Here is a 47,786-nt window from a genome sequence, read left to right as displayed (position 1 = left end):
CCGCGAACAGTTGATATAATACTAAATCAGACGTCAGATGTCAACACTTTTTTTGACAAAAATTGTATTAAAATAAATACAATCTTATATGTACTCTAACGCCTGACTGATATTCGATACTCCTACTACTTTTATGCCCTCTATACTCTTAAGATGCTCTGCATTTGTCTTTGGCATAATACATGTCTGGAATCCCATTTTTACCGCTTCTCTTACACGCTGCTCTGCTGCGGATACGCCACGGACTTCTCCTGAAAGTCCTACTTCACCGAATACGACCATACTCTCATCCAATGGACGATTACGAAAACTGGAAACAAGTGCAAATACAATTCCAAGATCTGCTGCCGGATCATCAAGCCGCATACCACCGGCTATATTGACATATGCATCACTTCCTGATAACACCATTCCCGCTCTCTTTTCAAGTACCGCAAGAAGAAGGTTCACACGATTATAGTCCAAACCAACTGTTGTACGTCTCGGCAGATTAAAGCTGGTCTGGCAGACCAGTGCCTGGATCTCCAGCAGGATCGGTCTGGTTCCTTCTAAAGAACATACTACAACCGAACCGGATGTCTGAAGCGGTCTACCTGCCAGCATAACCTTTGATGGATTATTCACCTCTGACAAGCCGGTTTCAAGCATTTCAAATACACCAATCTCATTTGTTGAGCCAAATCGGTTCTTTACCGCACGAAGAATACGGAAACCTGCATTACGATCGCCTTCAAAGTACAACACCGTATCTACCATATGTTCCAGATTTCTCGGACCTGCTACCGTTCCTTCCTTCGTAACATGTCCAACGATAAAGATCGCTATATCCATCTGTTTTGCCATCTGCATCAAACGTGCTGTTACCTCTTTTACCTGAGATACGCTTCCCGGCGCCGATGCTATATCCTCTACTACTATTGTCTGAATCGAGTCGATAACAATAACCTTCGGTTTGTCTTTCTTGACATATTCTTCTACATCTTCCAGATTATTTACACACAAAAGCAGCATATCCTTCTGAAATGTACCAATTCGTTCCGCACGCATCTTGATCTGTGACAAAGATTCCTCACCTGAAACATAAAGAATCTTATGACCGTCCGCTGATAGATTTCTGCACATCTGAAGCAGGATTGTCGACTTACCGATACCGGGATCTCCCCCTACCAAAACAAGAGAACCGTTTACGATTCCTCCTCCAAGTACTCTGTTCAATTCTTCCAGTCCTGTGGAAAATCTTGTCTCATCAGCCGTTTTTACTTCTAAAATACTTGTAGGCACCACAGCAGTCCGTCCTCCGGACTGTTTTCTGGCGCCTACCGTTACTTTTTCTTCACAGAACGTATTCCAGGATCTGCATCCCGGACACTGTCCCATCCATTTTGCTGACTCAAATCCACATTCCCGGCAAAAAAAGATCTGTTTTTCTTTTGCCATATAAACTCCTAGTCAAATGCTTTTCTGACGTCTACCTTTACTTCTCTGCCCGGCTCAAGATCTACACTGATGCTTAACTTGCCACCGAGATTTGTTTTATTCTTTCCTACATATATATCATCAATATGAATCTTGTAATCTGTTTCCGGTTCCAGCTCCAGTGTAATAGATGAGGTCTCTGTTCCTTCTACTATAAATGATACATCTTCTTCTGATGAACGGAAGCCATGTACTGCTGTACCCGGTACTGATTCATATACAAACATACCATTCTTCTCAAGCTTGGTGATCTCATTGAAAGTCTTGATCTTATAGATATCACCTTTATATTCAATACCATCTTTCTTTGTCTTTGTTGCTAATTCATAATTTCCGAAATCCAGTGAATCGGACTCTATGTTAATTAAATCGTTGATTACTGACATTTTTATCCTCCTGTACATTATACTCATGCCTTACCCGGCACTTTTATAATCTGATTATACAATAATGCTCCGGCTTTTGCCACACCAAATATAATCAGTTCACAATTATTTTATAGATTTGGAAGCAACTACTTTTCAGGTTCATTTTTTACTACAAACTTCACCTTATCGTTGCGCACAGTCACCTGAACGGTATCTCCCCGTTTGATCTCACCTTTTAAGACTGCTTCTGCAAGCTCATCTTCTATATTCGTCTGAATCGCACGTTTCAACGGTCTTGCTCCGTATTTCTTATCGTAGCCTTTCTCAAAGATCAGTTTCTTAACTGCATCTCCAAACTTCAACTGAATCTCCATCTGCGATGCAACACGCTGCTTTAATTCTTTTAATAGAAGATTCGAAATATTTCTTACATCCTCCTCCGTCAGTGCACGGAATACGATAATGTCGTCAATACGGTTCAAGAACTCCGGCTTGAAGTTCTGTTTTACCTCATCCATAACATTCTTCTTCATATCTTCGTGCTCTGTATCTGCATTTGACGCGGTAACAAATCCAAGCTTCTTCGGATCAATAATCCTCTGTGCGCCTGTATTAGATGTCATGATAATAATCGTGTTCTTAAAATCTACTTTTCTGCCCTGAGAATCTGTGATATGTCCATCATCCAATACCTGTAATAATATATTAAACACATCACTGTGTGCCTTTTCTATCTCATCAAACAATATAACAGAGTATGGATTGGAACGAACCTTCTCACTAAGCTGTCCACCTTCCTCAAAGCCAACATAGCCCGGAGGTGACCCGATCAGCTTCGACACACTGTGTTTCTCCATGTACTCCGACATATCAACACGGATCAATGCGTCCTCACTGCCAAATACTGCTTCTGCAAGAGCTTTCGACAATTCAGTCTTACCTACACCGGTAGGCCCAAGGAATAAGAACGAACCAACCGGACGTTTTGGATCTTTTAAGCCTACACGGCTTCTCTTGATAGCCCTTGCTACCGCATCAACTGCCTCATTCTGACCGACAACTCTCTTATACAACTCCTCTTCCAGACGTTCCAGACGTTTGGATTCCTGTTCGGTCAGTTTGTTTACCGGAATCTTCGTCCATACAGATACAACATCCGCAATATCCTCTGCATCTACTACAACACTTTTCGCATTTTTATTCTGCTTCATTTTATCGAGCTTTGTTTCCAGCTTTCTCTGTTTCTTTAACAGTTCTGCCGCTTCATCAATATCTCCAGCCTCTAAAAGGTTCTCAATATCATCGGAAAACGCCTGTATCTCAAGCTCCAATGGCAGTGTCTTCTTTGCCTTCTTTCCGAATCCCAGACGTTTTCTGGAACAGGCTTCATCCATCAGATCAATAGCTTTATCCGGCAGGAAACGGTCACTGATATATCGAACCGATAATGATACCGCTGCTTCCAGTGCCTGATCACTGATCTCTACATGATGATGTTCCTCGTATGCAGAGCGAAGTCCCTTTAAGATCTCTACTGTTTCTTCATTGGTCGGCTCTTCCACATAGACCGGCTGAAATCTTCGCTCCAACGCTGCATCCTTTTCTATATATTTTCTGTATTCTGCACGCGTCGTCGCTCCGATCATCTGGATCTCTCCGCGCGATAAGGATGGTTTTAAGATATTAGATGCATCGATTGCTCCCTCTGCTCCACCGGCTCCGATGATCGTATGAAGCTCATCCACAAACAGAATGACGTTTCCGGCATTTTTTACCTCTGCGATCACCTTCTTGATCCGTTCCTCAAATTCTCCACGGTACTTGGAACCCGCTACCATACTGGATAAATCTAGCGACAACAGTCGCTTATCCCGTACTGTATCCGGCACATCTCCCGCAGCGATCAGGTAAGCAATCCCCTCTGCTACCGCAGTCTTACCTACACCCGGTTCTCCAACCATACATGGGTTGTTCTTCATACGTCTGCTTAAAATCTGAAGCACACGCTCTATCTCTTTCTCTCTGCCTATAACCGGATCTAGATTTCCCATACGGGCATCCATCGTCATATCTCTGGAGAACTGATCCAACGTCGGTGTTGCCGATGCCTTGGATTTATTCTTTCCCTTTTTCAGACTTACAAATTCTTTCTTTGCCGTACTGCCATCCACTCCACATGCAGACATGATGTCTACATATATTTTCTGTATATTTGCCTTTAATGACAGTATGATTTTTACCGCCGTACAATCCAGATGCTTCAAAATGGCAATCAGAAGATGCTCACTTCCTACCTCTGTACTTTCCAGACGTTTTGCTTCATTTCCCGCAAGCTCCAGAATCGACTCTGCGGATTTTGTATATTTGCTTTTCTCTGCGCCAAAGGTTCCTCCGGCTAATGGTATCTGGCTTAAGATATTAATGATCGACTGTATCGTTACTCCATTTTCCTGTAAAACAACAAACGGTGCCGTATCACTGACAAAGGTAAGTGCCATCAACAGATGTTCACTTCCTATATAGTTCTGCCCCAGCTTCTTGGATATCCGTTTGGCTTCTTTTAATATTTCCTGTAATTTTTCACTGTTCGGAAGTTTCAAATTATGTCACCTCTTTTTTCATAGTATATGACATTTTCTGCCTACTATCTTCTGTTATGATACAAAAGTCCCCGGCTCCCATATATTAGTATGTTCCCCAGAGACTTTTTTCTTTCGTATATCTTTCAATAATAATTAACACTCATCAATCGCTTTACCGATATCATGACGCATATATTTATTCTCAAATGTGATCCACTCGGTTGCCTTGTATGCATTTGCACGGGCTTCATGAAGATCCTTTCCTGTAGCTGTTACTCCAAGTACACGACCGCCATTTGTTACAACTTTGCCGTCTTCAAACTTAGTTCCGGCATGGAATACATAGTATCCGTCCTTGTCTTTGAATGTCTCTAGACCTGAGATCGGATATCCTTTCTTATAGGAAACCGGATAACCGTCAGATGCAAGTACTACACATACAGCAGCGTTGTCTTCAAATTCAAGTTCTACCTGATCCAGAGTTCCGTCAATACACGCCTCAAATACATCAATGATATCATTCTTCATTCTAGGAAGAACAACCTGCGCCTCCGGATCTCCAAATCTTGCATTATATTCCAGTACCTTTACGCCCTGTGGCGTGATCATAAGTCCGCAGAATAATACACCCTTGAATTCTCTTTTCTCTGCCTTCATGGCTGCCATTGTAGGCTTGTATATATTCTCCATGCAATAATCTGCGATCTCATCTGTATAGAATGGGCTTGGTGAAAATGTTCCCATTCCACCGGTATTCAATCCTTGATCACCGTCCTGTGCACGCTTATGATCCTGTGCGGATGTCATAGGTTTGATCGTTGTACCATCACAGAACGCAAGAACAGACACCTCACGTCCTGTCATGAATTCCTCGATAACCATAGTATTTCCCGCATTTCCAAAATGCTTATCCAGCATGATCTCTTTTACACCGGCTTTTGCTTCTTCCAGATCCTTACAGATCAGAACACCTTTACCAAGTGCCAGTCCATCTGCTTTTAATACGATCGGGAAGCTTGCCGTTTCAAGATATGCAAGTGCTGATTCTGCATCTGTAAAATTCTCATATGCGGCTGTAGGTATATTGTATTTTTTCATAAGATCCTTGGAAAATGCCTTTGAACCTTCGATGATCGCTGCATTTGCTCGAGGACCGAATGCACGGATGCCCGCTGCTTCAAATGCATCAACTGCACCGGCAACCAACGGGTCATCCGGAGCTACAACTGCAAGATCAACTGCTTCCTTCTTTGCGAAATCAACCAGTTTATCAAATTCCATAACACCGATATCCACACATTCTGCCAATTCTGCAATACCTGCATTTCCCGGTGCACAATAGATTTTTGTTACTTTACTGCTCTTTGCAATACTTGTAATAATAGCATGCTCTCTTCCGCCGCCACCTACAACTAAAATCTTCATTTGTTTTCCTCCTGTCAGTCTTCTACAACTGTTATGCCGTCTTCGATCCGAACCTTTCCATGTGCAATCTTATCAATAGCAGCAGGTAGAATATTCCACTCTGCCTGCTCCATGACTCTCTGCTGAAGCACCTTCGGAGTATCTCCGTTTTGTACCGCAACCGCTTTCTGCATAATGATCGGACCGGTATCGGTTCCTTTATCTACAAAATGTACCGTAGCACCTACTACTTTTACACCTCTTTTTAACGCTGCCTCATGAACCTTGAGTCCATAATAGCCTGTACCACAAAAAGCAGGAATCAGAGAAGGATGGATATTGATAATCCGGTTCTCAAATGCATCAATCACAATCTCCGGAATAACTACAAGGTATCCCGCAAGTACGATCAGATCCGGATTCACTTCCTGTAAAATCTTCAACAGGTTCTCATTAAATACATCTCTTGTTTCAAAATCCTTTGGTGATACTACGATATCTTTTATACCTGCCTGTTTTGCACGTTCCAGTGCATAGGCATTTCTATTATTACTGATAACTGCTGCAATCTCGGTGTCTGTGATCTTTCCTGCTGCGATTGCATCAATGATCGCCTGTAAGTTCGTACCGCCACCGGAAACCAGAACTGCTATTCTTAGCATAAATCTACTCCCTTTTCACCGGCTACTACTGTACCGAGAACAAATGCCTTGTCTCCGGCACTCTCTATAGCTGCTATTGTCTTATCTGCATCTGTAGGATCTATTGCAAGGCACATACCAACTCCCATGTTATATGTATTGTACATCATATGCTCATCTATATCGCCCTTCTTTGCAAGGAGCTTGAATATAGCAGGCACTTCATATGAGTCCTTCTTCACCTGCGCACGAGCTCCGTCCGGAAGCATTCTTGGAATGTTCTCATAGAAACCGCCGCCTGTGATATGGCTGCAACCCTTAATCATTACACCGGCATCCTTTACTGCCTTTAATGCTTTTACATAAATTCTTGTCGGAGCAAGAAGTGCTTCGCCAAGTGTTGTTCCAAGTTCATCATAATATGTATCCAGAGATTCCTTTGTCATCTCAAATACTTTACGAACCAGTGAAAAACCATTGCTGTGTACACCGCTTGAAGCGATACCGATCAATGTATCTCCGGCTTTGATATTCTCTCCTGTGATAAGTTCATCCTTCTCTACGACACCAACAGCAAATCCTGCAAGGTCATACTCATTCTCCGGCATAAGTCCCGGATGCTCTGCTGTCTCGCCGCCAACTAAAGCTGCGCCGGACTGGTTACAGCCTTCTGCAACACCACTTACGATCGTAGCGATCTTTTCCGGATAATTCTTACCACATGCTATATAATCCAGGAAGAAAAGAGGTTCTCCACCAGAACATGCAATATCATTCACACACATAGCCACAGCATCGATTCCGATCGTATCGTGCTTATCCATGATATATGCAAGCTGTACTTTTGTACCGCATCCATCTGTTCCAGACAGTAATACAGGCTCTTTCATCTCTTTGATCTTTGCAAGACTGAACGCACCAGCAAAACCTCCGATACCACCTAATACCTCTGGTCTCATGGTTGTCTTGATGTGCTTCTTCATAAGTTCTACTGACTTATATCCTGCCTCAATATCAACGCCGGCATTCTTGTAATCCATTGTAAAATCCTCCTGTTTTATCCATTATAAAGTGCATTTTCATGCCAATTGATTCTTATAAATTATACGGGATTAATTTCTGTTTGTAAAGAAGCCATTCTCACAAATATACCAGCCCAAAACAGGTCTCTGTTCGGCACAATTTTATTTGTCAGCAAAGCGTGTTTCTTTTTTTTGAAAAATACTATATAAATATCAAATATAATTTGATAATGATTCCCATTTATGGTAATATAACGTTATATGCAGAGTAACTGTTTTTTTCGTTAACAAGAGGTAGTTGTATGACAAATAATAGATTAAACATCGGATTATTCATATGTCATCTCGACAATGAATATGCAAATGAAATATGTAAAGGAGCTGAATACGCAGCGAAAGAGCTAGACGTGAATCTTATCGTCTTTCCGGGCATGTTTTTAAATGCTTCATTTAACGATCCTGAAAACGAAATTTATGATTATCAGTACAACTCTGTTTTTTATTATGCTAAAAAAGAAAATCTGGATGCCCTGATCGTGTCCGTTGGCACGATCGCATCTTTTATATCACAAAAAAGTATTGAAGCATTTTTGGATACTTTTAAAGATATTCCGATCCTTACTCTGGAATCTAAGGTTTCAGGTTATCCTTGTTTACAGACCGACAGTACTGCCGGTCTTCGAGATGCCATCGAACATCTGATTATTCATCACAACCGAAAGCATATCTGTTTTGTTGCCGGAAGAAAGACAAATGAAGATGCTCTGGAACGTTTGAATGTATACCGAACTACAATGAAAGCTCACAACATACCGATCACCGAAGATATGATCGTATACGGTGATTATTCTGAATACAGTCGTGAGATTGTCGGCAAACTGCTTGATGATAATCCGGATGCTGATGCAATTATTTTCTCTAACGATCAGATGGCTATCGGCGGCTATCAGGAATTGAAAAGCCGTAACATCCGAATCGGAGCTGATATCAGTGTAATCGGTTTTGACAACTCTCCCGGTTCCGTAACTATGGTTCCACCCCTTACAACCGTAAACGCGAACACCCCTGCATTGGGCTATCGTGCCGTTGGCAAGATCATTCAGGATATTAAGGCAGGCGAATTCTGTTCTTCTGTCTTGGATTCCCACTTTGTAAAACGATTATCATGTGGGTGCAGTCTGCATGAAAATACCGAACATATGCCGATTGACAATTCCTCTACTGTAACAGATATTCTGGAATACTGTGATGATTCTATTTTAGGCAACATTAAAAACAGCTTTTTTGGTACGATTGTTCTTGATCAGATCAACAGCATCTGGAAGGATATAATAGAAATTGCTGTTTTACCAAAGGCAAAACCATATCCAAAGAATCTGATTGTAGACAAACTGATGTCATTATTGTCATCTCCTGTCACAAGTTTCTTTTCAGTAACCAATATTGCATTTTCATTCCGTTGTTTTTCCGGTGTCATCATAGCATTAATCAACGATCCGGATAAACGGTCTGAATACTATCGGCTAAATTCTCATATTACAAGTGCTATCGCACAGTTTTTGTCAACTTCTTTGTACCAACAGGAACATGACAGCAAAACGGGATCATGGTCTTCAATCTATATTACAAGAGATACTCTTACATATGGAACCGATACAGCAAAAACCTTTTCATCTATGCTTGCTAAATTAAAAGACCTTGGATTTGCAGCATCTTATTTATATGCGTATGATGAACCCGTCGCCATTCAACCGGACGGAAGCTGGAAAACGCCGGATACTTTGTATCTTCAAGCTTTTTACAATCCAAAACATACAGCTGTTTTATCAGGTGAAACACGTCGTATTGCATCTACCGATATCTTTGACAATGAATATACCGGGTTTGAAGATAGATTTACCGCTGTTATTGTTCCTATTTTTACAAATGAACAACATCATGGTCTGTTTGTATGTAATACAGATGTAGATCACTTTGGACACATTTATACAACTTCTCTTCATCTTGGGGCTTCTTTTAAATATTTATCACTTTTAAAAGAACAGATCCAGACAAAAGAACAATTAGTAATGTCCTTAAATGAGATCCATGAAAAAAATGAGCTGTTAAATCACCTGTCTACCTCCGATGAACTGACCGGCGTCAATAACAGACGTGGATTAATGGAAAAAGTAGAATACCTGATCAATAAACCTGCCAATCATGGACGTAAGGCAATGCTACTGTTTGCAGACATGGATAGCTTAAAGATCGTAAACGATAAATTCGGACACAACGATGGAGATTTTGCTTTAAAGAATATTGCAAATATCCTGATGACAAGTTTCCGGGCGAGTGACATTGTCGGTCGAATCGGCGGTGATGAGTTTGTATGTTTTGCTTTCATTGATGATCCTGATTTTCCTAAGACTGTACAGGCAAGGATTCAGGAATTGTCCAATGAATTAAATGAAACCTGTGGCAAACCATATTATATCGAAATGAGTGTCGGTGTATCGGAATTTTCCTGCGATCCGAATATCAAGATTGAGGATCTGTTAAGCCAGGCAGACAGCGCACTGTATTCAAATAAACGATATAAGCGAATGTCTGTTTTAAAATAATAAAATACGATACGAATACTAACTTCTTTATAAAAGCACAGATAAACGCTGTGAAATAAAATAAACCATATAAATGATAGTTTCTCTCCCATGTTCAGGATGATGAATCCACTCTCATTTATATGGTTTATTTTTTATTTTGCCTCTTTAAACGGCTCATTTAACATCTCTGTTCCCGGAAGAACAAATCTGCCATTTTCGATAATGGCAACTTTGGTTCCATCTGCATGAACCGAATAAATGCCTCCGATCTCATCATATGGTATCGTAATATCGGTATGGCAGTTGAAATACGCCTTGCTGATATCCGTCTTTCGAAGGATCGAGCACTCATTATCCTTTGCAACGATTTCCTTGCCGTCCGGATTATGAAGGATATTTTCTTCGCTCCAGCTATAGCAGGTATCACCGACTGCAAAATGCGGTCCCATCTTCTCTACGATCAGTATCGGCAATTTATATACCATGTTATATTTATTTGCAAGTACATATGCGGTCGTATTCGTTCCGATCGCAAACTCTCCGATCGGCAGTGTATCCCGTCCGCCCAAAAGATTATCCTTTACAAATTTTACATTATCTTCTTCTCTGTCAAAGTTCTTACAGGTGTAAGTTTTGATCTTTCCATCTTCAAAGGTCAGCTTGAGATCAACATATTTCAGATCATTCAGATAGACCTCACTCACATTTAAAACTCCATGCGTTCCGGTAAGCTTCGGCGATGTAAAAACCTCGCCAAGAGGAATATTCACATCCGCCAGACAGTTCTCAAAATTTGTCTCTGTCTCCGGGCGCTCTAACACATGCATCGATACCTTCATATCAGTCTGATTACCATTCTGTCCAATCACATGTACCCATTCTGCCTGATCCAGCTCATCGATGATCATCTGGTGAACCGGACGGTATACATCACTTTCCAGATTGTTGATCCGGATGATCTGTTCAAATATTTCTTCATAATCATCTCCGATCTCCGGCATTGGATATGCGATGATCGTAAAGCTGTACTCATCCCCCGGTATATATTCATTCACGATCTGTGACAGTTCATTGGTATATTCCACACCAAGCTCCTGCTGCTTCTTGCTAAGCGTAAGCTGTCCCGGCTTGCTTACCGGTTCAAACGGTGTCTCACCAAAGATCTCGATACACGCCGGTCCTGCATATACAGACGCCTCATATCTGTATTTCTCATAAGCGCCACGCATTATCTCTAACTTTCGTTCCATCAGCTTACGATCAAGGAATAACGCCTGATCCATCTGATGATCGTAATCCATCTGCTTATTTACCGGAGTACCTACATAACCAATCCGGTTCATTCTGATCCGATTGATCCGGTTGGTATCATAACGGAAGCATAACGGTTCCAGCCCCATATCACGGAACTGGAGGATTGCAGCTTTTACGATGCGCTCCATACCAATCGAATACCGGATATTTACATGCTTCTTTTTTGACATATCAATTCCGGCCGCTACAAAGCCCTGTCGAAACCCTTCTGTATAAGTCCGGGCAATCGACGCCACTTTTTCTGATGACATCCTGCGAAGAAACGCTTCCGTTTCCAATTCATTCTTTCCGATGTATTCGCCATATTCATATAAATAGCTGTTATCTCCGTCTTCACATTCCATGACAATATCTGTCGCAAAGGAAAGAATCGGATCCATCTTCTCACGCACACGATAATCCATGAAGAACTCCGCATAATCATGTTCAAAATAATAAATGGCATCTTTTACTGCTTTAACAGATGGAAAATCCTCAAAGATCCCATATACCTCCACAAACAATTCAAACCATACAGTAAGGTCTACAACTCTTCCTTCAAATGCTGCCGCGATCAGTCCATGGAATTCATAACAAAGAAATGTCAGATAGTCAGCAAATAAATATTCCCGCTTGTCTATGTCTTCAATCTCGTCCTCTGCTATTTTCTCACCAAACATCTGTCTGGTGTATTCATAGTTGCAATAACTCGTTTCGTAATTTTCAGGCATAACATCCTGATAAAGTGCTGCATTTATCTGCTGTAATTCTCCCGCTGTACAGCTCTCCGAAATGGACATCCCACTTTTTACCTTTTCGATCACTTTATCTAACTGCAGTAAAAATTCTCCAGTTCTTACAAAATAATCCCGATACCGCATGTCCACTGTTTCTTCTTTTGTGATCGAACGGATCCGCTCAACCATCAGTTCGTAACGATCTTCGATATCTTCATATTCTGCTGTTATATCCTTATAATATGTCATTTATTGTCTCCCTTTATGTTTCCAAGTTGAATGTTCTTCCGGAACACCTCATCAATCACCTGATATAACGTCTCTGATCCCTCTGGTGTCCGCTTGTTTCTACCATACACCTGGTTCTCGAAAACGCCATGCTCTTTCCAGCTTTTTCCTCCAACGGCATCACTTAACATAACCGGCGCCAGATTATCCATTACATGTGCAAATTTGGCTTCCGGCGTCTGATACTCCTCAAATTCATCCCAGAGTCCACGAAGCTTCTTCGCCTGATCTTCCGGCAGGATATTAAATATCCGGTCAGCAGCCTTTAATTCCCGTTCTCTTTTTGTTGCATTTGCATTTTTATCATATGCATATGTATCACCTGCATCTATCTCGATCAGATCATGAACCAGCAGCATGGAAACCACTCTTAATACGTCAACCGGTTCATTTGAATATTCCGCCAGTAAGATTGCCATAAGTGCAATATGCCAGGAATGTTCTGCATCATCTTCTTTTCTGATTCCATCTGTCAGATACGTCTGTCTGACTACAAATTTGCTCTTGTCAACCTCCAGTATAAAATCCAGTTGTTTCTTCAGTCTCTCATCCACACTCTTATATTCCCTTCATAAAAAAGATGCCTGATATAATAAAAACTATGATATTCAGATAAACCGCCATTTTCTTAGATGTAACCCCACCTTCTTCTGCATGATACCCGATCACGCCGAATACAATTCCGGTAAATGCCATCAAAAATGCACTGATCATCAATACCCCATAGATACGTTCTACCGTACCTCTTGATATAATGGATTTGATCACGGAAAGTATTATAAAGATTCCGCCCAAAATTCCCAATATATATGAAATGATCGTATCTCCTGAACTTCCGGGTGGAGAAACCCTGAAATCACTGTTTTTCAATCTTTTTTCTCCTTTTTCTGTCAAATCGTGCCAGAATATAATATATGATATATCCAAGCATGCCGCCAAAGGTATTCATGATAATATCATCAACATCAAACACCCCAAGTTTTGTTATCAACTGTACCAGTTCAATACTTAACGAAAACGCAAATGCCGCCAGAGTCGCTGTAAAAAATCCGGTCTTTTTACCTCTGACCCAACGGATCAACATTCCAAATGGTACAAAAGCAAGAACATTTCCAACCAGATTCAACATCACGCTTGTGTTCGTCATATAACTTCTGTACTTTACGAAACGCTTAATCTCGAGAAACGGTGTCAGATTGTACCGCATCTCTTCATATCCATGTCCCCTTCCAAACATATCGCTGAATATCAGGAAATAAACAATGGATATACTGTATAAAATGAATAGCACCAGGCATAACACCCGCAGCTTTTTCTTATTTTCTATGCTCAACGCCAGCCTCCAGGTTAATATTATTTCCTCATTTTTATTAACTGGGTAAGAAGTCTGTCTGCACACTCCTCTTTACTCATCTGTGGCAATTCAATATCTTCATCCTGTGTGATCAATGTCAGCACATTGGTATCTGTTCCAAATCCAGCTCCCGCTGTCTTTAAGTTATTTGCTGCGACTATATCGATCTTCTTCTTTTCCAGTTTCTTTCTGGAATTCTCCAGCAGATTCTGTGTCTCCATCGAAAATCCGCATATAATCTGTCTGGCAAGTCTGCTGTCCCCATCTGTCTTTCTTGCCTCTTCTCTCTGCATTCCAAGGAATGCAAGAATATCTTTTGTTCTTGTAAGTGGAATGCTCATATCAGCATCCGATTTCTTGATCTTGTTATCTGATACTTCTGCCGGTTTGTAATCTGCAACGGCGGCAGCCTTGATAATGATATCCTGATCTGCACTGGCAGCCGTTACTGCTTCATACATATCCTGTGCAGAGGTAACCGGCACTACTGTTACGAATTCTGGCGGCGTGATCGCTACCTTTCCTGTTACAAGTGTCACATCCGCCCCACGAAGCATCGCCTGTCTGGCGATCGCATATCCCATTTTACCGGTTGAATGGTTGGAAATAAAGCGAACTGGGTCGATTGCTTCCATCGTAGGACCTGCGGTAACAAGTACTTTTATTCCCTGCATATCCTTCTCTGCTGCAATATACTTTAATATATAATCAACTAACAACTGTTCATTCGGAAGCTTCCCCTTGCCTGTATCTCCACAGGCAAGGTATCCGCTTGCCGACTCTATGATCTCATAGCCGTAGGACTGTAATTTCCTGATGTTATCCTGAACGATCGGATTCTCTAACATATTCGTGTTCATTGCAGGTGCGATCAGTTTCGGACATTTTGCTGCCATGATCGTAGTACTCAACATATCATCTGCAATGCCGCCTGCAATCTTCCCAATAATATTTGCCGATGCAGGAGCAACCATAAAGATATCTGCCCGTTTTGCAAGTGCAACGTGTTCTACGTTAAACTGAAAATTACGGTCAAAGGTATCCACCAGACACTTATTTCCTGTTAAGGTCTCAAATGTGATCGGATTGATAAAATTGGTCGCATTTTCTGTCATGATGACATTTACATCTGCATGCAGTTTTACAAGCATACTGGCAACATTTGCCATCTTATATGCTGCTATACTTCCTGTTACACCTAAAACAACGGTCTTATTCTTTAACATCATTTTCTCCATTCTGCATCGTATCATTGAAAATCATTCTGTCCGGAACGAATGCTGATCCGGCTGTTATTTGTTCATATCAAGGATAAAGTTATCGATCAATCTTGCCTTGCCAAATCTGACTGCCATAGCACAAAGGACATGTCCCTCTACTATATCGATTGACTTCATGGTATCCATATCCACCATCTCAACATAATCAATATCTGCAAGTGGCTCTGATCCGATCAGGTCTTTCATTGCTGCTACAATCTTCTTCGCATCTCGCTCACCATCTTCGATCATTTTCTGTCCAAGCTTAACTGACTTGCTCAGTACAACTGCTGCCTGACGTTCTTCCGGCTTCAGATAAATATTTCTGGAACTCTTGGCAAGACCATCTGCCTCACGGATGATCGGACATCCAACAATCTCAATATCCATGTTCAGATCTGTAACCATACGCATGATGATCGCAAGCTGCTGTGCATCCTTCTGACCAAAATAAGCACGATCCGGCTGAACGATATTGAACAATTTATTTACAACTGTACATACACCTTTGAAATGTACCGGACGAGTCAGTCCGCATAATGCATCCGGAAGCCCTGTCATATTGACATAAGAACAAAATCCCGGCTTATACATTTCTTCCGGTTCCGGATGAAAAATCACATCTGCACCTGTTGTCTCGCATAACTTTGCATCTGCATCAAGATCTCTTGGATAACTCTCCAGATCCTCTGTTGGTCCAAACTGCATCGGATTGACAAATACAGATACAACGGTTCTGTCATTCTGTTCTACGGATTTCCTGATCAGACTCTGATGTCCCTCATGGAGATATCCCATTGTTGGTACAAGTCCAACACTTAAGCCTTCTTTCTTCCATGCCTTAACCTGACTTCTTACTTCATCTACTGTTTTTAAAATCTTCATTTCTGATTTCCAGTCCTTTCCTGATCCTGTCTCCCGGTTTTTACCGGTTCAGGCAGCTTCTATCTCTTAGTATAATTTATCGATTACTTCATCATCAATTTTGTAGCAGTGTTCTTCTGCCGGAAATGTTCCATCGTCAATCTCTGCTATATAAGTCTTTACTGCTTCACGAATCACGTCTCCTGCATTAGCAAAATGCTTTACAAACTTCGGCTTGAAATCACTGAACATGCCAAGCATATCGTAAATTACAAGAACCTGTCCGTCGCATCCTGCTCCTGCTCCGATTCCGATCGTAGGAATGTTGATGCTCTCTGTTACAAGCTTTGCAAGCTTTGCAGGGACACACTCCAGCACCAGTAAAAACGCACCTGCTTCTTCTACTGCCTTGGCATCCTCGATCAGCTTCTTAGCTGCTGCTTCTGTCTTACCCTGAACCTTAAAGCCACCAAAAGTATTGATCGACTGCGGAGTCAGTCCCAGATGTGCAACAACAGGGATTCCTGCTGATACGATTGCTTTAATCTGTGGACAGACTTCTTTACCACCTTCTAACTTTACAGCTCCGGCTCTGCCTTCCTTCATCAGACGACCTGCATTTACGACTGCGTCATATACACTGGTCTGATAGGACATAAATGGAAGATCGGTTACAACCAGTGCATTCTTGGCTCCTCTTGCAACGGCTGCGCTATGATGGATCATGTCTTCTACGGTTACAGAGATCGTATCCTCATATCCAAGGATTACATTTCCGAGGGAATCACCGACAAGAATCGTGTTGACTCCTGCTTCATCCAATAATCTTGCTGTCGTATAATCATACGCTGTCAGCATAGAAATCTTATGCCCGGAATTCTTCATCTGCATAATTGATGTTGTTGTGTTCTTCATACGTCTTATTCTCCTATTCTGAAATCATTTCATTTTTTGTTCATTTCAAAATCCAGCATTGCCATAACTTACTGCTTTCCCTGCCATCGTTCCCGGCATTGCAGTATTCCCATTTCTCATTCCTGTCCTGAAAGAATTTTCTTCATCTCAGAATAATCACGGTTGGGATATTTCTGCTCTGCTAAAGCAAGTACAGCTCCTGATACGCTGATATAAATATGTTTCTCATTTGCATCAAGAACATTCAGATGTTTCTTTACTGTCGTTGTGTCATTTCTCTCGATTGGTCCGGTCAGACCTGCCACTGGGCCATCTTCTGCTATATGCGATGCATTTCCCATAAATAACGGAACAAGTGCCTGCTCTGCCTGTTTCTCTTCAAATCCGCAGTCTTCCAGTAATGAAACTGCCGATCCATACAGACCATTCACCAGATTGCTGGCAAATACTGCAGCCGCATGATATTTTGTTTTATTTTCTGTTGAGAGAAGTACACAGTCATTTCCTAAAAGACGAATAAAGCGGCAAAGTTTATTTCCCCACTCTTCAGCACCTTCCACGGTAAAAAAACATTTCTGCATTTCCCTGTAGGATTTTGTCGTTGAACTGATTGCATACATAGGATGAATCGAATAACCAAAGGCTCCTGCCTCTGTTACACCTGAAAAAATATTAGATGTCATCGCACCACTACAATGACAGATCAGTTTGCCCTTGATATCAAAGGCTTTTATGCTGTCCCATACTGCTTCTATCCTTCCATCCGGAACGGTAAGCATCAGGACGTCACTTGCGCAAACGATCTTCTTCAAATCATCAAATGCTTCGGTATTGGTAAATGCTGCAGCTTCTTTTGCACTCTCCACCTGTCTGCTGTAATATCCGGATACGGTTACTGTCTCCGGAAGGTTCTTTTGTATCTCTTCTTTATTCAGCTTCTGTTCAAGATACTTTCCAAGTGTAAAGCCTACTTTGCCTGCACCGATAAATCCAATCCTCATATGATCACCTGCTATCGCCTGTTCTATCTGTGGTGTACAATCAGGTATAGTTTCTTTCGAATACCATCCGCCATTTACAATACCATTTACAAGGTAAAAAGTAAAGCAGGAGAACCTGAATTTATCATCATTTTTTCTCCTGCTTTTCTTATGTTTTTCCCATACAGATCATAGATCCATATCGGAAATCATCATTTTTATAATACATAAAAATTAGTTATATTTTGCAATTACCTCTGCATTCGCCTTCATGGCTGCAGCTTCCATGGACTCACGCTCTGCCAAAAGTTTCTTTCTTACTTCTGCATTGCTGTTTCCTATGATCTGAAGTGCCAGATATGCTGCATTCTTGCTTCCGTTTATTGCTACAGTTGCTACAGGGATACCGGATGGCATCTGAACGATAGAAAGAAGTGCATCCATTCCATCTAATACAGAACCGGAAATTGGTACTCCGATAACCGGGATCACTGTCTGGCTTGCTACAACACCCGGAAGTGCTGCTGCCATACCTGCGGCAGTAATGATAACCTGTGTTCCATTATTATTTGCTTCTTCAATAAACTCTGAAAGTCCTGCATGTGCTCTGTGTGCAGACAGACATCTTACATCAACTGCTACTCCATACTCCTTTAAAATGCCGATTGCAGGCTCAACCTTTGGCAGGTCACTTGTTGATCCCATAATGATCGCTACTCTCATGTTTTTATCCTTCTTTCTTTCTTTTTATGTGTCATATCCCTGTGTCATACATGGCTCCATGCATGGCACAATGGTATTTTACTTACTGTTCAGATACTGATCGATAATCTCACTTGCCCCTTCATAATCCATGGCATCCACCGTCATCTTCAGTGCATTTAAGAACTCAATATCAGCATCATTATACTCGTATCGGTCGATTTCTGCCAGTATTTCTTTTACAGCTCCAACATCGGCATCCCGTAAAAATGTACGCATATCTTTGAGCTGTCCACGATCCACTGCATCCCTGACTGTCTTTTCCTGCTGTTCAACCGGATTGATCTTCGCCAGATATAGTCCGATATCCTTAAACATACGCTTCAGCATGGATACAAATTCATGCGTATTTTCCTTTGCATACTGCATATTTCCTATATTGATCGCCGACTCCAGATTTGCTGCTTTCCGTTCGATGCTGTATGCGCCGATATTTCCACTGCTGCTCTTGATATCATGAATGATATTCCGATACCGTCTGACATCATCATCAATATATTCTTCCAGACGATCTACATCCGGCTCATAGTCTTCCTTGAATGCCGCAATAAAACGGTTAAAGGTATCAAAATTGCCTCCGATCATCTTCAATGCATTTTCAACTACAATACTGTTCTCCAGAATATAAACATCATCCTTAAATCTGGATTCGCTGATATACTGTCTGATATTGCTTGTCTTTTCCTTGATCTTGTCCTCCGGAAGGAACAGACGGAAAATCCCTTCGATTCCATCCATTTCCAATGGTTTTACAAGTACGTCACTGAAGCCCTGCTTTATGATCTCATCTCTGCTGCTGTCTATATTGTTTTCTGAAAGTGCAATGATCGGAACCCGTTTGTATTCTTCTCCATCCAGGCTCCGGATCTCACGGACGGTATCTGCACCATCCATAACCGGCATGACTGTATCAATGAAGATCATATCATATGGAGTTACCATAACCTTGTCAATCGCTTCGAATCCGGATGAAGCAGTATCACAGATCAGCTCATAGGAATCAAATATAACCTTCTGGATCTGTATACTGACATCAGAATCGTCCACAAGAAGGATCCTGACATCCGGAAGCCAGATTCTTGAATTCGAATTACGGAATGCCTGCTCCCGTCGTTTGCTTACATTATAATTAACATAGCTGTAATCAAATACCTGCTGTATAATGGAAAAGCGTATCGTGGTTCCTGCTCCATAGGTACTGTCAACCTCCGGGGTTCCACCCATACTCTCGATCAACTGTCTTGCGATTGCCAGTCCGATACTGATATCAAAATTACCGATATCAGTTCTGTCATAAGAATCGTCCAGATCAAAGAAACTGTCCAGACGTTCTTCCTTTACTCCGGTTCCGGTATCTGATATCACGATATCCAGATAAATGCTGTCCGGTCTGTCGCACTCTTCCGGAGCGATCTTTCTCCAATCCACTTCAATGCTGATCGAACCTTCTTTGGTTGTCTTTGCCGCCCTCTGATACAGATTCATCAGGATCTCCTTCACCTTATCACGATCGCCGATCAGACCATTTGGTATATCATCCTCAATGCTTACCTTTAAGGCAACCAGATCCCGGTTGATCATTTCCTTAAACTGAACCGCAAGCTCCTCGATCATATCTGAAACCGCATATTCCTTCTCCTGCAATTCCAGTGTTCCATCCTGTAAATTCGATAATCTGGAAATTCCATCAATTATACCAAGGATCTCGTAGCTGGAACCATATACCGTGGATAACTGTTTTACCTCTTCTTCCGTTTTTGCCTCATCATTCCGCAAAAGCATCTCGCTGATCGCAAGGATCGAATTTAACGGTACACGGATCTCATGATTCAGATAGTTCACATAATCGTTCTTTGCACGGTTAGAACGCTCTGCCTGTTCATTTTTCTTGCTGAGTTCTTCTACCTGCTCCGTCTTTTTGCCAAGCAGATGCATCACATACCGGGCTACAAATATCACTGCCACGCAGATTGCTATGATCAATACCACAATCAGAACTCTGGAAAATGGAGTCTCCCAGAATTTCAACTGTTTTACAATAACAAAAGACAGCGGTTCTTCACAGGCAACACCATCAGAATTCTCTGCCGAAAGCACAAATGTATAATTTCCGCCCTCCAGATTTGTATACTCTGCTTCCAGATTATCCGTACCCGAAACAACACGATCTTTATCGTCAAATCCATCAAGATAATATTTTACCTGAATATCCCCACGATTTACATAACTCAGAACAGAGAACTTGATCACGATTCGGTTCGTATCACCCGGAACGGTCATCTTACCATCCAGATCCGAGAACGCATACTCTTTATCATCTATCGTAACAGAAGCTATCCGTACCTTCGGTGGAACTTCATTTGTAAATACCTGATTCTGATCCAGCATACTGAAGCCGGTATCACAACAAACATAGACGACTCCATCTTCACTGATATAATTCGTTGAATTATCCGTAATATCAGAGATCAGTCCATCATTTTTCGTATATATCTCGCATTTCGGATCTGCCGAGCTCAACAGATCTCCTTCGTAATATTTCTGGATGCCACGGGAACCGAAGATCCAGAGGTCTCCTGCCTGATCCAGTATCAGATTTGCCACAGAATTCGATGGATCAACTGCACTGATCTGACGGATCACGCCCTCCTGATAATAAAGTCCATTATCTGTTCCGATCCAGATACCATTGCTTCCACCAACAATGGAAGAAACAACATTCGAATTCAGTCCCTCTGACATAGATATCTTTTTCAGATTAGATTCCATGTCTATCGTATAAAGACCGGAACCATTGGACCCTGCATATAAGGTTCCATCCTCCGCCTGATACAGGGATATGATATCTGCATTTTCCATACCGGAAAATCGGCCGTAGCTGACTGTTACCTGTTCATCCTTCAATATGGAAATACCGCTCTCGGTTCCGATCGCCATACTACCATCCTTTAATTCAATGATACAGTTGACAGCATTACTGGTCAACAACGCGCCACTCTTATTATAGAATTTGTATTTACCCTTACTGTTCACCTTGATAACACCATAAATTCGGTAGGAACAGATCCACAGATTATTCTTTGAATCCACACAGAAATCACGGATACTTTTTCCATTTAACATTGTGACAAGATCAGAGTCACGGTCAAGAGTTCCGTCTGCATTTATGATCCGCAGGCCATCATCTGTACCGATATATAACTTTCCGCAATACTCCGTAATGCAGTTGACGATTGTCTCATCCAGACCATATTTCATGCTTCCATTCTGGAATTTGCTTCTGGATAACAGCATCAGTCCTTTTCGATATGAGGTCATCCAGTAGTTCCCTTCAAAATCCTGGATTATGTCACTCATCGACTCATTAAATTCCAGACCGGTAACATACTTCATTTTTTTATTTTTGTTGATATAACCAACACCATCATCCGCAAGAACCCACAATTTATTATCAATCCGCTGGATCTTATTGATACCACTCAGTGCCGCTGTTGATAATAATTCAAAATCTTTGTTCGTCGTAAGATGTATAATTGTATGACCTACCGTACCAATATACCGTTCCCCATTCTCATCTACAAAAAGACTGTTCAGATCTTCTTCTGTGTATTCCATCTTACTGATCTTGCTTACGATCTGATCATCCTTGATATTTACGATCGTATCGTTATTCACGATCGCATATACATAAGAACGATATCCACTGATCGCTGTTACATCCGGTGCAACAACATCATCATCCGCAACCAGCGTCATTTCACCGGATTCGTAATAATAAATACCGGATGAAGTAGCAAGCCATATTTTTCCTTCTTCGTCTTCATACAGTCCACGGACGGTCGTAATCTCATCCTCTGTTGAATTCGATATACGATTAAAGCATCCGTCTTTGTAAATAAATAAGCCATAGTTTTCCGTTCCTACATACAGATCCCCATTCGATGCCGCAAGAATACTGTTGATCATATAGGAACTGCTGTCGCTGTCTTCTCCCAGTGAAAATTTCCGAAACTGACTTCCATCATAACGGTACAGTCCGCTGTCCGTGCCGACCCATATGTATCCACTGGCAGACTGGCTGATGCAGTTTGCTTCCCCACTTTCAAAACCGTCATCTTCTGTGTACTTGGTCTGACTGTAATCTGATGTAAAATTCTCCTGTGCAAACACAGCAAGCCGTGGTGAAAAAAGTATCATCACGGCTACTGCTATTAATATGATCATTCTGATTTTTGAATGTAACTGCTTCATAGTTTTCTTATGCACCTAATAAAAATGCTACATATCCTTTTTTAGTTTCATAAATATCTGCTTTGGAAGTGATCTCCCATGGAGCATGCATGTTTAATACGGCCACACCACAGTCCACAACTTCCATTCCATATAATGATAAAATATAAGCGATCGTACCGCCACCGCCAACATCTACTTTACCAAGCTCTGCAGTCTGATAGTATACTCCGGCATCATCCATTACCTTACGAATAGCTGCAAGATACTCTGCATTTGCATCATTGGAACCGGATTTGCCTCTTGCTCCTGTAAACTTGTTAAATACCATACCTTCACCAAAGATAGCCGCATTCTTCTTGTCAAATGCACTTGCAAAGGTTGGATCATAACCTGCAGATACGTCAGAGGATAACATTCTGGAGGATGCCAGACATCTTCTGAGGGCCAGTTCATTATAACAGCCCATCGCATTCATAATCTCAGCAACTGTATTCTCAAAGAAATGAGACTGCATTCCGGTTGCACCCACGCTTCCGATCTCCTCTTTATCTGTCAACAGACAGCAGGTCGTCTTTTCTACATCTTCTGCTTCCAGCATCGCAACCATAGATGTATATGCACATACCCTGTCATCCTGTCCGTATGCCATGATCATACTCTCATCAATTCCGCAGTTTCTTGCCTTTCCTGCCGGAACGATCTCAAGCTCTGCTGAAATGAAATCTTCTTCCTTTATTCCATATTTCTTCTTCAGAAGTGCAAGCACCTGTTCCTTTACGGCTTCTTTCTCTTTTCCCTTTAATGGCTTGCTCGCAAATAAAATATCCAGTTCTTCTCCCTCGATAACTTTATTTGCCTTTTTTTCCATCTGAGCACCGGCAAGATGGATCAGCAGATCGGTAACACAAAATACCGGATCATTCTTGTCTTCCCCAATGTTTGCTTCTACAACTTCTCCGTCTGTCTTAGCAACTACACCATGAATAGCAAGTGGTAAGGTTACCCACTGATACTTCTTGATTCCTCCATAATAATGCGTATCCAGATAAGCAAATCCCTCTTTCTCGTATAATGGAATCTGTTTAATATCCATACGTGGGGAATCGATATGTGCGCCAAGAATGTTCATACCCTTTTCGATATCCTTCTTACCGATATTGAACAGCGCTACGGTCTTATTCATCCATACCGCATATACCTTTGAACCTTTTGTCAGCTTCTTTCCTTCTTTGATCACATCCTGAATATCTTCATATCCGGCTTTCTTTACCTGTTTTACGATCTCTTTTACACATTCCCGCTCCGTCTTTCCTGTATCCAGGAATTCACGGTAGGATTTACATAATTTTTCCAGCTTTGCAAGTTCTTCCTTGTCATAACTGTTCCATGCATTTTTATCTTTCATTTTTATGCCTCCTAAACATATAAGTCATTGCTTATACTCTTTTTTATATATATAATGGCACTTCTGCGGATCCTGTATGTCACAAGTCCGAGAATTACCAGATAGATTGCAAAGATCATAAAAGAATCCATCTTTGTAAACTTAAATAAACAAAAACCGACTCCACAAAGGATCATGGATACCAGAATAGCAATCGCCATATTAAAGAATGCATTCAGATTGCCCCTGAGCGCTCCGTATTCATCTTCCCAGTTCAGCTTCGGATGTGTTGCATCCAGCCAGAGTCCGATATAGGTGCAGCATACAACCGATAAGAACCCGATCACAATAAAGTAAATGGCCGAAGGCACATTGATATGCATACAGATGCACAACACAATGATCGTTACTGCAACTGTGATGCCGCTGTATACCAGACTGACACCTGCCTTGATCCCAATCTGCGTCCGATAGCTGACCGGTGCATATTTGATAAAGCTGAAATGATCTCCCTCTCTTGTAAACGAGGTCGATGCAATACTGTTCATTGCTGTTGCAAAGAAGGAAATGATCAGTACCAGCAATAATACGATCAGATCGGATGCTACAAAACCTTTGGAAAGCAGCTTCTCAAATGAAGTCATAAAGTTCTTCGTCGCAGGCAGAACAAACAATGCCACCGCAAGAACCGGCCATATAATATTTACCATTACACAATATTTGCGATATGCCGGTGTCCGGTATAGTATCTTACATTCCTTCAGAAAATATGCTTTGCGAATACTTTTTTTCGCATAAGCTGCATCAGAAACCACATCTTCTTTCTTCTCTGCTTTTCCGACAGATGAAACCAGATATACGCCACGCAGATACAGCTTGCTTCCAAGGAAAAACAACAGACCTGCCATAACCGCATTTAACAGGATGAACAGCAGGGAATATGCAATGTTGTTCGTTTCAAGTGCTTTTAAGAATACAGGAACCGTAAAGAATATCTTTCCCATGATTGCTGTAAACATATTGTTATGATTCATCAGACCATCAATATAATTGTTAATATTGATGCTGTCCATCTGAATAAACGATAATAAAAAGAGTCCGAGGAAAATAACGGTTACCAGTCCTGTCATGGCATCCACATTCCGAAACAGTTTTATCCGGCTTAAAAACGCCATACAAAGTAAGGCAAAAATTCCGCAATATACAAGTGGAAGGATCGGAAGCATCGCTACTCCGACTAATGCCGTCAGTACAGATACCGGCTTGAATCCGGCAGCTATGAAGTAACCTACAAAGCCGCTGAATAAAACCATAAACTCCATAACACTCTCTGCAATATATGCATTTACAAATTTGGCTGCTACGATCTCACCCGGCTTTACCGGAAGCGGAAGCAGATGATCCAGATCCGATGAAAAAAACAGTACATTAAACAGTACCATCACCGAAAAGATCATGCCAAATACGGACATCAACTGTATGATCAGTTCTACGCCTTCCGTCATTCCTCCTGCTTCTATCAGTGCTTCTGTCATAATATATACAATAAATCCAACGACCAGACAACAGGGAACCATGATACAGAACATGGCAAGTGAACCAAGTGTCTTATATGCCTTCGCTTTTTCTCCGGTGTCCGGCATCGTCATCTCTGTATCCTTTGCCATCACTCTGGTCAAATACAAAAAATTCTTCATAAGCACTCTATTCCTCATGTGTCATTTCTATAAATATATCTTCCAGTGACTTATTCTTATGTGCAACAACCAGATCATCCAGCGTTCCCTGATAGATATCATGACCTTTCTTGATCATGATGATATTATCACACAATTTCTCTGCAACTTCCAGAACATGCGTTGAGAAAAATACGCAGTTACCTTCATCCGCATGCTCCCGCATCATCTTCTTTAATTCATATGCCGCATTCGGATCCAATCCGGTCATCGGTTCATCTAAGATCCAGACCGGTGGTTTATGTACTAATGCGCCTATTACCATCATTTTCTGGCGCATACCATGCGAATAGCTGACCATTTGTTTATTTAAGCTGTCTTCCATACCAAAACGCCCAGCCATTTCCTCTAACCGCTTCTTACGGTCAGTCTCTGATACACCATAAATATCTGCAATGAAATTCACATATTCCAGTCCTGTTAACCGTAAAAAGATATCAGGATTATCTGCAATATATCCAATCGACTGTTTTGCCTCAAGCGGCTCTTTCCGGATATCATGACCATTGATCTGAACGCTGCCCTCTGTCGGTTTTAAAATACCGGTCAGCATCTTGATCGTTGTTGTCTTCCCCGCACCATTCTGCCCTACGAATCCGACGATCTCACCTTTCTTAATATGAAAGCTTAAATTGTTTACGGACACAAAATCTTTACCGTAAATTTTCTTTAAGTTATTGGCTATTATCATTCTTTATCTTCTCCCGGTTCTTATCTGTCACACCATCGTTTCTATCTGGTCTGTCATTTATCAAAATACTTCTTTCCATTTGGTTTTAATTATACCAAGCCCCTAATCTCTTTACAATATAAATATACCAAAGGCAGCCTGAAAATACTCTGCATAGTAACAGGCTGCCATCTTCTTTATATGATTGTCCGCGGACATTTTACTGTTTATAAGTTGATACTGTCATCAAAATGAAAGGCATAGATGATCTTCTCTGTTACCATTCTTCCGGTAAGCTGATGTATCGTCTTTGCATACATATCAAGCTGTACATGATAACGGCTGACCAGATCCGATATCTGATCCACCCGGTCTGTCTTGTAGTCCATTAAAACCACCTGATCTCCTTCCAGAAAATAGGCATCGATCACTCCCTGAACTACGACCATATCCTTGCTGTCTTTATACTCCGGTGATATATCTTCCGGCTTCATGCCGATATAAAACTGCTGCTCCCGGTATAAGGTATGGTTCTTCTGTGCTTCTGCCATACGGATTCCGAGTGGGCTGTTGACCATGTTATAAATCTTATCTGCACGAACATGCTCTCTGTACCGTTCTTCCAGATATCCATGATCAAAAAATGACCGGATCTGCTCTCTGATCTCATCCATGCTGTTTCTTGTAAAATCAATAAGCTCCATGATCTTATGGATCACAGTACCCATCTCATTTCCTTTTACAGGCTCCTCCTTCATGCGGGAATGAAGCACCGGTATTGTAATCTCTGCTTCTGTCACAGGCGGCTGATACAGGTCAGATCCCGGATTCTCCTCTCCGCGGTGTGCAAGTCGTTTGATCTCTGTAACGGACATCTTATTTTTTACTGCCTGCTCTGTTTTATATGGGTAGGTATAATCTAAAAGTTCCTTATACTTTTCATATAACTGCAGTTCATCCTCTGTCTGTACAGCTTTTTTTTCTGACATATCTATATTTGTCCCGGCAGGTATCTGATTCTGATAGCCGGTCTTTGCAAGTACCCAGGTTGCATAAGTATCCTTTCTGCATACAGTATCTTCTGATACGATATGCATAGATAACGCCGATAAGATCCAGTCCATAAAACAGCCGGCTTCCATTCTGGTGATATATGGAAGCTCCATCCGCATCTGTCCGGACGCTTCAATAAGAAAATCAGTCTGCAGCGGATAATCAAAGACTGCCTTTTCCGCTCCGGGGTCTTTTACCGCCGCTGTCATATATAACTTCTCTTTTGCTCTTGACAGGGCAACATATAAGATACGGATCTCCTCCGCCAGCTTCTCTGCATTCATGACACTGAGCATGGCCGCTCTTGCAAATGTTTTCTTCTTCGCACGGTTCTTCCGGTCAATCGCATAACCTGCCAGATAGCTGTCTGCATTTACCGTCACCGGAGATAAGGCATCCAGATTCGAAAAACGATTTGCCAGTCCACTGACAAATACAACCGGAAATTCCAGTCCCTTGCTCTTATGCATCGTCATCATCACAACAGAATCGTCATCATCTCCAAGCACCGACGCTTCTGCAAAATCCAGATCATTCGTCTTCAGCCGGTCCATGTAACGCAGGAAATTAAACAATCCACGAAAACTGCTGTCCTCATAGGTATCCGCTTTCTGGATCAGCATATCGATATTTGCCTGTCTTCGTTTTCCCGACTGCATCGCGCCAACAAACCAATAATATCCGGTCTGCTCCAATATCGAATGAAGCAGTTCACTGATACTCATATAGTTTTTATCTGCCTTCCAGCTATCCAGCATACGAAGAAACTGTCGAAGCTCCTCTGAAGCTTTTGAGTCCGGCTTTTCTGCATAATAACAGACCTTCTGATAAAAACTCGCCGTCCGCGCCAGATTCTTCTCATGATCCTTGAAGTCCCGGTCATAGATACCTACAATCTCTGCAAGCTCCTGTTCCTTTACACCTGCAAGCGGTGAACGAAGGACTGCTGCAAGTGCATAATCCTGATGGGAATTATCGATCACCGCCAGCATATCAAGCAGGGTACTGATCTCGATCGCATCAAAATATCCACTCTCGCTCTCTACAAATAATGGAATCCCACGCTCCGCAAATGCTTCCTCAAAGGCTTTCGCATTCTTCTTCACACTTCGCATCAATACCGCAATATCCCGGTAAGAAACCCTTCTGGTCTCTCCGTTATCTCCATCCGGAATATAAAGTGGTTTATCACCCTTCACTAACTCATAGATCTCATCTGCGATCATCCGTGCCTCTATATCCACATTTGTTAACGACCGTATCTCTTCCGGCTGGGATTTCTCCGGATCTGCGCAATCATTCCTTACGATCAGGATCTCGGATCCATACCCCATATTATTCTTGTCCTGTCTTCCGATATGCAGCTTTGCCGATTCATCATAATCGATCCCGCCCAGATTCTCTGACATCAACGGTTCAAAGATCTGGTTGATCGTATCAATCACCTTTCCTGCACTTCGGAAATTATTCGAAAGCAGGATCTTCTGATCTTCTGCATCTTCCCGGTCAGAATATGTATTATATTTATTCAGGAACAGATCCGGTCTTGCCATACGAAAGCGGTAGATGCTCTGCTTGATATCACCTACCATAAACATATTCTTCCGATCTTCTCCGTGACCTGTCACACAATTTAAGATATCTTCCTGTAAAAAGTTGCTGTCCTGATATTCATCGATCAGGATCTCACGATACCGTCTGGCAACCGTCTTTCCTGCTTCCGATGGAATCACACAGCCATTCTCATCCGTTCCTGCACACAGGATGTCATAGGCAAATTCTGAAATGTCCCGGAATTCATACAGATTCCTGTCGAGCTTCTCTTCCTTTAACCGATCCATATAGGAACGTGTCAGGGATAATAACGCTGACAATGGTTCCTTCATCATCGCACATTCTGCAAGTATGACATCTGTCGGACGAAACAATGCCATCATGTCCTTTACACTTCCACGATAGGTCTGCATAGTCGTCTTTACATACTGCTGTTTCTCCGGATCACAGGCTGCGATACGCTTCAGATTGGAAAATTTGGAAACCCGTTTATATGCCTCATCCATATCCTCGGCCCGTCTCAGATTCCGCAGTAATTCCAGATCTGAATGTATAATAGGATCATAACCTGCAGGGCCATCTGCTTCGCCTGCGATCTCTAAGCACTGTTCTGCCTGACCGATCGCTGAATCAAGCGTGTCTGCTACGATCTGCATATAATCCCGATACCATTTTAAGGTATACAGTTCTTCCTTCATTGATACTTCAAGTGCCGCTTCTGCTTCATTTATCCAGCGTTCCGGCTTCGGATAACCGGAAGCAACGCGGTAGATCTGATAGACCAGCTCCCGGATCTTCTCATCCGATTCTTTTCTCGCAAAGCTGTCTACCAGTCCGATAAATTCATCGGATGCTTCCTGATATTTCTGTTCTAATACTTCATCCAATATATCATTCTTGATCAGATCCATCTCTGCATTATCTGCTATATCAAAAGAGGAATCGATCCCGATCATCTGAAAATAGTCTTTTACGATTCCAAGGCAGAAACTGTCGATCGTCATAATATCTGCCCGTGGCAGCAGGGATAACTGCTTAACGATATGCTCATCCTCCGGATGATCTTCGGCTGCCTGCTCAAGCTTATCCGCAATCTTCTCTTTCATCTGGGCTGCCGCAGCTCTGGTAAATGTTACAACCAGAACCTCATCAATATCGATTTTCTCCTCTGCCTTATTGCCATCCGCATCAACTCCCATGACCATCTCAAGAATCCGTTCTACAAGGACAGCCGTCTTACCGGAGCCTGCCGCAGCAGATACCAGAAGATTACCATGTCTGGAATTAATGACTGATTTCTGTTCATCTGTCCATGAAATACCCATCTCTGCTACTCCTCCCTGTACCGCTTAAGCTTCTCGTTATCCGGTCTGCGATATTGATTTCCGCCATTCTTGACATCAAAATGACAGATATTCTTAAACTCACAATAATCACAACCTGTATTGCTCTTATTCTTATATGGCTCGATCGCGATCTTTCCCTCTGCGATCTGACTTCCAAGTTCTTCTATATTCTCTCTTGTCAATTCCATGATCGTCCGGATCTGGTCTGCCGATACCACATTCTCACTTTTCTTGATGTCACCATTTTTATCAAGTTTTACCGGAAGTGACTGATTGCAGGTATGATCCATCTTCTGTATCACGGCAGGTGATTCATTGACAAATCCCTGCAGCTTCATTTTCTCCATTCTCTCAGCGTCTAATTTCTCCTGATCCGAGAATTCCGGCTGCTCTGTATCGGTATCAATCTCCGAAGATTCAATCTCGATCACCGGATCATCAAAGCTGTAATATAATAAACCGGCGATCTGAATATTCTTATCGGGATAGATCATTTTTTCAATCTCATATGCAATCGCAGAATAGGTCACAAGCTGAAGCTGTTCTCCATTCAGGACTTCCTCCAGACTGAGTTTTCTGGTGGATGATTTGTAGTCGATCACCTTGATATAAACCGTTCCATCCTCTTCTTCCACATCCACACGGTCGATCTTACCATTGATGCTCATCCGGATCTGATTTGGAAGCTCAAACAGATAAGAACCGACTTCATCCTTTGCGGAATCAAAGGTCTTTTCCAGCATTCCAGGCTTCATGCTGCCAAGTCTTATATGCTTCTGTAACATACCAGCGGATGTCTGTGCCATACGTTCGATCATCTGAAGCATGTAGGCATTTCTTGCATTATCTTCAAAGAAATCTCCTGCCGATTCCTCTGCTGCACGATTTACAAGCTCCGTGACCATCAGCATTCTCTCATCTTCCGGAAAATTCTCCCAGTCATTATTTCTGGTGTCTCTTACCTGCTTAAACAGTCCTTCCATTACACTGTGAAGGATAACTCCGACATTTCTGACATCGACCTGATACATTTCCCGCTCTTTTAAACGCAGACCATATTTTAAGAAATATGCAAATCCGCATCTGGCATATAATTCAAGCTTCGATACTGATGCATGCAGATATCTGCCATATAACAGGGCGATCGTCTCCGGTGGCAGCTGTTCTGCCACGTTTCTGTATGTTCTGCCTTTATAAATGGCTGTCAATTCTCTGGCCAATCCTTTTTCCGTCAAAATTCTTGTCAGAATCCGGCTCTCTGCATCTTCGCTATCATCTTCCTCTGTCCGGAGTATCCGTCTTAATGAACGGTTGACGGTATCCGGCATACAGGAAGCAGCATCATACTCCTCTGCCTGAAGGGATGGAAAAATACTGCTGATCCTTCCAAGCAGATAAGACGGACGCATGCTTTCAAGTGATGCGCTTAATTTATGATACGATATATACAGATGATCGGATGGTTTCGTCAATATCGTATAGATATAAAACTGCTCGATATAGCTGTTCTGTTTGTCGGATGGAGCAAGCTCCAGGCCGCAGCCTGACAAAATATCCCGGTCTCTGTCACTTAGGATTCTTCCCTTTTTCGGTGCTTTTGGCACGATTCCATCATTGACCGATGTAAAGAATAACACCTTTATGTGATTTAATCTTGACCTTGTGATATCTCCAATCAACACCCGGTCAACCGTAGGCGGTACAACACCGACTTCAATATCTGAAAGTCCGGTATCCACGATCTCATAGAACTCTTTCACGCTCATCTTCGTATCGCCTAAGAGTTCCGCGATCTTATCAAATAACCGGACCGTTTTCTCAAAGATCTGACCATAAGCATCTCCTTCATTGATCCGGTTTTCTTCATATAATTCATTCTTTCTGGCTTCTAACTTCTCATACATATGTATCTGAAGTAGAAAGTCATAAAGGGCTTCCACATAATCTTTTGTGATGGCTTTTTTATCTGTAAAGACCTTACGGATATCACCAAACATCTCCATAAAAGCCTTCCGGATCTCTTCTACATTTACCGGAGAGGTCTTCTCATAGTTTTCAGATACTGCCCGGTTCCATCTGCTGTAGCCACGGACACCACGCTTTAATGCATAATTTTCCAGAAGCTCTATATCCTCAAAGGACAGATCTGTCATACCCGCTTTTAAGAACCGGAACACACTGTCATAGGAGAAATCATCTGCCAGAACCGCCAGTACACTTCGGATCGTCTCCGCACATGGATTTGCTTTCAGGCAGGCATTTGCATCGATAAATACAGGGATCTCATATTCATCCATCACCCGTTCATAGATGTGGGATGCCTGTTCCAGATCTCCCGCTACGATCGCGATATCCTTATAACGGTATCCTTCCTCCCGTACGAGCCTCCTTATCGTAGATGCGACAAATACGATCTCGTCCTGTGCATCTCCTGTCGCTGTCAGATGGATCCGCTCCAATGGCTGCTTCCATTTCTGATACGGACTACGGAACAAATTCCGCTCCAGAAAAAACAGTTCCCGGTTCTCCCCCAGACGATAGTTGATTGTTCCAGGCAGAACAACCGGAGACTCAATCTCCACACCAGCGGCTGCTGCCGCTTCTGTTAATTTCTTTATCGTAGTCTTTGTCAGATAGAATAATTCGTAGTCTTTTATATGCTCATATTTCTGATCTCTGTCATCTAATGTAAAGGAAAAGGTCAGATCATCCGCACAGGTCATCAACTTCTCAACAAGTTCAAGCTGTACCGGCGTAAATCCGGTAAACCCATCAAAATACAGCGAACTGCCACACACAAGTTTAGACTGGCCAACATGTCTGGTCAACAGTTCCACCAACTGTTCTGCCACAATATAGCGTTCACCTGCAAATGCTTCAAATTCTTCGTAAATGTGTCTGATATCCTGCATTTTACCTGCAACAACGCTGTCCTCCGGAATCTGCTCCATGATCTCATCGATCGTATCCTGCTTGATATTATACTGGAAGATCTCCGACATCATGGATTTCATCTCATCCACAAATCCAAGCTTGTCGTAATAGTTTCCATATACCTGTAAGGTGTCCTGCTGTTCACATAAGATCTTCTTAATCAGCATACTTTTTCCAAAGTCTTCCAGCACCTGTCCGGTGCTGATCCCCAGTTCATCAAATACACGATATGCCAGCCGGTTCATGCCGATCGCATCAATATTCATCATGCCTCCGGCCGGATGCATGGTAACCAGTTCTCTCTGTGCTTCCATCGTATACTGTTCCGGCACGATCAGATAAAAATTCCGCTCCGGTTCTTTTATCGATGTCTGAATGATTTCATTGTAAATCTGTCTGGATTTCCCTGAGCCGGATGCTCCAAGTAAGAATCGAACTGACATAACGGTCTCCTTTCACTCATCTGTCAAGCAATACTCTTTTTCTGGCTTTCTCTTTGCTAAGCCATATTTACTTCAATATTGTTTTACTAACCATCTGCTCTTTGGTTATATTTTGTTTTCTCTGTGAATACAATATAGTAATAATAAATGAGGGGAATATTTATATGGCATCCACAAAGCTTATCGTTTTAAAATCTAAAGAAATCATATACACGGTTATTTTTCTCGGACTTGTCGCCCTGTTTATCATCATACTGACGATCATGTTCAAAAAACCTGCCACCGTTTCAGAAACTGCTTCTTCGAATACCGCTTCTGAAACAACGGAGCCTTCTTATAACCCCGGTACATATGATTCAACTATCACGCTCGGCGAATCTACTCTGTCTGTTATGGTTACGGTTGATGATCATTCTATCCAGGATGTTGCGCTCTCCAATCTGGACGAAAGTGTCACCACCATGTATCCGCTCCTGTCGTCTTCTTTAGAGGCGATCAACACTGACCTGCAGTATGTGTCATCGATTGACGACCTCACTGTTTCCGGCGATACCAAGTATACCTCGATGCTGCTGATCAACGCCATCAAAGAGGCACTCGCCAAGGCTGTGGTTCAATGAAATAGAACGATATATGCCAGACAACTGACTATTGTTACGCAAAACGTTCCCACTCTATCCTCGACGTAGCGGTACATAAGGCTGCAAAAAACGCAGCCTAAGTACCGACGCTCGGACAGGTTTGCTACACAATATCAGTTATCCGGCATATATCTGTTTATTGACATAACACCGTTTCCAGCCTTGGCTATTGATACGGTACAACCACCTAAGTAGTATGCTCCTTATGTAGCAGAACGCTCTCATAAGTCCTTGAATCAAAATGAAAGATACATTACATATTATTCCGTAAGACGCTTCCGCTCGTATCCTCGTGCAGCGGTACATAAAGTTGCAAAAAACGCAACTTAAGTACCGGCCTCGGATAATGCTTACGTCATAATAGTAATGCTATCTTCCATTTTAACTTAAAGTACTAACATCTGGACAGGTCTGCTACATAAGGACATTCTACTCAGGTGATTTGTGTTTCTATACCAAGATGTGTTATGTAACATTTCTGTACGTCAGATTTTTGTGCGCTGAGCCAGTATTCTTCCCAGCCTTGTCTGCGCTGCCTTTCAATCATAAATCGCATAGCCAAATATTTCTTTGTATGCTTACACAATACAGAAGGATGGTAGGTGTTATATTTTATGAAGCAAACCTCTCCTCACGCCGGTACTTGGCGAACTGCGAATGCAGGGAGCCTTAGGTACCGCTGCGTTGAGGATAGAGCGAAAGCGTTTTGCGGAATAAAGATATAACAACCTGCCTGCCTTCGTCCTTGTGCCTCAACGTAAAGGCTAGCGTCTAATGCTTGGTTACGATGTCGTTCTGGTCTTTGTAGATGCTGTTTGATGGCACATAGCCTCTGACACGGGACAATGGGTAGATGTTTGAATGTGAGCCGATCACGGTTCCCGGATTTAAAACGCTGTTACAACCAACCTCTACATAGTCACCAAGCATTGCACCAAATTTCTTCATACCGGTTGCAATATCGAAGTCCGCGCCTTTGACATGCACCAGTGTTTTGTCTGACTTGACATTAGAGGTAATGCTGCCTGCTCCCATATGAGAATGGAAGCCAAGGATCGAATCACCTACATAGTTATAATGTGGAACCTGCACATTATTAAAGATAATGACATTCTTTAACTCTGTGGAGTTACCAACAACGCAGTTATCTCCCACTAAAGCACTTCCACGAATAAATGCACACTGTCTGACCTCTGTATCTTTTCCAATAATACATGGGCCTGCAATATAAGCAGAATCAAATACAGTTGCTGATTTATGAATCCAGATATTTTCACCACGTTTCTCATACTCTTCCGGATCTAAGCTGTTTCCAAGTTCAATGATAAAGTCCTTGATCTTCGGAAGCGCTTCCCACGGATATGTAACGCTTTCAAGCAATGGCTTTGCTGCTGTTTCTGTCAGATCATATAATTCTTTGATCGTTACCTGTTTTACTGTTTCATTATTCATTTTCTTATACCTCACTATCTTTTTCAGAATTTAATAGAAAACAATCATTCGCCCGCAAAGGACAATTTTTATCTAAAAAAAATCATTTATCCGCAAAGAATAATTCTTTTCTAAAAAGCAATCATCTATCCACAAAGGATAATTCTTTCTATTAAGCAACTATGTTCAAGGTTATTTTTTATAATATACCCTTGTTCTGTCAAATACTGTTGTAATCTGGTTCTGATTGCTGATTCCCTTTACCAGATTTGTATATTTGATCACAAAGGTGTTCATCTTGTCTGTATATTCTTCTTTCGTGATCGAACCATCAGCGACACCACACAAGCCTTTTTCCCAGCTTGCTGTCAGATCCGCCCGAAGCAGTCCATTGATCGAATAATAAACAACATCATAAATGATCTCGCCGAGAAATGTCGGTGTTACAATCTGCGTTTTCTTATTCAGAGCAATGTATTTGTTATTTACAAGCTTGGTGATGATTCCATCTCTGGTCGCACTGGTTCCGATACCTGCGCCCTTGATCTGCTCACGAAGCTCCTCGTCCTCGATAAACTGTCCGGCATTTTCCATCGTCAGGATAAGCGTACCGGAATTGTACCGTTTTGGAGGTGATGTCTCACCCTCTTTGATCTCGAATTTGTCAAGTGAAAGGATATCTCCCTTTTTCAAATGTCCGATCGTCTCGATGAATTCCGGGCTGTATTTGGTATCATCCTTTTTCCTTGCAAAGCGGTTCGTGGCAACCTTCAGGTAACCTTCTTTTAACATATATTTGAAATTGGCAAATAAGAATTCATCCTGCTTTGCCAGTGTCATTGAAAGCTTCTGATATTCTGCTGCCGGATAAAAGATGCTTAAGAATCGTCTGCAAATGATCTCATACACATTTGCCGCAATCTCAGACAGTCCTCTTAACGCACCCATGCCCTGTCCGGTCGGAATGATCGCATAGTGGTCTGTGATCTGTTTGTCATTTACATACTTGGTCTTTGCGATCGTCTTATAGCTTCCCATGTTAAGAACCTCATCAGCATAGGCAGCCATCGGTGTATATCGTTTCAAACCGGATATATTCTTATAAATTTCCTTTGCCACAGCCGTTGACAACACTCTGGCATCCGTTCTCGGATATGTCACCAGCTTCTTCTCGTATAACTCCTGCACGATCTTTAAGGTGTCGGACGGACTGATCTTAAAAAGTGAAGAACAGTCATTCTGAAGCTCGGCAAGATTATACAGCATTGGCGGAGCCTTCTTTTCTTTCTTCTTCTCGCTTGCAACAAGAGTGGCTTCCATTCCATTTGCCGACAGCTTTTTCACCAGATCTTCTGCATCCTTCTTCTGCTTGAAGCCATTTTCTTTATACAGAAGCGGTGAATTAAAATACGGTGTATCCTTTACCGCTTTCCATTCTGCCTCAAATGTCTGCCCGGTAACATTTACCGTACCAACAACACGGTAAAATGGTGTCTTTACAAATTCACGGATCTCCCGCTCCCGCTTCACGATAATGCCAAGAACACAGGTCATAACACGTCCAACCGCAATCACGCATTTATCCAGTTTTAGATAATTTCTTATCACATAGCTGTATTTTAACGATAAGGCTCTGGAGAAATTAATACCCATCAGATAATCTTCTTTTGCACGAAGATATGCGGCATCGCTGAGCGAATCGTACTCTGAAAGCGGCTTGGCTTCCCGGATTCCACGCAAGATCTCTTCCTCTGTCTGGGAATCGATCCAGACTCTCCGCTTCTCTTTATTTCCAACCTTTGCCATCTGATCCACCAGACGGTAGATATATTCTCCCTCACGTCCTGAGTCGGTGCAGACATAGATACAGCCTACATCATCCCGGTTCAACAGCCCTGCTACGATCTTGAACTGCTTGCTGACATCTGGTATCACTTCGTATTTGAATTCTGTCGGAATAAAAGGAATCGTAGCCAGATCCCATTTTTTTAATTTCTCGTCATAGGCATCCGGATAGCTCATCGTGATCAGATGTCCCACACACCAGGTCACAACAGAATCTTCCGATTCCAGATAACCTGCTCCGGCATTTCCTTTTACACCAAGCACATCTGCAAACTGCCTTGCAACACTTGGTTTTTCTGCTATATATAAGTTTTTCAAATCAAACTCCTGATTCTTTTATATTTGATCAATATTACACATCACATCTTTTTATAATACCAGAAAAACAAGGTTTCGACCATAGCTTTTGTGATATCCGCACAGTAAAAAAGCACCCCGCCTTCGATTCAGAAAACGAGATGCCCTTTGACTATTTTAGGTTGTAATAAACATTTACTGTATTTGATCTTACTGCTCGAATAATAACTGCTCGTATGTAGGGAATGGCCATGCTGTCTTTGGAAGTTCTTTTTCCAGTTCGTCAGCAGGTGTTCTTACAGAATCAAATGCTGCAAATACTACGTTGTGATAGTATTTTGCCCATGCTTCGATATCATCTTCGTAATCAGCAGCTTTTGCAACAAGCTCTTCCAGTTTTACAGTTGCTGTCTTCAGCTCTGCAAGCTTATCAGAGATTGTATTCAACAGTGATACCTGTACGCTTGGTTCGATACCAAGAGCTTTGATCTCAGCAGCACCCTTTGCAAGCTCTGCCTGATATTCCATAACTGCCGGGATGATCTCTTCATTTGACATCTCGATCATTGTGAGTGCCTCAATGTTGATCTTCTTTGCATAATTCTCAAGCATAACTTCTGCTCTGGCTGACAACTCTGCTTTATCCATAACGCCAAGGCCTTCAAAGATCTTAACGCTCTTATCTGCTGCCAGATATGGAACTGCATCTACCATACATTTGATATTTGGAAGTCCACGTTTCTCAGCTTCTGCGATCCATTCATCTGAATAACCATTTCCGTTGAAAATGATCTTCTGATGCTCTGTCAGAGTCTTTCTGATCAATGCCTTACATGCTGTCTCGAAATCTTCTGCACCTTCCAATTCGTCAGTCATCTTCTTTAACTGATCTGCAACGATCGTATTTAATACCATCATTGGGAATGCGATGGACTGTGTAGAACCTACCATACGGAACTCGAATTTGTTACCTGTAAATGCAAATGGTGATGTTCTGTTTCTATCTGTAGCATCCATTGTAAATGTAGGAAGTGTGGATGCACCGGATACATAAGTCTTGCCCTTTGGTGATTCTGTAGCTTCACCCTTCTCAATGATCTGCTTAACGATGGATTCAAGCTGTTCACCAAGGAATGCCGAAATAATTGCTGGAGGTGCTTCATTTGCTCCAAGTCTGTGGTCATTTCCTGCGGATGATGCGGACAGTCTTAACAACTCTGCATTGTTATCAACGGCTGCAAGAACGGCTGCAAGGAAGAACTGGAACTGAAGGTTTGTCTCCGGATGTTTACCAGGATCGATCAGGTTCTCGCCCTCATCTGTTGAGATTGACCAGTTGTTATGTTTACCGGAACCATTGACACCTGCAAATGGCTTCTCATGAAGAACACATTCCAGATCATGCTTTGCTGCGATCTTCTTCATAGTAGCCATAACCAGATGGTTCTGATCGGTTGCTATATTTGTTGTTGAGAAAATAGGTGCTAACTCATGCTGAGCAGGTGCAACTTCGTTGTGCTGTGTCTTAGCAAGGATACCGTATTTCCATAATTCTTCATTTAACTCGGTCATGTATGATGCAACCTTATCTTTGATTGCTGCAAAATACTGATCGTCAAGCTCCTGTCCTTTTGGAGGCATCGCACCGAATAAGGTACGTCCACAAAGCTTCAGGTCTGTTCTCTTGGCGAATTTCTTCTTATCGATCAGGAAGTATTCCTGCTCAGGACCAACAGAAGCTGTAACCTTCTTTGCTGATGTATTTCCAAATAATGCAAGTGCCTTTAAAGCTTCCTTGCTAATCGCATCCATGGAACGAAGAAGTGGTGTCTTGTAGTCAAGTGACTCACCTGTATATGATGTGAATGCTGCAGGGATACAAAGGATACAGGTTCCTGCATCTGTTGTTTTTACAAATGCCGGTGAGGTACAATCCCATGCTGTATATCCTCTGGCTGCGCATGTCTCACGAAGTCCACCAGAAGGGAAGGATGAAGCATCCGGCTCGGATTTGATCAGCTCTTTACCTGTGAACTGAAGAATAACTCCGCCATCACCTACTGTACTTACGAATGAATCATGCTTCTCGGCTGTTGTCTCTGTCAGTGGCTGGAACCAGTGAGTATAGTGTGTTGCGCCAAGTTCCATTGCCCATTCCTTCATTGCTGCTGCAACAGAATCTGCAATAGATGTATCAAGAGGTTCGCCCTTATCGATTGTGTTCTTCAAGGATTTATAAACTGCTTTTGGAAGACGCTCTCTCATAACCTGATCGGAGAAAACGTGTGAACCGAATACGGCTGAAATTTTGTTCATCATAATTTTGTACTTCCTTTCTTCTGATAAAACAAAAAAAGAAAAGTGTCCCAATGATTTGGAACACCTTTGTTCATTTCGTCTATTTATTTGATACAATATATATACTCCTTTTGATTTGAAAAATCAACCCCTTATTTTAGAAAATTTATATTTATACATAGATAACATCATGAATTAAAAGACTTTCTTTAGTTCTAATCATACTCATTAACTAAAAGATAATAATATATTACTAAGCTTTTGAAGAACTGAATAATATTTTTTCATTTTAATAGAATGAACGTATTCTTTGATTGCATATAAATTTTTATAAGCCTTCTTTAAATATATTGTGTTTTTTTTATTTATAAAATATATAATACACACATATATTTTATAAATATATCCACCTACTATTCCATCAATTGATGATATATCAGAATAATTAAATATTGCTGTATTTAAATTTTCAAATGCACTTTTTTCATTCTCATCTAAAAGAGCATAACATATCGCTAATGATCTATATGCTGTATTTATCTGATTTACATCTAATACTGTATTATATCCTACCTCAATTATTTTTTCTAAAATGATTTTACATTTAAGTATTGCAACTCTTTTGTCATTCCAAAATTTTTCTCTTTGTTTTTCAGATAATATATTTATATAGCTTTGACATATATACATAATAAGTCTATTAATATTAGTTGAAATATTCCACTGTATTATCTGTCCATCTTTTAGCAAATATTTAACGTTCTGATATATCTCATCAATGTTTATTTTCAATATACACAAATCATTTCTTCCATTGGCTGCATTTATATCACTCCTCATCAACTCAGTATCAAATTCTGTTAATAATTTTTTTTCTTCCTTTCGCATAACATTTTTATCCATATCAATAACTGCATTTCTATAAATAAAATAATGTTTATACCAAGAAGATATATTTTTCAATGAACTGCACATATTATACCAATCATTTTGATCATATATTTGACAATATGGAATTCCTAAATAAAAACTTATCGAAAGAAGACATGCATATTGCATTTTTTCATTATATTCCTCTCCCAATTTCATAAATTCTTTTTTCCAATCTTGTTTCTTAGTTATGCTCTGAGAATATGTTTTTCCATTTGAAAAAAATTCTAAAAAATTTGTTGTATCACATGGACATACTATTCCATTATCAAAACATCCTATTAATCTACACTCATTATTATTAATTTCTATATTTTCTTCACTCCTACTGTGTTTCACATAAATAGCATTTCCTCTTCCCATACCCTTTAATGAATATAACAATGGATTTACATCTAGATTATCTACCCCTCCATATCCAAGAAAAATAATATATTTATCTTCTAACCATTCTGCTATTTTATTCTTAAAATTATCGGGAAGTTTATTTTTTACATTCGATAAACTTGCCCCTATAGTAGAAATATCACTAGAGATCCCATGGATATGATATATTTTTGCATTATTATGATCTGTACAATAAGTATATACCCCCTCTTTTTTTAAATGAACCTTTCCATCTTTATACATATCAAGATATGCCCTAACAATAAAATCTCCATAGTTTGTAGTAACAATATTCGAACCGTTATGTAAACAATATGCTAAAATATAATGTAGATAGTTGTAGCCATGTATATTGCTCGAAAATGATTTTAGACCATTTATAAATGAAAATTTTTTAATTTGATTTTTCTCGTAAATACGTATGGCCTCTATTATTGTTTCTAATCTTGGTATTTCTGCCATTGCATTCTTTTCACCAAATATTCTTTCTAGATTATCTCTCCTATTTTTCCATATATCTAATATTCTTTTTGCATTTTTTTCACCACATGATTTCTGAAGAACAAATTTTGTTAATTCCATTCCTAAAGGTAATCCTGTTATACCTCCACAATCAACTCCAGCTCCAATCCAAAAAACGATATCTTGAAGTTGCACATTTTTTAAAATATCTTGTACTTTTTTAAGATTAAGAATTTGAACTTTACTCATATTAAACCTCCCCTATTAAATTTTATAACATATACACAACTACTATTATAACATTATATCATATTTCGCATATATTTGATCATTTATAATAACCATAAATCACAAAAGAAGCCATGTTTCGTAAACATGACCTCTCCAATACTTGCTATAGCATTCTATTTGACTATCAAATTCTCAGCACTACTATATGCACTATATATTTTCTTCTTGTTAATTATTTTATAACTTCTGATTTTTACATAATATTTTTTTCCGGATTTTAAATTTGTTATCTTTTTAGTAGCTTTATTCTTAGATTTTATTGTATATTTGTTTTTGTTCTTTGAAAACTTTTTATCTGTAGCCACTAAAATCTCATAACCATCAACGCTACTATCCTTTTTCCATTTTATATTTACTGTACTCTTTGCTGCAGAAGAACTGCTAACAATTTTCATTTTTTTTAGGCTTAACGGTAACTGTAATTTGTTTGGAAACGGCTTTATACATTTGTGTTTCTTTTACTGATACCGTTACTTTCGCAATTCCTATACCTTTTATTGTAATTTTGCCTTTGCTATTTACAGTAACTACATTTTTATCAGACGATTTGTATTGAACTTTTCCATCTCCATTTGTTTTTGCTCCAAGACTAAAAGCCTTGGAATTAAGACTTTTCGTATATGCCGATTTAATACCTGATATTTCAGGGACCTGCTTATTTGTTGAAATAGTAAACACACATGTTGCAACACCACCATAATACTCATCAGTCTCTGCTACTGTCGCTTTTACAACATATGAGCCTTCCTTATTCGGTTTCTTAGTTGTATATGTATTACTTCCTAATTTTGCATATGTGTAACGAACAGTTCCATTCCCCATATTAAAGCTTCACCGACCCGCCAGCCAGACATTACCAGTACAAGCTCTGATAATACCTTTTTGTTGTTTCCATTTTGAGAACTTAAAACTTTCAAATTACATATACTTTCTTCACCTTGAATCGTATTATAATTTTCTCTATATGTATTTTCTTTTACATTTGATATTTGTATATTACTGCTATCGACCTTTGTATCCTTATTACATAAACACTTTACTATGTATATTATTCCTCTATATATTCTTCACAATATCTTTTAAATATATCCATCATATAGATAATTTACATTTTTTAACGCTTTTCTATATGCCCTACAAATACGTTCTCCGGATATAGCCCACTCAATCAAATCTATTTTTTCCGGATATTTGTATATAAAATCCATTACTGTTTTTATGGCTATCTCCGCTGCAATACTCGGTGGATAAGTAGATCTTCCTGTAGGTATAGCAGAAAACGCTATTGAATGTATATCATATTTTAACGCTAACTTTAATGAATTAATATAACAGCGCTCTAATAACTCTTTTTCTCCATAGTTTCCATCTATCCACACAGGTGCAACTGTATGTATAATATACCTGCATGGTAAATTATACCCACCTGTTATTTTTGCTTCTCCTTCTTTACAACCTCCTAATAAACAACATTCTTTTAATAACCTTTCACCAGCACAACGGTGAATATTTTTATATAAACCTGTTCCTGTCTGCAAATTTTTATTTGCTGCAACAACAATTGCGTCAATATAATTCATTTTTGTAATGTCCTTTTGTGCTACTTGAATCATTAAATACATCCCTTAATTATAAATAATAATCTGACTATGATATGTAAAATATTTTTATTTATCTCATAGTCTTTAATATTCTATTTCGCTCATTTGCATTAATTTTTATATTTAATAGGGTTTCATTTATGTCTTTCATATTTCCAGACAAAATATTCATGCTTAATGTATTTATCAATTCTAAAACTTTCTGCTCATAATCATATACAGAAATATCTGACTTAGCAGGGCTTGAGTGAATAAGATCATACAAATATTCTACCTGTTTATAAATATCTTTATCAAGTCCCATATCCAGCAAAGCTCTGAGTTTTGATGATCCTTCTCTGATATAATTCAATTCTTTTTCATGTGTCGTGTTTTGAGTAATCGTGTGTTCATTCGCCAACACATTAACTATCAGTATGATAAAATATATTGATGTAATAAATAAATTTACCAGTAAACATAATTTATATATCTTCATTTTTAATATAATAAAAACCAGACATTCTATAAAAACTATTAAAAAATATGTTAATGAAATTGTATCATTGCTTAACCCCAATTCAGATAACTTAGACTTCTCTCCCAACAATTTTGGTGCAAATAAAAATGTAACATAGGAAAAATGGATAAAACCATATGCAATCCACACTGATACAGGATGATGAATTCCTGAAATAACAAAAAAAGAAATATTAAAAATTACCACAAATATCATTTTTAAAGCAATCTGCAATATGTTTCTTCTATTCATTATTAACCACCTCACATTCTCTTCAATATTTCCGTTTTTTTAGCATCATATTCCGATGGTTCAATTAATCCTGCATCTAACATTTTCTTCAATTTAGTCAATATCGCAACAGGATCTTCATCAGAATTTTGTACTTGATCCATATCAGCATTTAGATCACTGTTTTTTGGTGAAAACCTACTATTTCGCATTGATGGCTGATTTACAGCATTGTTCATCTGCTGTGATTGTCGGTGCATTGGTTCAAACATCTGATTGGCCATATTTCCAAACACACTACCTGCTGCCATACCCATGCCCATACCTGCACCCATTGCTCCAACTCCACCTGCACCTGGATTTCTTGCAAGATCTCCTAAAATATTAGCTGCCTGCTGTCTGCCCCAGTCTTCTCCCATTATGTCCATATAGGATCGATCTCCTCTAGCAAGATTTGCTTTTCCTATTGCTGCAATCTGAGATTCATCTATAATATCATACTTTGACGTATCAACATCCAAGCCTGCTAACGAAAAACTTATACATTTAAGACCATACTCCTGAACAATCTCATCTATGCGTGGTTGTATTTGCTCAGATAGCTCATCTATATACGCATCTATTCCTATTAATTCTTGCTCTAATGAATTTAAATATCTAGATACTGCTGACTTTATCTTTCCCTGAAACTCATTCATAAAATATTTCTTTAATTCATCCTGAGCCTGATATTGAATGTTATTTCCAACAAGTTTTTCAAGAAATTTCGCCGGATTATCAATTCTTACCTTATATGCTCCCCGCACTCTAGCTTCCGTTCTGACACCCCAAACCTTATCCCTTACCTGTATTGGTGAATCTGTTCCCCATATTATCTCTTGACTATCAGCTCTTCTTACAAAATAAACCACACAATTGAAAGTGCTTATTCCTCCTGAAAAAGCATTTCTGAGTCTACTTATAAATGGATAATTTTCCGTAGACAATCTATATGTTCCATTATCAAATACTTGTTCAACATTTCCTTCTTTTATAAAAATCGCCTGTTCTCCAGGCATTACAATCAATGTGGAATTTGTATTAAAATCTTCTTCAGGCTGTCTCCATATTAACAATTCTCCCGGTCCACTATTCTTTATTACATCTGTCCAATGCTTTTTCCCTCCGTTATAAAATTCCTCATTAGGATTTCTTCCAAATAATGACATATTATTTCCTCCAATCATAATAAACTATTAAGCCATTCAAAATACGTTCTTCCATACTGCCAATAAACCGCTTTTAACTGATTATTTACACATGCACAAAAGTAATCAGCATATAAAATTATCTTTTCCTTTATGTTTTCAGGATTCGTTAAAATCTCATCTGTCAAATCAACAAGGAAATCATACTTATTTGTATTATTTATTACATCTTTTGGTATATTGTGTCTGTTAAATAAATTTATATCCGGCTCATCTTCACAATTATTCAGAACCTTACGCTCCAAAATATCATCTAGATTTTTCGGATTTATATAATATACACACCTCACCATAACTTTTCGTTTTGTATTACCATATGCCCCTTGCAAATAATAAACAAAAAAAGTTAAATATAATTTTCCTTTCACTTCTGCAACAAATGGAATTGATAACGATTCATTATCCATAATCTGTATTGGCAAACCATACGAATTTACCAATTCAATAATTTCTTTAATTGTTTTCATAATCTCTTCTCCCAGAATAAATGTGAACTTAGCTTCCGTTTACCATATAGGTTTTTTTGATATTATTGCAACTCCACGCTTTACATTAAATGCCTGTAAAAAATCTACTACTTTTACTTTCCTGCATGCATCACGCGCCAAATCTCTTCCTGTATCGTTTATATAAAAATGTGTGAGATTACCTGTTATAGCATCTCTGGCACAACTCATAACTCCAATAGCATGATTAGCTCCACCATCTCCATAACAATCATTAAGATCTATATTTTCAATATTATCACTCTCATAAAGCTTTCCTGCATTGACTCCAACAGAAACAGCCTTTCCACTTTCAACAGCCTCCGCTATATGCTCTAAATTTTTTGATCCGTCCAAATATGCGTCTACACCAAATTGTTTCCATATCACAGGTATATTTTCTGGTAAAACGCCTCCGCTTTCGCTGCATAAAGCATTACCATACATATCCATATGAGTCGATGCATATTTTACAATATCATTTTCAACATTACGACTACCTCCTATTTCCAGCCAACTTCCAAGATTTGCCAAAGCACACGTTCCCTCCTTGTCAAACTCATTAATTCCCTGTGAATAAGGTAACTCATTCAATAATCTGTCCGGATGATCAAAAATTTTCTGTTCAGATCCATCATCCAATTCTATATTATTTATTGTTTGATTCGTTTTTTCTAACGGAAACACATCTACATTGGGCTCATTCGCATCCATTCCCTCTATAGATTTAGGAGATCGTATATCTTTTGCCTGATTATTAATATCATGTATCTTATTCGTATTATCCGACACATATGCATTATCTTCTGTATCATCTTCCCAAAAGTTCTTAATCTTGTCCGAAAATGAGTTTAATTCATCGCTTGATATATCAACACTTTCATTTTCCTGCATATCATCTATAGTCTGTTGACTTTTCATTTTCTGAAGTCTATCTTTTTCTTCATACCATTCTGAACTTTCCTCTTGCCACTGATCTTTTAAAGATGTCAAACGATTTTTTTCCATCTCTAATGAAGATATTTTATCTTCATTTTCCATTTCTGAATCTTCAATTATCCTATTATATTCATCTGCAATCTCTTTTGCTTCATCTAGATATGGTTGCTTTGCGTTTTCTATTCCCTTGTCTAAAGCGGAAATTTCTTCATCATACTCTGGTACATATGTACTTGTATCTCCATTTGGTTTTAACACCTTTACAGGAATACCACCATCCTCTCCTGTCTCATTCATTTCAAAAGCTTCCTCTTCTGTG

General features: G+C 40.2%; 34 protein-coding genes. 2 read left to right on the top strand and 32 right to left on the bottom strand.

Going from position 1 to position 47,786, the window contains the following annotated elements; genetic code table 11:
* Nucleotides 1–84: 84 nt before the first annotated feature.
* The 6 genes from radA to purM form a co-directional block, all read right to left on the bottom strand.
* Nucleotides 85–1,437 carry a DNA repair protein RadA gene (radA, locus tag DWY07_RS13070; RefSeq protein WP_021944052.1) on the bottom strand — a complete coding sequence of 451 codons (1,353 nt, stop codon included), beginning with the start codon at nucleotides 1,435–1,437 and terminating at the stop codon, nucleotides 85–87.
* An 8-nt stretch (nucleotides 1,438–1,445) separates the two neighbouring features.
* Complete coding sequence (locus DWY07_RS13065; protein WP_021944051.1) at nucleotides 1,446–1,862, bottom strand: hypothetical protein; 417 nt, start codon at nucleotides 1,860–1,862, stop codon at nucleotides 1,446–1,448.
* 128 nt (nucleotides 1,863–1,990) lie between these two features.
* On the bottom strand, nucleotides 1,991–4,444 hold the full coding sequence (locus DWY07_RS13060) for an ATP-dependent Clp protease ATP-binding subunit (RefSeq protein ID WP_117823584.1): 2,454 nt from the start codon (nucleotides 4,442–4,444) through the stop codon (nucleotides 1,991–1,993).
* A 135-nt stretch (nucleotides 4,445–4,579) separates the two neighbouring features.
* Complete coding sequence (gene purD / locus DWY07_RS13055; RefSeq protein WP_117823582.1) at nucleotides 4,580–5,851, bottom strand: phosphoribosylamine--glycine ligase; 1,272 nt, start codon at nucleotides 5,849–5,851, stop codon at nucleotides 4,580–4,582.
* Between the two features lie 14 nt (nucleotides 5,852–5,865).
* A complete protein-coding gene (gene purN, locus DWY07_RS13050) occupies nucleotides 5,866–6,492 on the bottom strand; it encodes a phosphoribosylglycinamide formyltransferase (protein WP_021944048.1) in 627 nt (208 codons plus the stop codon).
* Nucleotides 6,486–7,511 (bottom strand): phosphoribosylformylglycinamidine cyclo-ligase, encoded by a 1,026-nt coding sequence (gene purM / locus DWY07_RS13045; RefSeq protein WP_021944047.1) that lies wholly within the window; start codon nucleotides 7,509–7,511, stop codon nucleotides 6,486–6,488. Before purM ends, purN begins: the two co-directional genes overlap by 7 nt.
* Nucleotides 7,512–7,795: 284 nt before the next feature.
* On the opposite strand from purM, the gene DWY07_RS13040 reads away from it, so the two are divergent.
* Nucleotides 7,796–10,096, top strand: coding sequence for a GGDEF domain-containing protein (locus tag DWY07_RS13040; RefSeq protein WP_117823580.1), 2,301 nt, complete (start codon nucleotides 7,796–7,798; stop codon nucleotides 10,094–10,096).
* Nucleotides 10,097–10,230: 134 nt separating this feature from the next.
* On the opposite strand, the gene DWY07_RS13035 is transcribed toward DWY07_RS13040, so the two are convergent.
* The 15 genes from DWY07_RS13035 to DWY07_RS12965 all read right to left on the bottom strand — a co-directional run bounded on the left by DWY07_RS13035 (nucleotide 10,231) and on the right by DWY07_RS12965 (nucleotide 33,883).
* Nucleotides 10,231–12,357, bottom strand: a complete 2,127-nt coding sequence (locus DWY07_RS13035) for an aminopeptidase (RefSeq protein WP_117823578.1) — start codon at nucleotides 12,355–12,357, stop codon at nucleotides 10,231–10,233.
* Nucleotides 12,354–12,950, bottom strand: coding sequence for an HD domain-containing protein (locus DWY07_RS13030; protein ID WP_021944044.1), 597 nt, complete (start codon nucleotides 12,948–12,950; stop codon nucleotides 12,354–12,356). Before DWY07_RS13030 ends, DWY07_RS13035 begins: the two co-directional genes overlap by 4 nt.
* Before the next feature lie 4 nt (nucleotides 12,951–12,954).
* Entirely contained in the window at nucleotides 12,955–13,266 is a 312-nt protein-coding gene (locus DWY07_RS13025; protein WP_021944043.1) for a hypothetical protein, read from the bottom strand.
* The gene (locus DWY07_RS13020) at nucleotides 13,253–13,729 is read right to left on the bottom strand and encodes a VanZ family protein (protein ID WP_021944042.1); all 477 of its coding nucleotides are present in this window, start codon (nucleotides 13,727–13,729) and stop codon (nucleotides 13,253–13,255) included. The genes DWY07_RS13025 and DWY07_RS13020 overlap by 14 nt, the downstream gene beginning before the upstream one ends.
* 20 nt (nucleotides 13,730–13,749) lie before the next feature.
* A complete protein-coding gene (gene coaBC, locus DWY07_RS13015; RefSeq protein ID WP_021944041.1) occupies nucleotides 13,750–14,976 on the bottom strand; it encodes a bifunctional phosphopantothenoylcysteine decarboxylase/phosphopantothenate--cysteine ligase CoaBC in 1,227 nt (408 codons plus the stop codon).
* A gap of 66 nt (nucleotides 14,977–15,042) precedes the next feature.
* A complete protein-coding gene (panC, locus tag DWY07_RS13010) occupies nucleotides 15,043–15,894 on the bottom strand; it encodes a pantoate--beta-alanine ligase (protein ID WP_008403076.1) in 852 nt (283 codons plus the stop codon).
* A gap of 66 nt (nucleotides 15,895–15,960) precedes the next feature.
* Nucleotides 15,961–16,788 carry a 3-methyl-2-oxobutanoate hydroxymethyltransferase gene (panB, locus tag DWY07_RS13005; protein ID WP_021944040.1) on the bottom strand — a complete coding sequence of 276 codons (828 nt, stop codon included), beginning with the start codon at nucleotides 16,786–16,788 and terminating at the stop codon, nucleotides 15,961–15,963.
* 116 nt (nucleotides 16,789–16,904) lie between these two features.
* Nucleotides 16,905–17,789: a Rossmann-like and DUF2520 domain-containing protein gene (locus DWY07_RS13000; protein ID WP_021944039.1), complete on the bottom strand. Its 885-nt coding sequence runs from the start codon at nucleotides 17,787–17,789 to the stop codon at nucleotides 16,905–16,907.
* 213 nt (nucleotides 17,790–18,002) lie between these two features.
* On the bottom strand, nucleotides 18,003–18,491 hold the full coding sequence (purE, locus tag DWY07_RS12995) for a 5-(carboxyamino)imidazole ribonucleotide mutase (RefSeq protein ID WP_021944038.1): 489 nt from the start codon (nucleotides 18,489–18,491) through the stop codon (nucleotides 18,003–18,005).
* A gap of 78 nt (nucleotides 18,492–18,569) precedes the next feature.
* Nucleotides 18,570–22,781 carry a hybrid sensor histidine kinase/response regulator gene (locus DWY07_RS12990; protein ID WP_179969988.1) on the bottom strand — a complete coding sequence of 1,404 codons (4,212 nt, stop codon included), beginning with the start codon at nucleotides 22,779–22,781 and terminating at the stop codon, nucleotides 18,570–18,572.
* Nucleotides 22,782–22,788: 7 nt separating this feature from the next.
* A complete protein-coding gene (locus DWY07_RS12985) occupies nucleotides 22,789–24,168 on the bottom strand; it encodes an aminopeptidase (RefSeq protein ID WP_117823576.1) in 1,380 nt (459 codons plus the stop codon).
* An 11-nt stretch (nucleotides 24,169–24,179) separates the two neighbouring features.
* The gene (locus tag DWY07_RS12980) at nucleotides 24,180–25,844 is read right to left on the bottom strand and encodes a hypothetical protein (protein WP_242997378.1); all 1,665 of its coding nucleotides are present in this window, start codon (nucleotides 25,842–25,844) and stop codon (nucleotides 24,180–24,182) included.
* A gap of 7 nt (nucleotides 25,845–25,851) precedes the next feature.
* On the bottom strand, nucleotides 25,852–26,574 hold the full coding sequence (locus DWY07_RS12975; RefSeq protein WP_117785021.1) for an ABC transporter ATP-binding protein: 723 nt from the start codon (nucleotides 26,572–26,574) through the stop codon (nucleotides 25,852–25,854).
* Nucleotides 26,575–26,780: 206 nt separating this feature from the next.
* A complete protein-coding gene (addA, locus tag DWY07_RS12970; protein WP_117823574.1) occupies nucleotides 26,781–30,485 on the bottom strand; it encodes a helicase-exonuclease AddAB subunit AddA in 3,705 nt (1,234 codons plus the stop codon).
* Nucleotides 30,486–30,490: 5 nt separating this feature from the next.
* Nucleotides 30,491–33,883, bottom strand: a complete 3,393-nt coding sequence (locus tag DWY07_RS12965) for a PD-(D/E)XK nuclease family protein (RefSeq protein WP_117823572.1) — start codon at nucleotides 33,881–33,883, stop codon at nucleotides 30,491–30,493.
* Between the two features lie 164 nt (nucleotides 33,884–34,047).
* On the opposite strand from DWY07_RS12965, the gene DWY07_RS12960 reads away from it, so the two are divergent.
* Nucleotides 34,048–34,503, top strand: a complete 456-nt coding sequence (locus DWY07_RS12960) for a hypothetical protein (RefSeq protein ID WP_021944031.1) — start codon at nucleotides 34,048–34,050, stop codon at nucleotides 34,501–34,503.
* A 792-nt stretch (nucleotides 34,504–35,295) separates the two neighbouring features.
* Here the strand turns inward: DWY07_RS12960 and DWY07_RS12955 are convergent.
* From DWY07_RS12955 to DWY07_RS12905, 11 genes are all read right to left on the bottom strand, one after another.
* Nucleotides 35,296–35,976: a UDP-N-acetylglucosamine pyrophosphorylase gene (locus tag DWY07_RS12955; RefSeq protein ID WP_117823571.1), complete on the bottom strand. Its 681-nt coding sequence runs from the start codon at nucleotides 35,974–35,976 to the stop codon at nucleotides 35,296–35,298.
* A gap of 171 nt (nucleotides 35,977–36,147) precedes the next feature.
* A complete protein-coding gene (locus DWY07_RS12950; RefSeq protein ID WP_021943206.1) occupies nucleotides 36,148–38,118 on the bottom strand; it encodes a DNA topoisomerase in 1,971 nt (656 codons plus the stop codon).
* Nucleotides 38,119–38,307: 189 nt separating this feature from the next.
* Nucleotides 38,308–40,416: a glutamine synthetase III gene (locus tag DWY07_RS12945; protein ID WP_008403090.1), complete on the bottom strand. Its 2,109-nt coding sequence runs from the start codon at nucleotides 40,414–40,416 to the stop codon at nucleotides 38,308–38,310.
* 207 nt (nucleotides 40,417–40,623) lie between these two features.
* Nucleotides 40,624–42,423, bottom strand: a complete 1,800-nt coding sequence (locus tag DWY07_RS12940) for an SIR2 family protein (protein WP_117808377.1) — start codon at nucleotides 42,421–42,423, stop codon at nucleotides 40,624–40,626.
* Between the two features lie 155 nt (nucleotides 42,424–42,578).
* Entirely contained in the window at nucleotides 42,579–42,860 is a 282-nt protein-coding gene (locus DWY07_RS12935; RefSeq protein ID WP_117808378.1) for a fibronectin type III domain-containing protein, read from the bottom strand.
* The gene (locus DWY07_RS12930) at nucleotides 42,847–43,287 is read right to left on the bottom strand and encodes a hypothetical protein (protein ID WP_117808379.1); all 441 of its coding nucleotides are present in this window, start codon (nucleotides 43,285–43,287) and stop codon (nucleotides 42,847–42,849) included. The genes DWY07_RS12935 and DWY07_RS12930 overlap by 14 nt, the downstream gene beginning before the upstream one ends.
* A 257-nt stretch (nucleotides 43,288–43,544) precedes the next feature.
* Complete coding sequence (locus DWY07_RS12925; protein ID WP_242996130.1) at nucleotides 43,545–44,078, bottom strand: macro domain-containing protein; 534 nt, start codon at nucleotides 44,076–44,078, stop codon at nucleotides 43,545–43,547.
* Nucleotides 44,079–44,136: 58 nt separating this feature from the next.
* Nucleotides 44,137–44,817 carry a hypothetical protein gene (locus tag DWY07_RS12920; protein WP_117808381.1) on the bottom strand — a complete coding sequence of 227 codons (681 nt, stop codon included), beginning with the start codon at nucleotides 44,815–44,817 and terminating at the stop codon, nucleotides 44,137–44,139.
* Between the two features lie 11 nt (nucleotides 44,818–44,828).
* On the bottom strand, nucleotides 44,829–46,004 hold the full coding sequence (locus tag DWY07_RS12915; protein ID WP_181983933.1) for an SPFH domain-containing protein: 1,176 nt from the start codon (nucleotides 46,002–46,004) through the stop codon (nucleotides 44,829–44,831).
* A gap of 14 nt (nucleotides 46,005–46,018) precedes the next feature.
* On the bottom strand, nucleotides 46,019–46,510 hold the full coding sequence (locus DWY07_RS12910) for a hypothetical protein (RefSeq protein ID WP_117808383.1): 492 nt from the start codon (nucleotides 46,508–46,510) through the stop codon (nucleotides 46,019–46,021).
* A 39-nt stretch (nucleotides 46,511–46,549) separates the two neighbouring features.
* A partial coding sequence (locus tag DWY07_RS12905; RefSeq protein WP_207660235.1) for a hypothetical protein occupies nucleotides 46,550–47,786 on the bottom strand: 1,237 nt, incomplete at its 5' end.

This window comes from Clostridium sp. AF23-6LB, from assembly GCF_003461085.1.
Classification (GTDB): domain Bacteria; phylum Bacillota; class Clostridia; order Lachnospirales; family Lachnospiraceae; genus Coprococcus; species Coprococcus ammoniilyticus.
This window is presented reverse-complemented; position numbering and strand designations above follow the sequence as displayed.

Bases quoted from the DNA above. Each gene is read 5' to 3' on its own strand.
- DWY07_RS12925 (WP_242996130.1), bottom strand. From the start codon at position 44,078: ATGATTCAAGTAGCACAAAAGGACATTACAAAAATGAATTATATTGAC.
- DWY07_RS12960 (WP_021944031.1), top strand. From the start codon at position 34,048: ATGGCATCCACAAAGCTTATCGTTTTAAAATCTAAAGAAATCATATAC.
- DWY07_RS13065 (WP_021944051.1), bottom strand. From the start codon at position 1,862: ATGTCAGTAATCAACGATTTAATTAACATAGAGTCCGATTCACTGGAT.
- DWY07_RS12940 (WP_117808377.1), bottom strand. From the start codon at position 42,423: ATGAGTAAAGTTCAAATTCTTAATCTTAAAAAAGTACAAGATATTTTA.
- DWY07_RS13000 (WP_021944039.1), bottom strand. From the start codon at position 17,789: ATGAGGATTGGATTTATCGGTGCAGGCAAAGTAGGCTTTACACTTGGA.
- DWY07_RS12975 (WP_117785021.1), bottom strand. From the start codon at position 26,574: ATGATAATAGCCAATAACTTAAAGAAAATTTACGGTAAAGATTTTGTG.
- DWY07_RS12990 (WP_179969988.1), bottom strand. From the start codon at position 22,781: ATGAAGCAGTTACATTCAAAAATCAGAATGATCATATTAATAGCAGTA.
- DWY07_RS12910 (WP_117808383.1), bottom strand. From the start codon at position 46,510: ATGAAAACAATTAAAGAAATTATTGAATTGGTAAATTCGTATGGTTTG.
- purE (WP_021944038.1), bottom strand. From the start codon at position 18,491: ATGAGAGTAGCGATCATTATGGGATCAACAAGTGACCTGCCAAAGGTT.
- DWY07_RS12945 (WP_008403090.1), bottom strand. From the start codon at position 40,416: ATGATGAACAAAATTTCAGCCGTATTCGGTTCACACGTTTTCTCCGAT.
- DWY07_RS12985 (WP_117823576.1), bottom strand. From the start codon at position 24,168: ATGAAAGATAAAAATGCATGGAACAGTTATGACAAGGAAGAACTTGCA.
- purN (WP_021944048.1), bottom strand. From the start codon at position 6,492: ATGCTAAGAATAGCAGTTCTGGTTTCCGGTGGCGGTACGAACTTACAG.
- purM (WP_021944047.1), bottom strand. From the start codon at position 7,511: ATGGATTACAAGAATGCCGGCGTTGATATTGAGGCAGGATATAAGTCA.
- radA (WP_021944052.1), bottom strand. From the start codon at position 1,437: ATGGCAAAAGAAAAACAGATCTTTTTTTGCCGGGAATGTGGATTTGAG.
- DWY07_RS12980 (WP_242997378.1), bottom strand. From the start codon at position 25,844: ATGAAGAATTTTTTGTATTTGACCAGAGTGATGGCAAAGGATACAGAG.
- DWY07_RS13040 (WP_117823580.1), top strand. From the start codon at position 7,796: ATGACAAATAATAGATTAAACATCGGATTATTCATATGTCATCTCGAC.
- DWY07_RS12920 (WP_117808381.1), bottom strand. From the start codon at position 44,817: ATGAATAGAAGAAACATATTGCAGATTGCTTTAAAAATGATATTTGTG.
- DWY07_RS12935 (WP_117808378.1), bottom strand. From the start codon at position 42,860: ATGAAAATTGTTAGCAGTTCTTCTGCAGCAAAGAGTACAGTAAATATA.
- purD (WP_117823582.1), bottom strand. From the start codon at position 5,851: ATGAAGATTTTAGTTGTAGGTGGCGGCGGAAGAGAGCATGCTATTATT.
- panB (WP_021944040.1), bottom strand. From the start codon at position 16,788: ATGAAGAACACAACAACATCAATTATGCAGATGAAGAATTCCGGGCAT.
- coaBC (WP_021944041.1), bottom strand. From the start codon at position 14,976: ATGTTAAAGAATAAGACCGTTGTTTTAGGTGTAACAGGAAGTATAGCA.
- panC (WP_008403076.1), bottom strand. From the start codon at position 15,894: ATGAAGATTTTAAAAACAGTAGATGAAGTAAGAAGTCAGGTTAAGGCA.
- DWY07_RS12965 (WP_117823572.1), bottom strand. From the start codon at position 33,883: ATGTCAGTTCGATTCTTACTTGGAGCATCCGGCTCAGGGAAATCCAGA.
- DWY07_RS13035 (WP_117823578.1), bottom strand. From the start codon at position 12,357: ATGACATATTATAAGGATATAACAGCAGAATATGAAGATATCGAAGAT.
- addA (WP_117823574.1), bottom strand. From the start codon at position 30,485: ATGGGTATTTCATGGACAGATGAACAGAAATCAGTCATTAATTCCAGA.
- DWY07_RS12915 (WP_181983933.1), bottom strand. From the start codon at position 46,004: ATGTCATTATTTGGAAGAAATCCTAATGAGGAATTTTATAACGGAGGG.
- DWY07_RS12955 (WP_117823571.1), bottom strand. From the start codon at position 35,976: ATGAATAATGAAACAGTAAAACAGGTAACGATCAAAGAATTATATGAT.
- DWY07_RS12930 (WP_117808379.1), bottom strand. From the start codon at position 43,287: ATGGGGAATGGAACTGTTCGTTACACATATGCAAAATTAGGAAGTAAT.